Annotated in this window: 54 protein-coding genes (2 of these 54 cut by a window edge); 36 read left to right on the forward strand and 18 right to left on the reverse strand. The window is 71.6% G+C overall.

Annotated features, from left to right (window positions below; translation table 11 throughout):
- The 10 genes from murD to DMB66_RS06405 all read left to right on the forward strand — a co-directional run.
- On the forward strand, positions 1-667 hold the final stretch of the coding sequence (gene murD / locus DMB66_RS06360; RefSeq protein WP_125803059.1) for a UDP-N-acetylmuramoyl-L-alanine--D-glutamate ligase. The gene continues 686 nt to the left of window position 1, outside the view; only the last 667 of its 1,353 coding nucleotides appear in the window; its start codon lies beyond the left edge, outside the window; it ends in the stop codon at positions 665-667.
- A gap of 360 nt (positions 668-1,027) precedes the next feature.
- Positions 1,028-2,002 (forward strand): MurR/RpiR family transcriptional regulator, encoded by a 975-nt coding sequence (locus DMB66_RS06365; RefSeq protein ID WP_125803060.1) that lies wholly within the window; start codon positions 1,028-1,030, stop codon positions 2,000-2,002.
- 53 nt (positions 2,003-2,055) lie between these two features.
- Positions 2,056-3,363 carry an extracellular solute-binding protein gene (locus DMB66_RS06370; RefSeq protein WP_125803061.1) on the forward strand — a complete coding sequence of 436 codons (1,308 nt, stop codon included), beginning with the start codon at positions 2,056-2,058 and terminating at the stop codon, positions 3,361-3,363.
- A 79-nt stretch (positions 3,364-3,442) separates the two neighbouring features.
- Positions 3,443-4,429: a carbohydrate ABC transporter permease gene (locus DMB66_RS06375; protein ID WP_125803062.1), complete on the forward strand. Its 987-nt coding sequence runs from the start codon at positions 3,443-3,445 to the stop codon at positions 4,427-4,429.
- Positions 4,429-5,328, forward strand: a complete 900-nt coding sequence (locus DMB66_RS06380; protein WP_125803063.1) for a carbohydrate ABC transporter permease — start codon at positions 4,429-4,431, stop codon at positions 5,326-5,328. Before DMB66_RS06375 ends, DMB66_RS06380 begins: the two co-directional genes overlap by 1 nt.
- Positions 5,329-5,362: 34 nt before the next feature.
- A complete protein-coding gene (ngcE, locus tag DMB66_RS06385) occupies positions 5,363-6,799 on the forward strand; it encodes an N-acetylglucosamine/diacetylchitobiose ABC transporter substrate-binding protein (protein ID WP_125803064.1) in 1,437 nt (478 codons plus the stop codon).
- A 46-nt stretch (positions 6,800-6,845) separates the two neighbouring features.
- Positions 6,846-7,757: a carbohydrate ABC transporter permease gene (locus DMB66_RS06390; protein WP_125803065.1), complete on the forward strand. Its 912-nt coding sequence runs from the start codon at positions 6,846-6,848 to the stop codon at positions 7,755-7,757.
- Between the two features lie 19 nt (positions 7,758-7,776).
- Positions 7,777-8,712: a carbohydrate ABC transporter permease gene (locus DMB66_RS06395; RefSeq protein ID WP_125803066.1), complete on the forward strand. Its 936-nt coding sequence runs from the start codon at positions 7,777-7,779 to the stop codon at positions 8,710-8,712.
- A 178-nt stretch (positions 8,713-8,890) separates the two neighbouring features.
- Positions 8,891-9,229, forward strand: coding sequence for a helix-turn-helix domain-containing protein (locus tag DMB66_RS06400; RefSeq protein ID WP_125803067.1), 339 nt, complete (start codon positions 8,891-8,893; stop codon positions 9,227-9,229).
- A gap of 5 nt (positions 9,230-9,234) precedes the next feature.
- Positions 9,235-10,107, forward strand: a complete 873-nt coding sequence (locus tag DMB66_RS06405) for an ImmA/IrrE family metallo-endopeptidase (protein ID WP_233624336.1) — start codon at positions 9,235-9,237, stop codon at positions 10,105-10,107.
- Positions 10,108-10,178: 71 nt separating this feature from the next.
- Here DMB66_RS06405 and DMB66_RS06410 read toward each other — a convergent pair whose 3' ends face one another.
- Positions 10,179-12,437, reverse strand: a complete 2,259-nt coding sequence (locus DMB66_RS06410; protein WP_125803068.1) for a glycoside hydrolase family 3 C-terminal domain-containing protein — start codon at positions 12,435-12,437, stop codon at positions 10,179-10,181.
- A 59-nt stretch (positions 12,438-12,496) separates the two neighbouring features.
- On the opposite strand from DMB66_RS06410, the gene DMB66_RS06415 reads away from it, so the two are divergent.
- From DMB66_RS06415 to DMB66_RS06425, 3 genes are all read left to right on the forward strand, one after another.
- Entirely contained in the window at positions 12,497-13,093 is a 597-nt protein-coding gene (locus DMB66_RS06415) for a TetR/AcrR family transcriptional regulator (RefSeq protein WP_125803069.1), read from the forward strand.
- Positions 13,094-13,175: 82 nt separating this feature from the next.
- Positions 13,176-14,867: a bifunctional 3'-5' exonuclease/DNA polymerase gene (locus tag DMB66_RS06420; RefSeq protein ID WP_125803070.1), complete on the forward strand. Its 1,692-nt coding sequence runs from the start codon at positions 13,176-13,178 to the stop codon at positions 14,865-14,867.
- Positions 14,868-14,959: 92 nt separating this feature from the next.
- Positions 14,960-15,172 carry a dodecin gene (locus DMB66_RS06425; protein WP_125803071.1) on the forward strand — a complete coding sequence of 71 codons (213 nt, stop codon included), beginning with the start codon at positions 14,960-14,962 and terminating at the stop codon, positions 15,170-15,172.
- A gap of 46 nt (positions 15,173-15,218) precedes the next feature.
- Here DMB66_RS06425 and DMB66_RS06430 read toward each other — a convergent pair whose 3' ends face one another.
- The 3 genes from DMB66_RS06430 to DMB66_RS63520 all read right to left on the reverse strand — a co-directional run bounded on the left by DMB66_RS06430 (position 15,219) and on the right by DMB66_RS63520 (position 17,467).
- Positions 15,219-15,887: a hypothetical protein gene (locus DMB66_RS06430; RefSeq protein ID WP_233624337.1), complete on the reverse strand. Its 669-nt coding sequence runs from the start codon at positions 15,885-15,887 to the stop codon at positions 15,219-15,221.
- A 174-nt stretch (positions 15,888-16,061) separates the two neighbouring features.
- Entirely contained in the window at positions 16,062-16,883 is an 822-nt protein-coding gene (locus DMB66_RS06435) for a metal-dependent hydrolase (RefSeq protein ID WP_125803072.1), read from the reverse strand.
- Between the two features lie 119 nt (positions 16,884-17,002).
- The gene (locus tag DMB66_RS63520; RefSeq protein WP_233624338.1) at positions 17,003-17,467 is read right to left on the reverse strand and encodes a DUF1707 domain-containing protein; all 465 of its coding nucleotides are present in this window, start codon (positions 17,465-17,467) and stop codon (positions 17,003-17,005) included.
- Positions 17,468-17,855: 388 nt separating this feature from the next.
- Here DMB66_RS63520 and DMB66_RS06445 point away from each other — a divergent pair, with 388 nt between their 5' ends.
- The 3 genes from DMB66_RS06445 to DMB66_RS06455 all read left to right on the forward strand — a co-directional run bounded on the left by DMB66_RS06445 (position 17,856) and on the right by DMB66_RS06455 (position 21,092).
- Positions 17,856-19,061, forward strand: coding sequence for a sensor histidine kinase (locus DMB66_RS06445; RefSeq protein ID WP_125803074.1), 1,206 nt, complete (start codon positions 17,856-17,858; stop codon positions 19,059-19,061).
- Positions 19,058-19,744 (forward strand): response regulator transcription factor, encoded by a 687-nt coding sequence (locus DMB66_RS06450; protein ID WP_125803075.1) that lies wholly within the window; start codon positions 19,058-19,060, stop codon positions 19,742-19,744. Before DMB66_RS06445 ends, DMB66_RS06450 begins: the two co-directional genes overlap by 4 nt.
- A gap of 220 nt (positions 19,745-19,964) precedes the next feature.
- Positions 19,965-21,092 (forward strand): serine hydrolase, encoded by a 1,128-nt coding sequence (locus DMB66_RS06455; protein ID WP_125803076.1) that lies wholly within the window; start codon positions 19,965-19,967, stop codon positions 21,090-21,092.
- 17 nt (positions 21,093-21,109) lie between these two features.
- Here DMB66_RS06455 and DMB66_RS06460 read toward each other — a convergent pair whose 3' ends face one another.
- The 3 genes from DMB66_RS06460 to DMB66_RS06470 form a co-directional block, all read right to left on the reverse strand.
- Positions 21,110-21,979, reverse strand: coding sequence for a trans-aconitate 2-methyltransferase (locus DMB66_RS06460; protein WP_125803077.1), 870 nt, complete (start codon positions 21,977-21,979; stop codon positions 21,110-21,112).
- 96 nt (positions 21,980-22,075) lie between these two features.
- Positions 22,076-22,570, reverse strand: a complete 495-nt coding sequence (locus tag DMB66_RS06465; protein ID WP_233624339.1) for an NUDIX domain-containing protein — start codon at positions 22,568-22,570, stop codon at positions 22,076-22,078.
- Positions 22,571-22,653: 83 nt separating this feature from the next.
- Positions 22,654-23,259, reverse strand: a complete 606-nt coding sequence (locus DMB66_RS06470; RefSeq protein WP_125803079.1) for a LysE family translocator — start codon at positions 23,257-23,259, stop codon at positions 22,654-22,656.
- Between the two features lie 74 nt (positions 23,260-23,333).
- On the opposite strand from DMB66_RS06470, the gene DMB66_RS06475 reads away from it, so the two are divergent.
- Both DMB66_RS06475 and DMB66_RS06480 read left to right on the forward strand, forming a co-directional pair.
- Complete coding sequence (locus DMB66_RS06475) at positions 23,334-24,287, forward strand: LysR substrate-binding domain-containing protein (protein ID WP_125803080.1); 954 nt, start codon at positions 23,334-23,336, stop codon at positions 24,285-24,287.
- A 269-nt stretch (positions 24,288-24,556) separates the two neighbouring features.
- A complete protein-coding gene (locus DMB66_RS06480; protein ID WP_125803081.1) occupies positions 24,557-25,150 on the forward strand; it encodes an HD domain-containing protein in 594 nt (197 codons plus the stop codon).
- A 68-nt stretch (positions 25,151-25,218) separates the two neighbouring features.
- Here the strand turns inward: DMB66_RS06480 and DMB66_RS06485 are convergent, their stop codons facing one another.
- On the reverse strand, positions 25,219-25,713 hold the full coding sequence (locus tag DMB66_RS06485; RefSeq protein ID WP_125803082.1) for an NUDIX domain-containing protein: 495 nt from the start codon (positions 25,711-25,713) through the stop codon (positions 25,219-25,221).
- A 115-nt stretch (positions 25,714-25,828) separates the two neighbouring features.
- Between DMB66_RS06485 and DMB66_RS06490 the strand changes: the two genes are divergently transcribed.
- From DMB66_RS06490 to DMB66_RS06505, 4 genes are all read left to right on the forward strand, one after another.
- Positions 25,829-28,435, forward strand: coding sequence for a glucosidase (locus tag DMB66_RS06490; protein ID WP_233624340.1), 2,607 nt, complete (start codon positions 25,829-25,831; stop codon positions 28,433-28,435).
- A gap of 70 nt (positions 28,436-28,505) precedes the next feature.
- Positions 28,506-31,922: an SCO7613 C-terminal domain-containing membrane protein gene (locus DMB66_RS06495; RefSeq protein ID WP_125803084.1), complete on the forward strand. Its 3,417-nt coding sequence runs from the start codon at positions 28,506-28,508 to the stop codon at positions 31,920-31,922.
- 301 nt (positions 31,923-32,223) lie between these two features.
- Positions 32,224-32,754, forward strand: a complete 531-nt coding sequence (locus DMB66_RS06500; RefSeq protein WP_125803085.1) for a hypothetical protein — start codon at positions 32,224-32,226, stop codon at positions 32,752-32,754.
- A 466-nt stretch (positions 32,755-33,220) separates the two neighbouring features.
- Positions 33,221-33,583 (forward strand): hypothetical protein, encoded by a 363-nt coding sequence (locus tag DMB66_RS06505; protein WP_125803086.1) that lies wholly within the window; start codon positions 33,221-33,223, stop codon positions 33,581-33,583.
- 259 nt (positions 33,584-33,842) lie between these two features.
- Here DMB66_RS06505 and DMB66_RS06510 read toward each other — a convergent pair whose 3' ends face one another.
- The gene (locus DMB66_RS06510; RefSeq protein WP_125803087.1) at positions 33,843-34,112 is read right to left on the reverse strand and encodes a hypothetical protein; all 270 of its coding nucleotides are present in this window, start codon (positions 34,110-34,112) and stop codon (positions 33,843-33,845) included.
- 185 nt (positions 34,113-34,297) lie between these two features.
- Here DMB66_RS06510 and DMB66_RS06515 point away from each other — a divergent pair, with 185 nt between their 5' ends.
- The gene (locus DMB66_RS06515; protein WP_125803088.1) at positions 34,298-35,740 is read left to right on the forward strand and encodes a family 43 glycosylhydrolase; all 1,443 of its coding nucleotides are present in this window, start codon (positions 34,298-34,300) and stop codon (positions 35,738-35,740) included.
- Positions 35,741-35,747: 7 nt separating this feature from the next.
- Here DMB66_RS06515 and DMB66_RS06520 read toward each other — a convergent pair whose 3' ends face one another.
- From DMB66_RS06520 to DMB66_RS06535, 4 genes are read right to left on the reverse strand one after another with little or no spacing between them, the layout of a single operon-like run.
- The gene (locus DMB66_RS06520) at positions 35,748-36,326 is read right to left on the reverse strand and encodes a DsbA family protein (protein WP_125803089.1); all 579 of its coding nucleotides are present in this window, start codon (positions 36,324-36,326) and stop codon (positions 35,748-35,750) included.
- A 2-nt stretch (positions 36,327-36,328) separates the two neighbouring features.
- Complete coding sequence (locus DMB66_RS06525) at positions 36,329-37,366, reverse strand: aldo/keto reductase (protein ID WP_125803090.1); 1,038 nt, start codon at positions 37,364-37,366, stop codon at positions 36,329-36,331.
- A gap of 9 nt (positions 37,367-37,375) precedes the next feature.
- Positions 37,376-38,773, reverse strand: coding sequence for a cell wall metabolism sensor histidine kinase WalK (locus DMB66_RS06530; protein ID WP_125803091.1), 1,398 nt, complete (start codon positions 38,771-38,773; stop codon positions 37,376-37,378).
- Complete coding sequence (locus tag DMB66_RS06535; RefSeq protein WP_125803092.1) at positions 38,770-39,435, reverse strand: response regulator transcription factor; 666 nt, start codon at positions 39,433-39,435, stop codon at positions 38,770-38,772. Before DMB66_RS06535 ends, DMB66_RS06530 begins: the two co-directional genes overlap by 4 nt.
- A 145-nt stretch (positions 39,436-39,580) precedes the next feature.
- Here DMB66_RS06535 and DMB66_RS06540 point away from each other — a divergent pair, with 145 nt between their 5' ends.
- The gene (locus DMB66_RS06540; RefSeq protein ID WP_125803093.1) at positions 39,581-40,087 is read left to right on the forward strand and encodes a hypothetical protein; all 507 of its coding nucleotides are present in this window, start codon (positions 39,581-39,583) and stop codon (positions 40,085-40,087) included.
- A 124-nt stretch (positions 40,088-40,211) separates the two neighbouring features.
- Positions 40,212-42,131, forward strand: coding sequence for a glycosyltransferase family 2 protein (locus DMB66_RS06545; RefSeq protein WP_233624341.1), 1,920 nt, complete (start codon positions 40,212-40,214; stop codon positions 42,129-42,131).
- 60 nt (positions 42,132-42,191) lie between these two features.
- Here DMB66_RS06545 and DMB66_RS06550 read toward each other — a convergent pair whose 3' ends face one another.
- The 3 genes from DMB66_RS06550 to DMB66_RS06560 all read right to left on the reverse strand — a co-directional run bounded on the left by DMB66_RS06550 (position 42,192) and on the right by DMB66_RS06560 (position 45,178).
- Positions 42,192-44,021 (reverse strand): anthranilate synthase family protein, encoded by a 1,830-nt coding sequence (locus DMB66_RS06550; protein ID WP_125803094.1) that lies wholly within the window; start codon positions 44,019-44,021, stop codon positions 42,192-42,194.
- A 161-nt stretch (positions 44,022-44,182) separates the two neighbouring features.
- Positions 44,183-44,842: a hypothetical protein gene (locus DMB66_RS06555; protein ID WP_125803095.1), complete on the reverse strand. Its 660-nt coding sequence runs from the start codon at positions 44,840-44,842 to the stop codon at positions 44,183-44,185.
- A 99-nt stretch (positions 44,843-44,941) separates the two neighbouring features.
- Entirely contained in the window at positions 44,942-45,178 is a 237-nt protein-coding gene (locus DMB66_RS06560) for a hypothetical protein (protein WP_125803096.1), read from the reverse strand.
- Between the two features lie 200 nt (positions 45,179-45,378).
- Between DMB66_RS06560 and DMB66_RS06565 the strand changes: the two genes are divergently transcribed.
- The 7 genes from DMB66_RS06565 (at position 45,379) to DMB66_RS06595 (ending at position 51,308) form a co-directional block, all read left to right on the forward strand.
- Complete coding sequence (locus DMB66_RS06565) at positions 45,379-45,753, forward strand: response regulator transcription factor (protein ID WP_125803097.1); 375 nt, start codon at positions 45,379-45,381, stop codon at positions 45,751-45,753.
- Between the two features lie 10 nt (positions 45,754-45,763).
- On the forward strand, positions 45,764-46,639 hold the full coding sequence (locus DMB66_RS06570; protein WP_125803098.1) for a cell wall metabolism sensor histidine kinase WalK: 876 nt from the start codon (positions 45,764-45,766) through the stop codon (positions 46,637-46,639).
- 40 nt (positions 46,640-46,679) lie between these two features.
- On the forward strand, positions 46,680-47,594 hold the full coding sequence (locus DMB66_RS06575; protein ID WP_125803099.1) for a serine hydrolase: 915 nt from the start codon (positions 46,680-46,682) through the stop codon (positions 47,592-47,594).
- A 31-nt stretch (positions 47,595-47,625) separates the two neighbouring features.
- Positions 47,626-48,684, forward strand: coding sequence for a LacI family DNA-binding transcriptional regulator (locus tag DMB66_RS06580; RefSeq protein ID WP_125803100.1), 1,059 nt, complete (start codon positions 47,626-47,628; stop codon positions 48,682-48,684).
- A 100-nt stretch (positions 48,685-48,784) separates the two neighbouring features.
- Positions 48,785-50,476: a glycoside hydrolase family 13 protein gene (locus DMB66_RS06585; protein ID WP_125803101.1), complete on the forward strand. Its 1,692-nt coding sequence runs from the start codon at positions 48,785-48,787 to the stop codon at positions 50,474-50,476.
- A gap of 86 nt (positions 50,477-50,562) precedes the next feature.
- Positions 50,563-50,997 carry a hypothetical protein gene (locus DMB66_RS06590; protein ID WP_125803102.1) on the forward strand — a complete coding sequence of 145 codons (435 nt, stop codon included), beginning with the start codon at positions 50,563-50,565 and terminating at the stop codon, positions 50,995-50,997.
- Positions 50,994-51,308, forward strand: a complete 315-nt coding sequence (locus DMB66_RS06595) for a transcriptional regulator (RefSeq protein ID WP_125803103.1) — start codon at positions 50,994-50,996, stop codon at positions 51,306-51,308. Before DMB66_RS06590 ends, DMB66_RS06595 begins: the two co-directional genes overlap by 4 nt.
- A gap of 69 nt (positions 51,309-51,377) precedes the next feature.
- On the opposite strand, the gene DMB66_RS06600 is transcribed toward DMB66_RS06595, so the two are convergent.
- A complete protein-coding gene (locus tag DMB66_RS06600) occupies positions 51,378-52,586 on the reverse strand; it encodes a pyridoxal phosphate-dependent aminotransferase (RefSeq protein ID WP_125803170.1) in 1,209 nt (402 codons plus the stop codon).
- Between the two features lie 11 nt (positions 52,587-52,597).
- Complete coding sequence (locus DMB66_RS06605; RefSeq protein ID WP_125803104.1) at positions 52,598-53,854, reverse strand: ATP-binding protein; 1,257 nt, start codon at positions 53,852-53,854, stop codon at positions 52,598-52,600.
- Positions 53,855-53,856: 2 nt separating this feature from the next.
- On the opposite strand from DMB66_RS06605, the gene DMB66_RS06610 reads away from it, so the two are divergent.
- From DMB66_RS06610 to DMB66_RS06625, 4 genes are all read left to right on the forward strand, one after another.
- Positions 53,857-54,363 carry a hypothetical protein gene (locus DMB66_RS06610; protein ID WP_125803105.1) on the forward strand — a complete coding sequence of 169 codons (507 nt, stop codon included), beginning with the start codon at positions 53,857-53,859 and terminating at the stop codon, positions 54,361-54,363.
- A gap of 108 nt (positions 54,364-54,471) precedes the next feature.
- A complete protein-coding gene (locus tag DMB66_RS06615) occupies positions 54,472-54,846 on the forward strand; it encodes a response regulator transcription factor (RefSeq protein ID WP_125803106.1) in 375 nt (124 codons plus the stop codon).
- Complete coding sequence (locus DMB66_RS06620; protein ID WP_125803107.1) at positions 54,846-55,967, forward strand: HEAT repeat domain-containing protein; 1,122 nt, start codon at positions 54,846-54,848, stop codon at positions 55,965-55,967. Before DMB66_RS06615 ends, DMB66_RS06620 begins: the two co-directional genes overlap by 1 nt.
- On the forward strand, positions 55,964-56,279 hold the beginning of the coding sequence (locus DMB66_RS06625; RefSeq protein ID WP_125803108.1) for a glycosyltransferase family 2 protein. The gene runs 1,148 nt beyond the window's last position; 316 of the gene's 1,464 nt are visible here — the first part of the coding sequence; the start codon lies at positions 55,964-55,966; the stop codon falls past the right edge of the window. Before DMB66_RS06620 ends, DMB66_RS06625 begins: the two co-directional genes overlap by 4 nt.

Below are 56,279 nucleotides of genomic sequence, written 5' to 3' on the forward strand. Positions count from 1 at the left end.
GGACGCGAACGGCTTCGCGGCGATCCCGGCCGCCGGCGGCGACTCGCGGTTCCGGGTCGAGGACGACGGCCAGGTGTATTGCAGCGACGAGGCGCTGTTCCCGCGCGACACGTTGAAGCTGCGGGGCCGGCACAACGGGCGCAACCTCTGCGTCGCCCTGGCGGTGCTGGACGGCATGGGCCTCGATGTCGTCGGCCTGCGGGAGACCCTGCGCGGGGCGGTCGCGTCCTTCGAGGGGCTGCCGCACCGGCTGGCGGAGATCGAGGACCCGTCCGGGCTGACATTCGTGGACGACGCGCTGTCCACGAGTCCCTATTCGGCCATGCACGCGATCGACGCGTACGAGGGTCGGCCGTTGACCGTCCTGGTCGGCGGCACCGACCGCGGCCTGGACTACGCCCCGCTGCGGGAGCACCTGGCGGGCCGGGAGATCACCGTGATCGGCCTGCCGGACAGCGGGCCGCGCATTCTCGCGGAGCTGGCCGGGCTGGCCGGCGTGCGCACGGAGGCGGCGGAGGATCTGCCTTCGGCGGTACGCCTGGCGCGCAAGCTCACGCCGTCCGGTGGGGTGGTGTTGCTGTCCCCGGCGGCGCCCAGCCACGGCCGTTTCCGCAACTTCGAGCACCGCTCCGAGGTCTTCGCTCAGGCGGTGCGCGACAGCGCTTAACCGGTTCTGGGCAGAATTATTGCCAGAGCCACCCGAGTTTCAAGACGCCCTCGCGGATTGCGGGGGCGTTTCTTGTTGCCCTTACGCTCCGCCGAACAGTCGATTGCGGTTCGCCCGTTTAGGGTCAGCGGCAACCCCGAAAGCCGATGAGCAAATCGGTCTAAACGGGTGCATGTGATGGCTGTCACGCCGTAACGGCCATATGCGGATCGAGGTACGTCAACCGACGGTGGGCGCCGCGTGTTCGTCGCCGCGCCCTAGGTAACGGTTTGAAAACTTCACCCACAGTCTTGACACAGGGGGTCGGAAAGTAAGAACTTTTACCGCGACAGTTAACACTCCTTCTTGAAGGGACGGCCCATGGTCGAGCCAGACGCAGACGGCACCGCAGCGACCGCGGTCGTCGACTCGCTGGTGCGCGACCAGGCCCCGCCGCCGCTCACCATGAACAACTCGGACGGGGTGCTGGTGCGGGTGCGCACCCTGCTTCCCGAGTTCACCGGCGCCCTGCAGCGGGTGGCCGAGCAGGTCCTCACCGACCCGGCCGCGGCCTCGCGGGCCACCATCGTCGAGCTGGCCGAGCGCAGCGGCACCTCGCCGGCCACCGTGACCCGGTTCTGCCGGGCGCTGGGCTTCGACGGCTACGCGGACCTGCGCCTCGGCATCGCCGCGGAGACCGGCCGGGCCCGCGCCTCCGGCTGGACCGTGGACATCGGCCGCGAGATCCAGCCCAACGACCCGCTGGAGCGGGTGCTCGGCCAGATCATGGCCGCCGACACCCGGGCCATGCACGACACCGCCTCGCTGCTGGACCTGGCCGAGGTCGAGCGGGCCGCCGTGGCCATCGCCACCGCGCCCCGGGTCAACATCTTCGGCGCCAGCGGCAGCGCGCTGGTCGGCGAGGAGATGCAGTTCAGCCTGCACCGCATCGGGGTGGCCGCCTGGGCCTGGACCGATGTGCACAACGGCCTGGCCAGCGCCGCGCTCTCGCGGACCGGCGACGTCGCCCTCGGCATCTCGCACAGCGGCGAGACCGGCGAGACGATCGAGCTGCTCGCCGAGGCCAGCAGCCGCGGCGCCACCACCATCGCGCTGACCAGCTTCCCGCGCTCGCCCCTGGCCGAGCTGGCGGACATCGTGCTGCTCACCGCCACCCAGGCCACGACCTTCCGGCCGGACGCGCTCTCCGCGCGGCACCCGCAGTTGGTCGTCCTCGATCTGCTCTACGTCGCCGTCGCCCAGCGGACCCACGAACGTTCGCACGCGGCCTTCCAGCGCACCGCCCAAGCCGTCCACGGCCACAAAGCCGTGAAGGACGGGAGCTCCGCCCCATGAATGTGATCTCCCCTATCACCCCCACATATCTCACTTCGCTCAGGAGGAACAGCGTGAAGCGCAGAATCGCGGTTGCCGCGACCCTCGCCGCGACATTGCTCGGTGCCGCCGCGTGCGGCTCGGACAGCGACAGCGGCGGCGCCCCCAACGCCAACGCTTCGGTCAACGGCGCCGGCAAGACCATCAAGGTCTGGCTCATGGTCGACGCGCAGTCCGGCTGGCCCGAGGTCGTCAAGCAGGCCAACGACCGCTTCACCGCGGCGACCGGCGCGCAGGTGCAGGTCGACTACCAGCAGTGGACCGACCACCTGGCCAAGCTGGACACCACCCTGGCCGGCAACGACGTGCCCGACGTGGTGGAACTGGGCAACACCGAGATGCCGAAGTACGTCTTCAACGGCGCCTTCGCCCCGCTGGAGAAGTCACAGTTCGAGAACTCGGCGGAGTGGCTGACCGGCCTCTCCGCCCCCTGCGAGCTCGACGGCAAGACCTACTGCGTGCCGTACTACGCCGGCGCCCGGGTCCTGCTCTACCGCACGGACCTGTTCGACAAGGCCGGCCTGGCCGCGCCGAAGACCTACGACGAGCTGGTCAACGCCGCCAAGGTGCTCAAGGAGAAGAACGGCAGCGACAAGCAGTTCTCCGCCTTCTACATGCCGGGCAAGTACTGGTACGCCGCGATGGCGTGGGTGCACGGCAACGGCGGCGAGATCGCCAAGAAGGATGGCGACAAGTGGGTCGGCGCGCTCTCCGAGCCGGGTGCGCAGGCGGGCCTGACCAAGTGGGCCGAGCTGGCCAAGACCTACTCCAGCGGTGACCCGACCAAGGACGAGAACGACCAGGACGCGGTCTACGCGCAGGGCAAGTCCGGCATGCTGTACGGCAACGGCTGGGAGCTGGGCGCGGTCCAGGAGCAGCCGAAGGACCCCAACAACCCGGCCTCGGCGAAGGTCAAGACCAAGGTGAACGGCAAGGTCGCCACCGCGCCGCTGCCCGGCATCCCGTCCTTCCTCGGCGGTTCGGACGTGGCCGTGACGGCGAAGAGCCCGAACGCCGACCTGGCCGCCAAGTGGGCGCAGATCTTCACCGACGCCAAGTCGCAGGAGGGCCTGATCGCCAAGGGCGTGCTGCCCAACGCGACCTCCCTGCTGGACAAGGCCGCGGCGGTCAAGGGCAACGAGGCGACCGCGCTGGCCGCCAAGGAGACCTGGTTCGTCCCGATGGCGCCGAAGTGGTCGGACGTCGAGTCGGCGAACGTGCTGCAGAACATGCTGGTCAGCATCGCCACCGGCAAGGCCACCGTGCCGGCCGCCGCGAAGGATGCCGACTCGAAGATCAACGAGATCCTCAACGCCGCCTGACGATGAGCGTGCCGCCCGACCGGCTCGGGCGGGCGGCACGACCCGGCACCGCACTCCTGCGCAGAGAGGTAAGGGACCGATGTCCGTCGTCGACTCACCGTCCGCCCCGCCGGCCCAGCAGCCGCCGGCGTCGGCCCCGGCCGGTGGGCGCGCCCGGAGCAAGCGTCGTTCGGCCACGAGCGGCGGCTTCGCCCCCCTCGCGCTCACCCTGCCCGCGATGCTGCTGCTGGCCGGCCTGCTCGGCTATCCGCTGGTACGGATGGTCGTGCTGTCGTTCCAGAGCCTCGGGCTGCGCCAGCTGTTCGGCAACCTGGCACCGGACAACGTCGGGTTCGCCAACTACGTCAAGATCTTCACGGACGCGACCTTCTACCAGGTCGTCGCCCGTACGGTCGCCTTCACCGTGGTGTCGGTGCTGCTGACCCTGCTGCTCGGGCTCGGCGTCGCGCTGTTGATGCGCCGCGTCGCGCCGAGCGTGAAGATCGCCATGATCGTCGCGATGATGTTCGTCTGGGCGATGCCGCAGCTGGTCGCCACCCAGACCTTCCGCTGGCTGGTCGACTCGGACTTCGGCGTGCTGAACTACCTGATCGACCTGCTGCCCGGCGTCGACTTCGCCAACCACAGCTGGTTCGCCGACCCGATCCAGGGCTGGTCCGTGATCACCTCGATCGTGGTCTGGGCCGGCATCCCGTTCATCGCGATCACCCTGAACGCCGGTCTCACCCAGGTGCCCAAGGAACTGCTCGAGGCGGCCGTGGTGGACGGCGCCTCGGCCTGGCAGGCGCTGCGCTCGATCACCCTGCCGATCCTCAAGCCGCTGCTGATCATCGTCACCACGCTGTCGGTGATCTGGAACTTCGGCCTGTTCACCCAGGTCTGGGGCGTGCGCAACGGCCGGCCGGAGGAGGAATACCAGGTGCTCGCGACCTGGGCGTACAGCACCGCGTTCAACAACAACAACTACGGGCTGGGCTCCGCGATCGCCGTGGTCACCGTGGTGCTGCTGCTCGGCGTGATGGCCTTCTACATGCGGCAGATGTTCCGGATCGGAGACGTGGACTGATGGTCGCCACCGCACCGCGGGCCGCCGTACGCAAGCGGCGCCGCCCGTCCCGGGAATCGGACACCCCGACCGTCGGCCGCAGCCGGGCCGGCACGATCGCCGCCAACACCCTCGGCGTGCTCTTCGCGATCGTGATGTTCTTCCCGGTCTACTGGGTCATCAACACGGCGTTCAAGCCGGCGCCGGAGATCCTCCAGTTCGATCCCACCTTCTTCCCGCACACCTTCACGCTGGACAACTTCCGGTCCGCGTTCAACGCGCCGTTCTTCCAGCAGGACCTGCTCAACGGCGTGATCGTCACCTGCGGTGCGGTCGTCGGGGCGCTGTTCGTCGGCTTCCTGGCGGCGCTGGCCATCGCCCGGTTCCGGTTCTACGGCCGCAAGGCGATCATCCTGGTCGTCCTGTCGGTCCAGATGGTGCCGTTCATCGCGATCCTGATCCCGCTCTTCCTGATGCTGCAGAAGGCGAACCTGACCAACAGCCTGGTCGGTATCACCCTGGTCTACATCGTGCTGATCCTGCCGTACACGGTCTGGACCCTGCGGGGTTTCATCAGCGCGATTCCCCGCGAGCTGGACGAGGCCGCCCTGATCGACGGTGCCAGCCGCTTCCAGATCTTCTGGAAGGTCATCCTGCCGCTGACCGGCCCCGGGCTGGTCGCCACCTCGGTGTACGGCTTCATCCAGGCCTGGAACGAATTCATCATCATCAACACCCTGAACGACCAGGCCCATCAGAACCTGATGGCCTGGCTGCTGCAGAACCAGACGAGCCGGGGGACCTTCTGGGGTCCCCTCATGGCGGGGTCGATCCTGACCGCCCTCCCGGTGGTCATCTTCTTCCTGATCATCCAGCGCAACATCGCAACCGGCCTGACGGCTGGCGCCGTCAAGGGCTGACCCGGCACCGCATCAACATCTGAGGAGAGAGTGCATGACTGAGATCTTCAAGCCCGAGGTCGACCGCCGGACGCTGCTGCGCCGCGCTGCCGCCGTGGGCCTGCTGGCCACCCCCGCCGTCACGATGCTGAGCGCCTGCGTGGGCGGCGGCAGCGACGACAAGGACGCCGCCGCGGACAAGCCCGCCGGCACGGTCTCCGCGACCAACCCGCTGGGCATCAAGGAGGACGAGCCGCTGGAGATCATCATCTTCAACGGCGGCCTCGGCACCAAGTACGCCACCGACGTGGACATCCCGTCGTACAACAAGCTCTTCCCGAACTCCAAGGTCACGTTCAACCAGGCCGAGGAGATCTCGACGGTCGTGCAGCCGCGGTTCACCGCGGGCAACCCGCCGGACATGATCAACAACTCCGGCTCGAAGCTGATGGACCAGGGCGCCCTCGTCCAGGCCGGCCAGGTGCAGGACCTGACCGAGCTGTTCGCGGCGCCGTCGGTGGACATCACCGGCAAGACCGTCAAGGACACCCTGATCCCCGGCACGATCGAGCAGGGCACGTTCAACGGCAAGCCGTACGTGCTGAACTACGCGTTCACCGTCTTCGGCCTCTGGTATTCCGGCAAGCTGTTCAAGGACAACGGCTGGACCGTGCCGACGACCTGGACGGACTTCACCGCGCTGCTCGACAAGATGAAGGCCAAGGGCATCACGCCGTTCGGCTACGCCGGTGCGAACGCGCCGTACTACATGTTCACGCTGCTGCTCACCAGCGCCGCCAAGATCGGTGGCGCCGACATCCTCAAGAACATCGACAACCTCGAGGACGGCGCCTGGACCAACGACGCCGTCAAGCAGGCCGCCGCCGCGTGGGCCGAGGTCGGCGCCAAGTACTCCAACAAGGCGTTCCTGGGTCTCAAGCACACCGAGGTGCAGCTGCAGCAGAACCAGTACAAGGTCGGTCTGTACCCGTCCGGCTCCTGGCTGGAGAACGAGCAGGCCAAGGACACCCCGGCCGGCTTCGACTACCAGCTCATGCCGGTGCCGAGCGTGACGACGGCCGACAAGCTGCCGGTCACCGCCCTCTTCGCCGCGGCCGGCGAGCAGTACTTCGTCGCCAGCAAGGGCAAGAACCCCAGGGGCGGCATGGAGTTCCTGCGCCACATGCTGGCGAAGTCCTCCGCCGTGGGCTTCACCCAGCTCACCAAGACGCTGACCGTCGTCGCGGGTGCCACCGATGGCATGGAGATCAGCCCCGGCCTCAGCTCCGGCAACAAGGCGCTGGGCGCGGCGGGCGCGGACACCTTCAGCTTCCGCTTCGACACCTGGTACAAGAAGCTGGACGACGAGGTGCGCGCCGCCACCAACGAGCTGATCTACCAGGGCGGCACCGCCGACAAGTTCTGCGCCCGGGTGCAGAAGGTCGCCGACGCGGTCAAGAAGGACTCCTCCATCCAGAAGTTCACCCGCTGACCTTCTGAGTCACGTACCCCGCAATCACGGACGGAGCTAGAGAACCATGAAGCACGGCAGGTACCCGTTCATCATTGGCTTCCTGATCGTGCCGGTGGCCATCTATGCGACGTTCGTGATCGCGGCGTACGTCCAGGCGTTCCAGCTGTCGTTCACCAACTGGCGGGGCTTCTCGCCGGACGTCAGCTACATCGGCTTCGACAACTTCGTGAAGCTCTTTCAGGACAACACCTTCTGGAAGGCGATCCAGCATCACATCCTGCTGCTGATCTTCCTTCCGCTGCTCACGATCATCCTGGCGCTGTTCTTCGCGTTCCTGCTCAACGTGGGCGGCGGCTCGAAGGGCGGCCGTACCCGGGGGGTCTGGGGTTCGAAGTTCTACCGGGTGGTGTTCTTCTTCCCGCAGCTGCTGGCCCTGGCCCTGGTCGCGGTCATCTTCTCCCGGGTCTACTCCTCCGACGACAGCGGCCTGATCAACGGCCTGCTGAACCAGTTCGGCGCCGGGCCGGTGCTGTTCCTCGCCGACAAGAACCTGGCGCTGTGGTCGATCCTGGCCGTGCTCGTCTGGCAGGCGGTCGGCTTCTACGTGGTGCTCTTCTCCGCCGGGATGGGCTCCATCCCGACGGAGATCTACGAGGCCGCCGCGCTGGACGGCGCCACCCGGGGCACCCTGTTCTTCAAGGTGACCCTGCCGCTGCTGTGGAACACGCTGCAGGTCGCCTGGGTCTACCTGGGTATCGCCGCCTTCGACGCGTTCGCGCTGGTCAACGTCATGTCCGTGGACCGCGGCGGCCCGGACGGCGCGACCACGGTGCTGGGCCTGGAGATCTACCGCAACGCCTTCGACTACGCACAGTTCGGCTACGCCTCGGCGATGGGTGTCGTGCTGTTCTTCCTCACCATCACCTTCGCGGCGCTGACCCTGCGGGTCACCAAGCGCGAAGCGATCGAGCTGTGAGCCGGACCGGGAGCCTACGATGACAAACCTGATGAGTTCCGACAGCCCGGCGGTGCCGCCGGGGACAGCGCCGCGCCCCGGCTCGCGGCACGCCGCGGCCGCGAGCCGCGACAAGCGCGAGATCAAGCTCTTCAGCGGCTTCGCCCACGTCGCGCTGGCGGTCTGGGGACTGCTGGTCATCGCGCCGCTGATCTGGGTCGTGCTCGCGTCGTTCAAGAGCAACACCGAGATCTTCACGCACGCGCCGTTCAGCCTGCCGAGCCAGATCTCCTTCGAGACCTACAAGACGGCCTGGACCGAGGCGCACGTCGGGCGCTACTTCCTCAACAGTGTCTTCGTGGTGGCGATCAGCACGGCCGGCACGATGCTGCTCGGCTCGATGGCCGCCTACGTGCTGGCCCGCTACAAGTTCTTCGGCAACCGCTTCATCTACTACCTGTTCGTCTCGGGCCTGGCCTTCCCGGTGTTCCTGGCGCTGGTGCCGCTGTTCCTGATCCTGCAGAACCTCAACCTGCTGAACACCTACACCGGCCTGATCCTGGTCTACATCGCCTACTCGCTGCCGTTCACGGTCTTCTTCATGACGGCCTTCTTCAAGACGCTGCCGAACCAGATCGCCGAGGCCGCGATCGTCGACGGCGCCTCGCACACCCGGCTGTTCTTCCAGGTCATGCTGCCGATGGCGAAGTCCGGCCTGGTCAGCATCACGATCTTCAACATCGTCGGCCAGTGGAACCAGTACCTGCTGCCGGTCGCGATCATGCAGGGCGCGGGCGCCGAGAAGAAGTGGGTGCTCACCCAGGGCATCGCGAACATCTCGGTCTCGGCGGGCTACCAGGCCAACTGGGCCGCGCTGTTCGCGGCCCTCACGCTCTCGATCCTGCCGATGATCATCGTGTACGCGTTCTTCCAGCGCCAGATCCAGTCCGGCCTCACCGCCGGCGCGACCAAGTAGCAGCACCGCACCGACCCACCGGGCGGCGCTCTTCCCGCGGGAAGAGCGCCGCCCGGCGCGTGATGTCCGTTTCGGCGCTGGGCGTCCCGAGCGCGGCGGTGAGCATGGCACCGGGCCGACGGATCACCTAGACTGAATCACCAGAACCGATCATGATTCAAGCTTGGGGGCGGCGGTCATGACCAGCATCAACATTGGCGCACTGATTGAGAAGGCCCGGTTGGCCGCGGGCCTCAGCCAGCGCGCACTCGCCGACGCCACCGGCATCTCGCAACCTACGTTGTCGCGGATCATCTCCGGCGATCGCGTGGCGAAGCTGCCGGAGATCGTTGCCATCTCGTGGGCAACGGGCTACACGGTTGCCCAGCTCAGCGGGGTAAGCACGGTGGCCGACCGGGTCCAGTGCGCGGCCCGGGCCACCAACGGTGCCGGCATGGAGGACATGCGTGAGGCGCTGCTGCACTTCCTCGAACTGGACGACTACCTGGATGAGCAGGCCATTCCTGCCACGATCTGACGGCGGTGACCACTGTGTACCCCGAGGACGACGGGCGTGCGGCTGCTGAGCGGTTCCGGCAGGAACACCGCTTGGGGTTGCAGCCGTTGGGCGACCTTGTCGCGTTGATCGAGCAGTCGGCCGGCATCGACGTGGCCATCCTCGACGCGAAACCCGATGAACACGGCCTGACGATGCGGGATCCGCTACGCGGTGCCGTGTTCATCGGTGTGGCGCGCACCCGACACCCGATGCGGCAACGAAGCACGCTGGCTCACGAGCTCGGTCATGCCATCTTCGGCGACTGGGCGGACAACAGCACCTGCGACTGGAGCGAACGGTCGCCCGCGGAGAAACGCGCTGACGCCTTCGCCCGGCACCTCCTGCTGCCGGTCGAAGGCCTTAAGACATTCCTCGGCGCCCCGCAAGAGGTAAGCCTGGGCACGCTGTCGGCCGTCGTGCAGAGATTCCTGGTGTCACCGCAGATCGCTGCCATCGCGCTCGAACAGGCGAGATACATCGATGCCCCCGCCAAGCGCGAGTGGATGTCTGTGTCCGCTCCTCAACTCGCCATCCGTTTCGGGTGGAGTGACCAGTACCGGGCGCTTGAGGCCGACGCAGATCGGCGGCGAGCACCGCAACGGCTGCTGTCCCGCGCCATTCAGGGCTACGCCGAGGGAGTCCTCTCCGCTCAAACGATCGCTACCCTGCGCGGCATCACGCCCAAGCTCGCCGTGACGGAGCTCCGCGAAGCCGGAATCCTCCCCGCGCAACATCCTGTCGCCTGGGCAGATCCTGAGGATCTACCGGAGGTCCAGGTGGATCTCAACGCTCTGGATGACGCACTCAACGCAAGGGACGAGCCACTCGGCACGGCATCGGAGCCGGAGGCTGGATGACCCACCGACCAATCATCGAGGACCGCCCGTCCGACCCCCGCCGCCACCTTTGACTGGGTTGAAGACCGCTGTTACTGGGCGGTGAAGCGCTGCACCGCAGCTTCCACGTCGGGTTCGGTGACGGGGAAGCCCGGGAAGCGCGACAGCCGCACCAGCGGGATGGCGCGCATCATCTGGCCGTTGACCGGATCGCTGAGCAGGGCCGTGAACAGGCCGTCGCCGAGCTGCTCGTGCAGCCACGGGCCGGCGACGGCGTGCCCCAGCCAGGCGTCGACGGTCGCCTCGGCGGTCAGCGGCGCGCCGGTGTCCTGGCCGGTCAGCTCGACGGCGCCGGTGAGCCGGATGTCGCGGGAGGACGAGCCGACCCGGATGCCGAACGCGCCGCCCTCGACGACCCAGCGCTTCATGGCCGTGTGCCAGAACGCGAACGCCCGGGTCGGCAGGGTCAGGGTCACCTGGGCGCTCTCGCCCGGCGCGAGGCTGACCTGCGTGAACGCGCGCAGCTCCTGCTCGGGGCGGTAGACGGTGGCCTGCGGGTCGGTGACGTAGAGCTGGACGGTCTCGCGGCCGGCGCGCTCGCCGGTGTTGGTGACCGTGAGGCCGACCTCGACGCTCGGCTCGGCGCCGTCGGCGAGCACGGTGACGGACAGGTCGCTGTAGGCGAAACTCGTGTACGACAGGCCGTGGCCGAACGGGTATGCCACCTCGAGGCGGTGGGCGTCGTACCAGCGGTAGCCGATCAGCAGGCCTTCGCCGTACCGGACATGGCCGAGCTCGCCGGGGAACGCGCCGACCGCCGGGTTGTCCTCGAAGCGCAGCGGGACGGTCTCGGCGAGCCGGCCCGCCGGGTCGGCCGCGCCGAGCAGCAGGTCGGCGGTCGCGCTGCCGCCGGCCTGGCCGAGCAGCCAGCCCTCCAGGACGGCCTGCGCGCGGTCCTGCCAGGGTGCGACGGTGACGACCGAGCCGTTGGAGAGCACGACCACGACCCGCGGGTTGGCGTCCGCGACCGCGTGCAGCAGGTCGATCTGGTGCGCCGGTAGGTCCATGTGGTCGCGGTCGTAGCCCTCGGACTCGTACGACGGCGGCAGCCCGAGGAAGAGCACCGCCACGTCGGCGCCGGCCGCGGTTCGCACCGCCTCGGCGACCAGGTCGTCGTCGGCGGCGTCCGAGTCGATCACGAAGCCGGGGGCGAAGGCGACCTCGCGGTGCCCGTCGAGGGCCGCGCGCAGGGCGTCCAGCGCGGTCTCCACCCGGGTCGGGTTGACCTGCGAGGAGCCGGCGCCCTGGAAGCGCGGCGACCGGGCGAACTCACCGATCACCGCGATGGTGCCGCCGCCGCGCGGGTCGAGCGGGAGGATCCCGTCGGTGTTCTTGAGCAGCACCGCGCTGGCGGCAGCCGCCTCGCGGGCGAGCGCGTGGTGCGCCTCGGCGTCGAAGGTCTGCCCCTCGCGCAGCGCCGGCCGGGACTTTTCGATCAGCGTCAGCACCCTGGTCACGGCCCGGTCGACGTCCGCCTCGCTCAGGGTCCCGGCCCGGACGGCGTCCAGGATGACGCGGGTGCCGGCGCCGCCGGAGGAGGGCATCTCCAGGTCGAGGCCCGCGGCCACGCCGGCGTCGCGGCGGTTGACGGCGCCCCAGTCGGAGACGACCAGGCCCTCGAAGCCCCACTCGTCGCGCAGCACCTGGGTGAGCAGCCAGGGGTCCTCGCTCGCGTACGTGCCATTGATCTTGTTGTAGGAACACATCACGGTCCAGGGCTGGGCCTGGGTGACGACCCGCTCGAAGGCTGGCAGGTAGATCTCGCGCAGGGTCCGCTCGTCGACGTCGGCGGAGACCGTCATCCGGTCGGTCTCCTGGTTGTTGGCGGCGAAGTGCTTGAGCGAGGCGCCCACCCCGGTGCTCTGCAGCCCGTTCACCAGGGCCGCGGCGAGGTCGCCGGCGAGCAGCGGGTCCTCGGAGAAGTATTCGAAGTTGCGGCCGCACAGCGGCGAGCGCTTCATGTTGACCCCCGGGCCGAGCAGCACGGCGACCTGCTCGGCGCGGCACTCGCGGCCCAGCGCCTCGCCGATGCGCCCCAGCAGCTCGGGGTTCCAGGTGGAGGCGAGCCCGGCGGCGGGCGGGAAGCAGGTGGCCGGGACGCTGTCGTTGAGGCCGACGTGGTCCGACTCGCCGGTCTGTTTGCGCAGCCCGTGCGGCCCGTCGGTGACCATGACGCCCGGGATGCCCAGGCGCTCGACCGGCTGGGTGTGCCAGAAGTCGGCGCCGTCCAGCAGGGCGGCCTTCTCCTCGATGGTGAGTGCGGCGAGCAGCGCGGGCACGTCAAGAGTCATGACGTGACCGTAACAACGAAAACCTCCGCGCGGAAGTTTTTGTGTCCTACGATGACCGGATGGACGAGGCTCCCGACATCGCCCGGCGCGGGGCGTACGACAAGGGCGTCCGCCGGCGGCGGGAGATCCTCGACCGGGCCATCGAGGTCTTCGCCGAGCGCGGCGCCGAGGGCACCTCGCTGCGGGCGATCGGCGAGGCCATCGGGGTCTCGCACGCGGCGCTCAAGCACTATTTCGCCTCCCGCGAGGAGCTGCTGATCGAGGTCTACCGGGCCGCCGAGGAACGCTCGCTGGCCGAGGACCCGGTGCCGGCGGACGGCTCGGTCGTCGGGCTGATGACCCAGGCGGCGCGCCGCAACCACGGCGTGCCGGGCCTGGTCCAGCTCTACTCGACGCTGGTGGCGGGCGCGCTGGAGGAGGGCCACGAGCCGTCCCGGGTGTTCTTCGGCGAGCGCTTCGCGCAGCTGCGGCTGTTCCTGGCCGAGCGCATCGAGACGGAACAGCGCGCCGGGCGGATCCGCCCGGACATCACGCCCGGCGCGGCGGCTGCCTTGATCATCGCGGCCTCCGACGGGCTGCAGACCCAGTGGCTGCTGGATCCGCGGGTCGACATCGAGAAGTCGTTGGAGCTGCTGGAAGGCCTGCTGCGCGCCTGACGCCCGGGCATTTCGCCCGGCCGCCGGCCCGGCGCCGGCGGGATCGACCGAAGATGTCGTACCCGCCGGGCAGAATGGCCCCGTGCTGGTAGCGGTGGTGTCCGACGACGGGAGCTGGCACGGTTCCGGCCGCTGGCAGGAGGTGCATCCCGACGGCCGGCCCGCGGGCGAGCCGGTCCGCGTCGTCGATCTGCCGGCCGCCATCGCCGCGCGTGAGGCCGCCGAGCATCCCCGCTGGCTCTGGGCGGCCACCACCGAGGGCTATCCCACCCTGCTGCGCGCCGGCGTCCGGGTGCGCCGCTGCCACGACGTCGAGCTGACCGAGGCGCTGCTGCTCGGCCACGCGGGCCGCTGGGGTGAGCCCCGCGCGCTGGCCGCGGCCTGGGCCCGCCTGACCGGCGCCGCGGTGCCGGCCGATCCGCCGCCGCGGCTCCCGCAACCGCCGGGCTTCGCCCAGGGCGCCCTCTTCGAGGCGTTGTCCGGGCCGCCGGCCGCCGCCGGCTCGGTGGTGCTCGAGGCCCTGACCAGGGTGTACGCGGACCAGCACGCGCGGATTGCCGCCACCGGCCTGCCCGGCCGCTTCGCGCTGCTGGTGGCCGCCGAGTCCGCGGGCGCGCTGGTCGGCGCCGAGATGGGCCACGCCGGCCTGCCGTGGCGCGCGGAGGTCCACGACCAGTTGCTGCGCGACCTGCTCGGCCCGCTCCAGCCGGTCGGGCCGCCCCGCCGGCTGGCCGAGCTCGCGGCCGAGGTGAGCGCGGCCTTCGGCGTGCACGGCCTGCACCTGGATTCCCCGGCGGAGGTGGTGCGCGCCTTCTCCCGGGCGGGCATCGAGGTGCCCAACACCAGGGCCTGGGAGCTGCGCAAGGTCGAGCATCCGGCGGTGAAACCCCTGCTCGAATACAAGGAGCTCTACCGGATCTGGACGGCGCACGGCTGGGCCTGGCTCGACGCCTGGGTCAGCGAGGGCCGCTTCCGGCCGGAATACGTCCCGGGCGGTGTGGTCTCCGGCCGCTGGGCCACCCGCGGCGGCGGCGCGCTGCAGGTGCCCAAGGTGGTCCGCCGCGCGGTGGTGGCCGACCCGGGCTGGCGCTTCGTGGTGGCCGACGCCGGCCAGTTGGAGCCGCGCGTGCTGGCGGCCGTCTCCGGCGACTCCCGGCTGGCCCGCGCCGGCGCCGCCGGTGACCTCTACGCGGCCCTGGCCACCGACTCGTTCGGCGGCGACCGGGCCAAGGCCAAGGTGGCCCTGCTCGGCGCCATGTACGGCCAGACCGGCGGCGCGGCGATCCCGGCCCTGGCGGTGCTGCGGCAGAGCTATCCGACGGCGTTCGACTACGTGGAGGCCGCGGCCCGCACCGGCGAGGCGGGCGGGCTGGTCCGTTCCTGGCTGGGCCGCACCTGCCCACCGGCGTCCACGGCCTGGCGCGACGCGGGCCTGGAGCCGCCCGAGGAGGCCGGCTCGGCCGAGCCCCAGGGCGGCGCGTCGGGCCGGGCCCGCGGCCGCTTCACCCGCAACTTCGTCATCCAGGCGACGGCGGCCGAGTGGGCGCTGGTCCTGCTCGCGACGCTGCGCACGGCGCTGGAGGGCACCCGGGCCGAGCTGGTGCTGTTCGTGCACGACGAGGTGGGCGTGCACTGCCCGGCCGAGGAGGCGGAGCAGGTCGCCGAGGCGGTGCGGGCGAGCGCGGCCAAGGCGGGCGATCTGCTGTTCGGCGACACCGCGGTGCGTTTCCCCCTCGACGTGTCAATCGTGGAGTGCTACGCCGACTCCGCCTGAGCCTTGCGCGTCACCCGCGCGGGCGGTACGCAGTTCGTGGGAACGGGACTTCCTCCGTCGTGGCGGCTGTCCCGCCAGCGACGGGAGAGATGATGAGTGACCACACCTACCGGGTGACCGAGATCGTCGGCAGCTCGCCGGAGGGCGTCGACCAGGCCATCCGCAACGGCGTCCGGCGGGCCTCGGAGACCCTGCGCAATCTCGACTGGTTTGAGGTGACCGAGATCCGGGGCCACCTGGAGCGGGGCGAGGTCGGGCACGTCCAGGTCACGATGAAGGTCGGGTTCCGCCTCGACGAGCCGTGAGCCGGCCCCGGCGGTCTTAGCCTCGATCCGATCCACGGATCGAGGCTTAGGGAGAGCGGTCTTCGGGAGAGACGCGCAGCCGCAGGTAGGCGCGGTCGTCGAAGCTGATCTGCCCGGCGGTGACGCCCTTCGTCCCGCGCAGCGCGCCGACGCAGTGCGGATCCTCGGCCAACAGCTCGGCCAGCCGCGCCTCGCTCCCGGCCAGGGTCGGGTGGACCTCCGGGTAGCCGTCGCTGGCCAGCACCAGTTCGTCGACGTGGCCGGGCACGTCGTGCACCACGATCAGGGACGGTGGCACCGGGCGGCCGTCGATCGCCGCGAAGCCGTACGGTCCTGCTCTGTTGCGCAGCGCGCCCTGGCGCGAGATCAGCGCCCGGGCCGCGAGCCGGCCGGGGTCGGTGGCCGCCAGGTCCAGCTCCCCGGCGGTGGCCTCGGCTGCGATGATCGCGGCCCGGAAGTCGGCGGCGATCCGGTCGAGCGGCTTGCGCGGCCGGCCGGAACCGGCCGGCAGGCCCGGATAGTGGAACGCGACGTCCCCGATCTGCCACACCTGCCGGAGCCGGCGCGAGTAGACGGTCACCGCAGCGCTGGGACGCACGGCCGGCGGCAACTCCGGGTCGAGCCGCTCGGCGAGCGTCGACGTCAGCCGGGCCGTGGCGGTGGTCACGTCCGCGTCGGGCGGGAGAGCCTGGAGGGCGTCGACGCAGGCTGCCATCGCCCACCGGCCACCGGCCACCGGCGACGCCCGTCGTGCCGTACCGCCGGCCGGTGATGTCGGTGGCGCCGTCCACGATCGCCGCGTGACCGTCGGTCACGACCACGGCGTCCTCGCAGCTGAGCGGGTCGCCGGCCTTGCCGGCGACGAAGCGCTCGAGGACCCGCACGCCGGTCAGCCGTCGGCCCAGACGTCCAGGTCCAGGCGCTGCAGCAGGTGTGGGGCGAACATGCCGAAGACCGACAGGATGGCGATCACCGTGAACACGGTGCGCAGCACGAGCACCTCGGCGCGCCCACCGACCTTGACGGCCATCCCGTTGGGCACCCCGATCATCCGCCACATCCGGCGCCCGATGGGTATCGGCCACAGGATCGGCACGCCGTTCTTGGTGATGATGTCGCCCAGCAGGTGCACGAAGCAGCCGACGCCCACCGCGAAGCCCAGCATCGGATAGCCGCGGTCGCCGGGCAGGTTCGCCGCGGTGAACCAGGCGATCACGCCCGACGCCAGCGTCACGATGAGCCAGCCGGCGCGCTCGGCCCACTCGTCGAACAGCCCGCGCAGGGCCAGGCCGGCCATGAAGAACACCACGGCCACGACCGCCCACTTGCCATAGTTCGCGCACAGCGCCGTCGTGCCCCAGCCGACCAGGCCGCAGAACGGCAGCGTGTGGGTGAAGGTGCGGTGCCCGTTGTTGCGGCGCGGGTCCTTGCTCAGCTTGGTCGCCGTGTAGATGCCGAGCGAGATCTTCTCGATGACCTCGGCCACGAACAGCGAGAACACGCCGAACGTCCGGGCGACGGTCGCGCCGCCCTGGTTTCTGGTGACCTTGCCGGACAGGTCCAGGTCGGGCAGCAACGCACCGCCCGCGCAGACGGCTGTGCCCACCGCGATCGCCAGCGGCGACTGGTCGTACCCCGCGAATTGATCCAAGGCCCAACTGCCGGCCAGCCAGACGGCCGCGCCCGACAGTGCGTGCGACGGACCCATCATGGTCGTGCCCACCCTCCCCGTAGTCCCGGCGCGACGGTGGCCGGGGGTAAACCTGGCAACTGTCGCAGAGCGGGGAGGGGTGGGCAACGACCGCCACGTCTACAGTGGAGTGTTCAAGATCACCTATAGGTCGGCGCGTTCCACGGCGCGACGTGGTGCCGGTAGCTGTACTCGGCCCGGTAGCGGCCGTACCGGGCGTGCCGCATCAAACCCATGACCAGGAAGAAGAGCGGAATCGCGGGCCAGAAGAAGTGCGCGCCCGACAGCGCCCAGATCCCGGTCAGGAAGACCGCGAGCAGCGCCACGAAACCGGCGTGCCGGCGCAGATGTCGGCGTGTCGCGGCTTGCGCCTGCGGTGTTTCGGCCAGAGCGCGGCGGCCGTTGTCGGGCAGATCGGCGGTGAGCGGGGCGAGCTCGTCGCGGAACTTGGCCGCGTACACCTGGCCGAGACGCTCCTCACCCTCCTCGAGGGTGAGCCGCCCCTCGGCCATCGCGGCCCGCAGCATCTCGGCGACCTGCTCGCGCTCGGTGTCGGAAGTCCGGAGCCGATGGGGCCCGGACCGGGTTGCGTCGTTGGGATTCACATTGACCTCCTGCGAGCGTGGCTGACTGACTTCCAGGTTCGCGGATCGGCCGCCGGGCCGCGTCGCCCCGGCGGAGCATCTGGTACGCCGTCGGCGGAGCAGCAAGCCCCCTGCGCCGTACGCCCTGGGGAGTACGCGGCCCCGGTCGCTACTCCCTGGGGCGCACAAGAGGGTCGCCGGCGCGCGGATGTGCCGGTGAGCAGCGGTGCCGTAGGTTCGAGAGGTGCGAGACCGGGGCCTGCAAGACCAGCCGGGTCGGCCGGGAGGATCCGGCCGCCGGCCTTTCGAGGGCTCAAGCGGGGTCTCCGGAGACCGCGCGTGGTCCTGGGACGGCGCCCGTTCCCCCCGGGGTGCACCACCGAGATGGTCGGGCGCCGCAGGTCGCGGCATGCGCCACGGGCCCCGGCCGCACGCGGTCATCGCCGCTCTGTGCTTCCACGTCTTCGGAAACTGGACGGAGGCCGGCCACCTCGCTTACCCGCGCGACATGATCGCGCACGCATTGCTGCTGGTCGGCCCGGTCGCCCTGGCCTGGCGCGGGCGGGCGCCGATCGCCGTCCTCGCGGTCACCGGCGCGGCCACGATCGGGTTCGCCACCTTCAGCACACCGACCTGGACATATGCCGTGGCGCCGGTCATCGCCCTGTTCACCGCCGTGCGCGAGGGGCACCGCCGGTCCGCGTTCATCACCGCGGCCGCCGGCTACCTGGCCTACCTGACGATCACCTGGTTCTGCGCCGATCCGCTCGGGCTGCCGGCCACGGCCCGCCCGGCCCTGCGCGACGCCGTGCTCACGGCCTTCGGGCTGGCCCTGACGGCCTTCATCGGCAGCGCGGCCCGGGCCCGTGCCGCCTACCTGGCCGAGATGACCAAGGCGAAAGCCGAACGCACCCGCGCCCGGGAGGAGCAGGAGCGCCGCCAGGCCTCCGACGAGCGGCTGCGCATCGCCCGCGAGCTGCACGACGTGCTCGGCCACCACCTCTCGCTGATCAATGTGCAGGCCGGGGTGGGGCTGCACCTGATGGACAACCGGCCGGAACAGGCCCGCGAGGCGCTGGCCGCGATCAAGACCGCCAGTTCCGAGGCGCTGCGGGAGGTCCGCGCGGTGCTCGGCGTGCTCCGCCCGGAGGAGGAAGCGGCCCCCCGCCAGCCCGCGCTGGGCCTGGACCGCCTCACCGACCTCACGGCGGACGCCGGCCTGCCGGTGCAGACCGAAACCGTGGGGGAGCGGCGCGACCTGCCGGCCGAGGTGGACCGCGCGGCATACCGGATCGTCCAGGAAGCCCTCACCAACGTGCGCCGGCACGCGACCACCGGCGCCGCGGCCACGGTCTCGGTCGCATACGAGCCGGACGAGCTCCGCCTGACGATCCGCAACGACGGCCCCCGCAAGGCACAGCGCCCCGACCCCGCCGCCGCTGGCGCCGCCGATGGCGATGGCGATGCTGATGGGCACGGCAGCGGCATCGCCGGGATGCGCGCCCGGGCCGCGAGCCTGGGCGGTTCCCTCGACGCCGGCCCGCTCCCCGACGGCGGCTACCTGGTCGCCGCCGTACTGCCCACCAGGACGACCCCGACGAGGGAGCCCGCATGATCACGGTTCTGCTGGCGGACGACCAGGCCCTGGTGCGGGCCGGCTTCCGCGCGCTGCTCAACGCGGAGCCGGACATCGAGGTGGTCGCCGAGGCCGGCGACGGCCTGGAGGCGGTCCGGCTGGCCGTCCAGACCCGCCCGGACGTGGTGCTGATGGACATCCGGATGCCCGGAGTGGACGGGCTGGAGGCCACCCGCCGCATCGCCGCGGAGCCCGCGCTGGCCGGTGCCCGGGTGGTCATCCTGACCACATTCGAGCTGGACGAGTACGTCTTCGAGGCGCTGCGCACCGGCGCCTCGGGCTTCCTGGTCAAGGACACCGAGCCGGTCGAGCTGCTGCGCGCGGTCCGGGCGGTCGCGGCCGGCGACGCCCTGCTGTCGCCGAGCGTCACCCGGCGGGTCATCGGCGAGTTCGCCTCCCCGGGCGGCCGAGGCCGCCCGGCGATGCCACCCGAGGAGGCCGAACGCCGGCTGGAAGGGCTCACCGACCGCGAGCGAGAGGTGATGGTCCTGGTCGGCGAGGGACTGTCCAACGACGAGATCGCGACCCGGCTGGTGATCAGCCCGGCGACCGCGAAAACCCACGTCAGCCGCACGATGGTCAAGCTCGGCGCCCGCGACCGCGCGCAGCTGGTGGTCTACGCCTATGAGGCCGGGCTGATCCGGCCGGGCTGGCTCGCTTGACGGTCCGGCTCGGTCGCCGAGGGAGAGTCGGTCGCCGGGGGAGTGCTCGGTCGCCGGGGGAGTGCTCGGTCGCCGGGGGAGTGCTCGGTCGTCTAGGGAGTGCTCGGTCGCCGAGGGAGAGATCGGTCGTCTAGGGAGAGTCGGTCGCCTAGGGAAATCAGGGTCGCGATCGGGGAGATCACCCGATCAGCCAGGCGACAATGGACGACAGGGTAACGGCATGACATTTCCACGCCGTGCCCTCGGCATCCTCCTGGTCGCCGCCGTCCTCGCCGGCTCCGCCGCCAACCCCGCCGCTGCGGCCACCGCGCCGGCGCTCCCTCCGCTCGATCCGGCGAAGCTTTCCGCGGCCATCGCCGGCCTGCCGAACGGCGAGGCCAGCGGGGCATTGGTCCGGATCCGTGGCCGGGCCGGCGCGTGGTCGGGAGCCTCGGGGATCGCCGAGCTCGGCAGCACCGAGCCACCCCGGCTGGACGGCCGGTTCCGGGTGGGCTCGATCACGAAGACCTTCACCGCCGTCGTCGCTCTGCAACTGGCCGCGGAGCGGCGCGTGGATCTCGACCGCCCGGTGCAGTCTTACCTGCCCGGCCTGCTGCCCGGAGACTATCCCCCGATCCCGGTCCGCACGCTGCTCAACTGGACCAGCGGCATCAACGGCCTAGGCGTCAACTCGAAGGACCCGGGCTGGTTCCGCGATCACCGCTACGACCACTTCGAGCCGGGTAGCCAGCTCGACCTGAGCAAGCCCCTGGCGTTCCCACCCGGCACAGCGCAGCGGTACGGCAACGCCGACTACATCCTGGCCGGTCTGCTGATCGAGAAGGTGACCGGCAACCGGTGGGCCGACGAGGTCACCCGCCGCATCATCCGGCCGCTGCACCTGACCGGCACCAGCGTGCCCGGCGAGGACCCGCGCATCCTTGGCCCGCACGCGCGTGGCTACGAGGTCACCGCGGAGGGATGGATGGACGTCACCGAGGCCAATCCGTCCCTGCAATGGTCGGCTGCCTCGATCATCTCCACCGCGGCAGACCTGGACCGGTTGATGGTCGCCCTGTTCCGCGGCCGGCTCCTGCCGAAGAAGCAGCTGAACGAGATGTTCACCGTCCCGAACGTGAAGATCTTCGGCACCGACCAGCCGGCGGTGTATTCGGCCGGGCTGACCAGGTTTCAAATCGGTGACCTGACGGTGTGGGCGAAGAGTGGCGACCGGCCCGGCTACAACAACGGCATGGGCGCGACGCGGGACCTGTCCCGGCGGCTGGTCTATTCGGTCAACACCTTGCACATGGGCGGTGCCGAACAGCCCAAGGTCGCCCAGAAGATCATCATGGCGGCCCTGACCTGAGCCTGCCCGGAGAGCAGCTATGCGGGGAAGGCGCGGCGGGCCAGGAACAGGTCGGTGACGTGCAGCATGTCGATGCCGCCGCCGTGCCGGTTCAGGGCGGCGGCCGTCTCCGCCAGCGCGCGGCGGCGGAGCTCGTCCGGCAGGACGCGGTAGGTCGAGACGGATTCGAGGAACTTCAGGTAGCGGTCGGTGTCGTAGTGCGTCTCCTCGCGGAGCCGGACCTCCCGAAGATCCTCGAAGCGCGGGTCGTCTCGGCACTCGGCGGCCGGCCAGTCAACGCGGAGCCGGCCGTCGCGGCCGGCCTCATCCGCGGACTGGCCGGCCGCGCCCCAGTCCCCGGCCTCGAGCCCGTAGGTCGGCGCCGGCCGGGAGTGCGGCGAGTCGCCGAGGCCGTGGCGGGCGTCGATGCGCGAGAGGTCGGCGTGCAAGTCAGGGTCCAGCACGCCCTGCGGGTTCCAGAACAATGCCACGGTCCCGCCGGGGTGCAGCGCGTCCGCGACGGTCGTCCAGCGCCGCGATCGGTGCACCCAATGCCACGACGTGGCGGCCAGCAGCATCCCGAAATGCCGATCACCGCGCTCCCACGACTCGAACGAGGTGACCTCGACACTCACGCCGGGAAACGCGGCCGTGTTGCGTCGCAGAACCTCGGCCATCCGGGTGTCCGGCTCGAGGCACGTGACGGCCACCCCGCTGGCGGCGAACAGCACGGTGGCCTTGCCGGTGCCCGCGCCGATCTCGACCGCCGTGCGTTCGGACGCGTCCGCGTACGTCAGCACCTCCGCGACCAATGCCGGGTGATAGCCCGGGCGGCCGGCATCGTAGGCCGCCGCGGCCGCGCCGAAGACCGTTCTGCCGGGTTCGTCCAGGTGCTTGTCGGCGGTCATGTTCGTCCGTCCCGTGAGGCAGCGCCGCCGACCGTACCGGCCGGAGGTTGCCACACCAACCGCTTTCCGTTCGGGGGCTCCGGGTTCAGTGTTTGTTCACAGGCCGAGCGGCACCGGCTCGGCCGGAACGCCATGGGTGACCAGTGCTGTCAACCGGGTGGCCAGGTCGCGTGGCCCGAAGAGGTCGGGGCCGCGGTAGGCGACGATGTCCGGCAGCGGCCACCATCGCACGTCGCTGATGTTCTCCGCGGCGAGTTCGTCGTCGGACAGGGTGCCTCGCGGCACGAACGCGCCGGTGCGGACGAGGAAGTAGTCGTTGACCACGCCCTCGTAGCCCGGTAAATGCCCGGGCGCGACGACTTCCTGGTGCCACACGTGTGGCGGGTTGGTGTCAAGGACGAGGCCCACCTCTTCCCGCAGCTCGCGGCGCAGCGCCGCGAGCGATGTCTCGCCATTTTCGACGCCTCCGCCGGGCGCTGCCCAGACAACTCTTGGGGGCGGGTCCGGAATGGCATGTCGACAGAGCAGGATCCGATCGTCGTCGGTGAGGATGAGCGCGCGGACTGAATGACGCAGGTTCAGCGAGGGCACGCTGGGCATTCTCAAGGATGTGCGCCGTCGGGGCACGCGAGTTGAGAGGAGCGCGTCCCGCAGCCGGCCCGGGCCGGGGCGACTCAGGCTCCGGCCGCGACGGCCACTCCCAGCAGGACCAGCACGCCGCCGGTGACGGCCTGCAGGCGGCGGTGCACTGCCGGTCTCGTGGCGAACGACCGTCCCCGGTTCACCGCCCAGGTGAAGAGCACATACCAGCAGGCCGTCACCAGCGCCCAGATCGCGCCGAGGGCGAGGCTGGACAGGAACACCGGCCCGTCCGCGGTCACGAACTGGGGGAGCAGCGAGATCGCGAAGACGCCGGCCTTGGGATTGCCGAGGTTGGTGGCGAGGCCGGCGAGGTAACCACCCCACCGGGCCGGCGCCGGCGCTGCCGGCGCCTTCTTGCGCAGCGCCAGCAGGGTGCTCAGCCCCAGGACGGCGAGCACCGCTCCGCCGGCGGTCCGGATGATCGCGTACGCGGCCGGGTTGGCCAGCACCACCGCCGACAGCCCGGCGGCCGCCGCGGTCGTCCAGATCAGCAGGCCGGTGGCCGTGCCCGCGATGCCGGCCCAGGCCGCGCGCCGGCCGCCGGCCAGGGTCTGGCGGACCATGAGGGCCTGGCCCGCACCGGGAAGCATCGCCAGGAGCCAGGTCGTGGTGATGAAGGCGGCGAGGTGAGTGGGCATGACCTCAGCCTGCGGTGGTCAGGGCATGAAGAGAATGCTCGAAGTTGGCAGCCAGCATTCACTATTCTTCACGCATGGAGCCGGCCCAGCTGCAATTGCTCGCGCTGATCGAGCGGCACGGCTCGATGGCCGGCGCTGCGCAGGCCCTGGGCCGCACTCCTGCGGCGATCACCCAGAAGCTCGCGAAGGCCGAACGGGAGCTGAGGACGACGCTCGTGCACCGCGGCCCGCGCGGGGCCACGCTCACCGCGGCCGGCGTCCTGCTCGCTCGGCATGGACGGATCATCGACGAGGAGACGCAGCGCGCCGCGCTCGGTCTCGACGGGCTGCTCGGCCGCCTCTCCCTGCGGTTGCGCATCGGTGCCTTCCAAGCTGCGGCCCTGCACCTCCTGCCGCCCGCCCTCACGGCGTTGCGGCACCGCTACCCGGACGCCGATCTCACCGTCACCGACATCACATCCGACCAGGGCATCGACGAGGTCGTCGCGGGCCGCCTCGACATGGCGGTCATCGCGTCATGGGACACGCCGATCACACCACCCGACCTGGTCACGGTCCACCCGCTGCTGCGCGACCCGATGGTCGTGGTCCTGCCCGACGACCACCCGACCCTGGCCGGGCCGACCCTGGCCGGGCCAGCGGTGACCGAGACGGCGGCGGTCGGCCTGGAGCAGTTCCGCGACGAGGCTTGGGTGACCATTCTGGCCGGTCACGCGGCCCGGGCCCAGTTCGACCGGGTCACCGCCGCCGCCGGCTTCGCACCTCGGATCCGCTTCCAGACCGCGTCGTATGACGTCGCTCAGGCTCTCGTGGGCACCGGCATCGGCGTCGCCCTGGTGTCGCGGCTTGCCCTGACTCACGTGCCGCACACCGCTCACCGGGCGCTGCGCCCGCCCGTGCCGCATCGTGACCTGCAGGTTGTCACGATGACCGACGCGACGGTCACGCCGATGGTCGAGGTCTTCCTGCGGCTGCTCCGCGACGTGGCGAGCGACCTCGAGTCCAGCTGGGCGGCCGAGCCCGGCTAAGCGCCTGCTCCCGGCGGAGGGTGACAGGCTGCCGAGGCCGCTCCGGGTCACTTCTCGAGGTGCTGGCCGGCTGGACGCCCGACGACTGCACCTTCGGCGCCATGAGTCACTGAAGGTCACACTCACCCCTGTGTCTTGCTGGCAGTGCATCCGTAGGGTGGGGATCTCCAGCGACACCGCCGATGACCATCAGGAGTGCATGTGGCCGCGCGGATCCCGGACAGCGTCTCGATCGATGCTTCGCATCCGATCGAGGCCGTGCACGGCGGATGATCCCCACCGACCGGCAGATCCGGGCGCTGCACCAGCGGTACGCGCCCACCGCGGAAGCCTTCGACCTCGTCTACACGCACTGCGAGATCGTCTGCGCGGTGGCGGAGCAACTGCTCGGCGCGCACCGGCCTGCCCTCAACGTCGAGTTGGTGCGGGCGGGATGCTTGCTGCACGACATCGGTGTCTACCGGCTGTACGACGCGGCGGGCGAGCTTGACCAGGCGAACTACATCCGGCACGGCGTGCTGGGCTACGCCCTGCTGCGGGATCTCGGATTCCCGGATTCGGTGTGCCGGTTCTGTTCCCACCACACCGGTGTGGGGCTCAGCCGCGAGGACGTGCTGCGGCAGGGACTGCCGCTTCCCGCCGGCGACTACCTGGCCGGGACCGACGAGGAACGACTCGTGATGTACGCCGACAAGTTCCACAGCAAGACGGCGCCGCCGGTGTTCGTGACAGCTACCTCGTACCTGGCTGCCATCCGGCGGTTCGGTGAGGACAAGGCGGTCCAGTTCGCGGCGCTGGCCGAGCAGTTCGGCGAGCCGGACCTGGCGACGCTGGCCCGTCGCTATCGACACCCGCTCGGATAGGGCATCGCGCCGAGGGGACCCGCCGTCACCGGGACGGTGCCCGGGCAGGACCGTGTCCAGAAACAGGATCAGTATCCGGGGATCTCGCTTTCGCCGGGCTGGGCGAACCAGGCCGGGGCATTCTCGTCCAGCGAGGTGCGGATGCGGATCATGGCGAACGGGTTCATTTCCGGCAGTGCGTCCGGGGCGAACCAGCCGACCGCGATCGACTCCGAGTCGTTGACCCGGGCCTCGCCGCCCACCGCGCGGCAGCGGAACCAGGTGTTGACCATGTGGCAGCGGTCGCCGTTGCCGTAGACGATCTCGTGCAGGGCGACGCCGGCCAGGCGTTCGATCTTCACCTGGACGCCGGTCTCCTCCTCGACCTCGCGGACCAGCGCGTCCGCGGGCTGCTCGCCCGGGTCCATCATGCCGGCGATGACCGACCACTGGTGGTTGTCGCTGCGCTGCCCGAGGAGGATCTCGCCGCAGTCGTTGAGCACGATCGCGCTGACCGTCGGGAACATGATCAGGTCGTGACCGACCCGGGCGCGCAGGTTCTTGACGTACTCGGAGGCAGGCATGAGGGCACCCTAGTAAAGGACGGCGCCGGCGATCTTTCGTCGCGGGCTCCGTTAGTGTTCGTAACACCTGCCAGTAACAATTGCAGAAGGTCGGGACGAGGGGGTGGGCGGCGGCGTGGCGGAGCGTGAGCGCTTGGCGCAGGCGGACTCCGGCGAGCAGCCCTGGCGTGCCTGGGGTCCTTACCTCGCCGAGCGGGCCTGGGGCACGGTCCGGGAGGACTACAGCGAGCACGGCACCGCCTGGGACTATTTTCCGCACGATCACGCGCGCTCGCGGGCGTACCGGTGGAATGACGACGGCATGGCCGGCGTCTGCGATGACCGGCAGACCTTCTGTTTCGCCCTGGCCCTGTGGAACGGTGCGGACCCGATCCTCAAGGAGCGGATGTTCGGCCTCGGCGGTGACGGCGGCAACCACGGCGAGGACGCCAAGGAGTACTGGTGGTACCAGGACTCGACGCCGACCCACTCGTGGATGCGCTGGCGGTATCACTACCCGCAGGCGGCCTTCCCCTACGACGAGCTGGTCCGGGTCAACGGCCAGCGTTCCCGGGACGAGCCGGAGTACGAGCTGATCGACACCGGGGTCTTCGACGACGACCGGTTCTGGGTCGTGACCGTCGACTACGCCAAGGCGGACGTGGCGGACATGTGCATCGTCGTCACCGTCTCCAACCGGGGCCCGGAGGAGGCCACGCTGCACGTGCTGCCGTCGCTGTGGTTCCGCAACACCTGGTCCTGGGGCCTGCCCGGCCGCCCGGTCCCGGTCATCACCGGCAGCCCCGGGCGCCTGCACGGCGAGCACCGCGGCCTCGGGCACATCACCCTGACCGGCGAGGGCACGCCGCCCGCCCTGATGTGCGACAACGAGACCAACGCGCAGCGGCTGTGGGGCCTGCCCGGCACGAGCATGCACCCGAAGGACGGCATCAACGACCACGTCGTGTCGGGCGCGCCGACGGTCAACCCGGCCGGGGTGGGCACCAAGGGTGCGCTGCACTACGAGCTGACGCTGGGAGCGGGGGAGACCCGCGAGATCCGGCTGCGGCTGACCCGCGGCGACGAGGCACCCGGCGAGCCGGCCCTGGGCGAGGACTTCACTGCCGTCGTACGAGATCGGCTGGCCGAGGCCGACGATTATTTCGCCGAGCTGATCCCGGCGGCCGCCTCCGCCGAGGAGGCCGCCGTCGCCCGGCAGGGCATCGCCGGGCTGATGTGGGGCAAGCAGTTCTACCACTTCGACGTCAAGCAGTGGCTGGCCGGCGATCCCGGCTCCGCGCCACCGCCGCCCGGCCGGCGCTACGGGCGCAACAACGCCTGGTGGCACATGAACAGCTTCGACGTCATCTCCATGCCGGATCCCTGGGAATATCCCTGGTACGCGGCCTGGGACCTGGCGTTCCACTGCGTCTCGATCGCCCGGGTCGACCCCGGCTTCGCCAAGTCGCAGCTGCTGCTGTTGCTGCGCGAGTGGTACATGCACCCCAACGGGCAGATTCCCGCGTACGAGTGGGCGTTCGGTGACGTCAATCCGCCGGTGCACGCCTGGGCCGCGCTGCGGGTCTTCGAGATCGACGGCGGGGGCGACCACGACTTCCTGGCCCGGGTCATGCACAAGCTGCTGCTCAACTTCACCTGGTGGGTCAACCGCAAGGACGTCGGCGGCAACAACGTCTTCGAGGGCGGCTTCCTCGGGCTGGACAACGTGGGCCCGTTCGACCGGTCCGCGGCGCTGCCGGTGGCCGGCGTGCTGGAGCAGTCCGACGGCACCGGCTGGATGGCCATGTACGCCCTGAACATGCTCGACATGTCGATCCGGCTGGCCCTGCACGACCGCACCTACGAGGACATGGCCACCAAGTTCTTCGAGCACTTCGCGTACATCGCCGAGGCGGCGTACCGGCAGGGGCTCTGGGATGACGAGGACTCCTTCTTCTACGACGTGCTGCGGCTGCCCGACGGGCACCGGATGCCGCTCAAGGCCCGTTCCATCGTCGGCCTGCTGCCGCTGGCGGCCACCACCCGGCTGTCCGCCGGCACCCTCAACCGCCTGCCCGAGCTGGCCGCGCGGCTGCGCTGGCTGCTGGCCGGCCAGGCCGAGTATGCCGACGTGATCAGCGCCCGCCGGCTGTCGGCCGACGGCCGCCAGCAGCGGCTGCTGTCCATGGTGGGCCAGGACCAGCTGCTGCGGATCCTGGCCCGGATGCTCGATCCGGAGGAGTTCCTTTCCCCGTACGGCCTCAGAACGCTCTCCCGCGCGCACCTGGAGAAGCCGTTCACGGTGTCGCTGGGCGGCTCGGAGTTCACCGTCGGGTACGAGCCGGCGGAGAGCACCAGCGGGCTGTTCGGCGGCAACTCCAACTGGCGTGGCCCGGTCTGGATGCCGGTGAACTACCTGCTCATCGAGGCGCTGCGGGAGTTCGCGGCGTTCTTCGGCGACGACCTGATGGTGGAATATCCGACCGGCTCGCAGGTCAAGATGCCGCTCAGCGCGGTCGCCGACGACCTGTCCCGCCGGCTGGTGTCGCTGTTCGTGCCGGACTCGTGGGGGCGGCGCCCGATCTACGGCGCCTCGGAGGTCTTCCAGAACCACCCGGACTGGAAGGACCTGATCTCCTTCCCCGAGTACTTCCACGGCGACAACGGCGCGGGGCTGGGCGCCTGGCACCAGACCGGCTGGACGGCCCTCGCGGTGGACCTCATTCTGACCCTGCACCGCTGAGCCCCTGACCGGCGGTTCCTAGGTACGCGAACTCAGGAGCCGGGCGGCCGGTGCGACGAGGATCGACGGCGTGACCTCGTACCCGTGCCCGTCGTGCCGTACCCCGGCGAATTTGACCTCCGGCTGCCCCGGCTGCGGCCGCGGCCCGGACCCCGACGCGGCCGAGGTGATCCGCCTGGACGCCGAGATCCCGGTGCTGACCGCCCGGCTGGCGACCGCCCGCGAAGCGGTCGCGGGCGCCGACGCGGCGCTGCGCCGCGCGTGGCAGCAGCGGGAGGCGGCGGTCGCCCGGATCCGCGCGGCCGCTTTTGTAGCGCCCGCTGCTGTGCCGCCCGCTTTTGTGCCGCCCGCTTTTGTGCCGCGCACCAAGGAGGCGTCGACGCGGCTGGTGCAGAACGCGTTGTTCCTGCTGGGCGGCCTGTTGCTGGCGGTGGCCGCGATCGTCTTCACCGCGGTGGCCTGGTCGCAGTTCGGCGTGGGCGGCCGGGCGCTGCTGCTGGCGGGTTTCACGGTGGCCGCCCTGGCGGCGCCGCTCGCCGCGCTGCGCCGCGGCCTGACCGCGACGGCGGAGACCTTCGCGGCGGTCGGCCTGCTGCTGGTGCTGCTGGACGGGTACGCCGCCTGGTACGTCAACCTGTTCGGCGTCGCGGACTATTCGGCGCTCGGCTACGCGGGCGCGGTCTGCGCGGTGACGGCCGCGGTGGCCGCCGGGTACGAGCACGTGACCGGGCTGACCGGCCCGCGCTTCGTGGCCCTGCTGGTGGCCCAGCCGGTGCTGCCGCTGCTGGTGGCGCCGTTCCACCCGGACGTGACCGGCTGGTCGTACACCCTGGCGGCGGTGGCTGTGCTGAACCTCGCGGTGATCCGGCTGCGGCGCTCCGCGCTGAGTGCGCTGGGTGTCACGGCGTACCTGCTCGGCGCCGGCGCGGCGAGCGCCTCCGCGCTGGCCGCACTCGGCGCCATGGTCCTGCTCTACGCGCCCGGCGCGGTCGCCCTGGCGGCCGGCGCCCTGATCGTCGCGGCCCTGGTGCCACTGGTGGGCGCCGTGCTGGCCCGGGCTCCGCAGGCGCAGTCGATCACCGGCGGACTGTTCGTGGTCGCGCTGGCCGCCGGCGGCGGCCGGTTCGCCGGGGTCGCGGCGGGCAGCTTCGCCGCCCCGGTGCTGATCGTCGCGGTCATTGCCGCCTTGGCGGTGCTGGTCACGGTGGTGGGCCGCCGACTGCCGGCACCGGTACGGCGTGGCCCGCAGCTCGGGGCCCTGTTCGTGGTCGCCTGCACCGGGCTGGCGGTGGTGGGTGCGACGATCGCCGCCGCGGCTTCCGGGGTCGGGGACTGGCGGCTGCCCGCGGTGATCGTGCTGTTCACCGGGGCGCTGACCGTGCTGGTGCCCCGCGTTGGGCAGCCGCATGCGGTCCTCGGCGGCTTGGTGCTGGCGGCTGTTGCGGCGCCGGCCTGCTTCGGGCTGCCCTGGTGGACCGTGCCCGGCTTTGACCTGCTGGTGGTGGCGGTTGCGCTGGCCTTGGCGCTGCGGGCCGCGGCGCCGTGGCCGGTTTCGGTGGCGGTCGTGCTGACCGTCCATGCTGTGGTCGTCGCTTTGGAGCGTCCGTGGGTCGCCTTCGGCGCCTTCACCGGCGTCGCCGCGATCGGCTTCGCCACAGCCCTCGCCGCGCGCGTGACGTCCCGGTCGGCTGGTGTTGCTGGGCGTGGCTCGTTGGGGTCGGCTGGTGTTGGTGGGCTGGGCTCGCCGGGGGCGGCTGGCGTTGCTGGGGGCGGTGCGGCGGGATCGGGCGGCGTCGGTGGGGGTGGTGCGTCGCGGCTGGTCGGCGTTGTTGTGGGGGGCCGGGCGCGGGTGCTCGGGGGAGTGGCGCTCGTGGTGGGGATGCTGGCCGTTCCGGCCGCGGCCTGGACCGGGGCGGCCGCGCTGTCCCTGGCCGCCCCGGTGCAGAGCCGGGTGGCGCTGGCCGCCGCGGCGCTGCTGGTGGGCGCCGTGCGGCTGACCGGCCGGGGCTACCGGCCCTACGCGCTGGCGGCGGCCCTGCTGGGTGTCGTGACGGCGCCGGTCTGGGCGCTCGCCACCGGTGACTCGCCGGCCAGCTATGCGGCCATCGCGCTGCTGCTCGTCGCGCTGACTTTCGCGCGCGGCGTCCAGGCCGGTCTCGCCGCCGTGCCGCTCGGTGTGGCGCTGCTCGTGGCGACCGCCCCGAGCCTGGCCGGGGTGCTGCTACGCCCCTACGCATGGCTGGGCCGGGTCTGGACCGGGCATCCGGCGGGCACCGGCGTCGGTCCGGTCGCGCTCGCCGACGCGGTCGCGCTGGGCGTGCTCGCGGTGGCGGTGGCTGTCGCCGCGCAGGCCGCGTCCGGTCGCCGGGCCGCGGCCTGGGCCGTCGCGCCGGTCCTGGCCGTCGTCGCGCCGATGGGCTTCGCCGCGGCGGGCGTGCCGTGGCCGGGCGTACCCGCGGAGAGCCTGATCATCGGCCTGGCCGGGCTGCTCGCGGCGGCCCTGCTGCGCCCGGGGGCGGCGGCCGCCGTGCTGGTGCCGACCTGCGCCGCGCTGGCCGGCGCCGGGCTCGCCGGGGCGCTGCCGACCCGCGGCGCGACGCTGGCCGCGCTCGGGCTGACCCTGGTCGCCGGCGCGGCGGCGGGCGCCGGAGGCCGCGTCCTCGGCACCCGCCTGGCCGGCTGGCTGGCCGGTGCGGGTGCGACGGTGCTGTTCGCCTACACGGTGGGCCGGGCGGCCGAGCTGTCCCCGGCGACCAGCGGGTTCGTCGTGCTCGGCGCGGCCGCCGTGATCCTGGCCGTGGGCGCGGCACTCGCGGCGCGCCGGGCCGTGGAGGGCCGGACCGTCCAGGTGGCCGCGCACGCCGGGGCGTTCGTGGCGCTGCTGCTCACCGCCGGATCGATCCGGCACGCGGCGGCGGTGTGCACGCTCTGGGGGCTGGCGCTCGGGGCGCGGGCCCTGCGGCCCGGCGAGGCGGCGACGGTCCGGCGTGGACACGTGCTGGCGGCGGCTGCCGCGGAACTGGGCGGCTGGTGGCTGCTGATCGCTGCGGAACGGGTCGCGACGGTTGAGGCGTACACGCTGCCGGCGGCCGCGGTGGTGCTGTTGGCCGGCTGGCTGGCGCGGCGTTCCCGGGGCGAGTTGTCGAGCTGGGTGACGTACGGCCCGGCGCTGGCCGCGGCGCTGCTGCCGAGCCTGGCCTCCGTGCTGGCCGGCGAGGGCCAGCCGCTGCGCCGCCTGCTGCTCGGCGTGGCCGCGCTCGCGGTGCTGCTGGCCGGCGCGCGTGCCCGGCTTCGCGCGCCGGTGGTCGTGGGCGGTGTGGTGCTGGCGGTGGTGGCGCTGCACGAGCTGGTGCTGGTCTGGGACCTGCTGCCGCGCTGGATTCCGCTGGCCGCGGCGGGCCTGCTGCTGGTCGGCCTGGCCATGACCCTGGAACGCCGGCGCCGCGACCTCGCCCGGGTCCGCGACGCCCTGATCCGGATGGGCTGAGGCGGCTGAGCCGCCTGAGCCCGGCGTGTCGTGTGCGGACGGTCGCGTGGAACGTGTTGGGCCGGCGTCATGCCGGGATCGCATGTGGACGATCGATGCATTGACATGCAGCGATCATGCACTTACGTTCTGTGGGCACGCTGGGTCTCGAACATGGGGGAACAATGCCGGGCCTTGGTCGTCTGTGCGATTCTCCTTTACCGTGGAAGAGGGTCAAGGCCTTACGGCATCGCCCTTACCGCCAGGGGTAACGGACCTGATCCGCTAATGATCAACGTCACGATTTGGAATAAGCCCTGACATGGGAGATCTTTCTGCCGAAGTATTCGGTCTTATTGCTGTCGCCGAGCGGGGGGAGGCGCCTTCCTGGGATCCAGCCGAGGAAGCGATAGGGGCTCGGTTGCCGGGTGACTACAAGCGGTTGATCGACCGCACCGGAGCGGTGGTCATCGACGACTGGCTCTGTCTTTTTGGTCCGGATGAGCGGAACGCCAGCGCGGATATCGCAGTTCTGATCGAAGAGCGCGAACGCGCCTGGGCGGAGCTGCGTCAGGCCGGTGCCGAGTTACCGCTGAAGTATTTTGTCCCTGGGGACCGGCTGCTGGCGTTCGCGGCGGTGGAAGGCACCTACTTCTTCTGGCATGCCCGCGACGGTGTGGCGCCGGAGGAGTGGCCCGTCGTGGTTGTGGACGAGGATGTGGAGAGCTGGTACGACCTCGACATGTCGGCTACTGAGTGCATTTACCAGGTGCTGGTCGGTGACGTGCGGCTTGAGCCGTTCGACGACCTCTTCGGAGGTGCGGAGCACGGGGCTGTCCGTATGGCCGAATGACGATCGACTGCGTCGGGTGATCCGCCCGGAAATTCCGGAGAATCGGTCAGGTTCCGCGCTGCCAGCGGCCGTCCTGCTCCACACCGACCACGGCCGCACCACCTGGCCCGGGCTACAAACCACACACAACTATCCACACCACCAAGGGGACGCGCAGCGACGAACCGCCATGCCGTTCTGCCCACACCAGCCCCGACACCCCCGACACCGCACCGCCGGCCCAGACCCGGAACCCCAAACGCCCCGGCCGAGCGATTCCGCCACCTCATGAGCCTCGACACGATCGCACCAGGCCATCCCCGGCCATCCAAAATCGACTTCGGACTCCAAAATCCTCACCCAATACGATGACACCGAGTGATCAAGAGGGAAGCCGGTGAAATTACCTTCCGACCCGGGTAGCGGGTTGCGGCGACTGCCGTCCGGACTGGAGTTCGTGCGCCGACACCCTGATATGTTCCGGGAGTTGGCGCACGACGGACCTGCGGCCGCCGCGTTGCTGCTCGAGGCGGCTGTGCGTGGCGGGGCATCGCGCGTCGAGGTCCATAGGTCGGCTGACTGGTACATGGTGTGCTCGCCGGACGACTGGCTGGCAGATCTGGCCGGAGTGGATCCCTTTGTCGATTTGGTGCCGTTCCCCGCGTTCGGACAAAACGCGGTACGGCCTGAGGTGATAGTAACCTCCTCGTCGCGAGTTCTAGTGACAACTGATAGCGGCGGTGCGCGGGTCGTCGTCGGTAGCCCGCCCGATATCGACGATCTCTTTCCCGCTGCCCATCGGTACGGCCGGACGATTATCTTCACCTTCACTGAAGATCAGGCACATTGAGCGGCGACCTGCGTCCGTTCCCAACATTTAATGACTTAGTCCTGCCTGCCTGGGCGGAGTTCCGCGAGGCCGGCATTGAATTGCCGGGGAGATACTTTGTCCCGGGGAGCCTCGACATGTCGGCCACCGAGTGCATCTGCCAGGTGCTTGTCGGTGAGGTGCGGCTGGAGCTGTTCGACGGCCTCTTCGGAGGCGAGCGAACATGCTCGTCGAGATCTTTGCCGCCACCGAGGGCAGGGATGCGAACAAGCGGCCGGAGTCAGGACGGGCGGACGATTGCCTCGGCGACGCGGCGCAGTTCGCCCTGATCCGGTGCGAAGCCCGCGGCGATGTCCGGGTGCAGGCCCGAGCGGGTCTGCTCCAGCAGCTTCACGGTCACGGCATCGACCGGCTCTCCCGCGTACTCGTGGGTGATCTTGTCGGTCGCGGCCTGCAGGGCCGACGTGAGCTGCTCCTCCAGCGGCCCGCGCAGCTTCTCCTCCACCGGGTTGAGCGACCCGGTGTCCAGGGTGACGTGCGGCTCGACCATGGGCGCTCCCTAGCGACGGTGATGGTGACGGCTTTGACGGCCGGGACGCTGGTACCCCATCGCATCGCGCCGCCAAACCCCGGGAGGCGGCAGCGAAACATTCCCGCAACATCTTGACCACCATCTTGTTACCGTTAACATCGATGGGTCGGGCAACCCCGCACACGCTTCCCCGAGGAGTACCCATGCTGTTCCTCCGGCGTGCCCTTTCGCTGGCCGCCGTCCTCCTGCTGAGCGTGTCCCTGACCGTCGCCGTCGGTCCGTCACCCGCGCAGGCCGCCGGGCCCACCTTCACCAATCCGGTCGTCGACACCCCGAACAGTGCCGACCCCACCCTCGTCCACAGCAACGGCTTCTACTACTACGTGGCCACGACCTGGTCCTCGACGGTCGTCATGCGCAAGGCCAGCACGATCGCCGGCCTGCAGGTCGCCGCCGAGCAGGTGGTGGTGAACACCGGCGGCACGAGCATGTGGGCGCCGCATCTGGAACAGATCAACGGCCGGTGGTACCTCTACTACTCCGTCGAGCAGTCCGGTGGAGCACGCCGCACCCACGTCGCGGAGAGCGCCGGCGCCGACCCGCTCGGCCCCTACACGATCAGGGGCATCCTGAACCTGATGCCGAACAACGGCTGGGCCATCGACGCCGGGGTGCTCAAGCTCAACGGCGCCAACTATCTGATGTTCTCGGCCTTCGAGGCCAGCGACAACCTGCAGTCGCTGTTCATCGCGCCGCTGACCAACCCCTGGACGGCCGGGGCGTTCGGCACCCGGATCTCGGCGCCCACCCTGGCCTGGGAGACGCAGAACGGCGCGGTCAACGAGGGGCCGTTCGCGTTGCAGCGCAACGGTCGCACCTTCCTCACCTATTCGGCGAGCCACTGCCAGGGACCCAACTACAAGATCGGCATGCTCGAATACACCGGCACCAACCCGCTGTCGGCGAGCTCGTGGACCAAGGCCGCCAACCCGCTCTTCCAGCGCAGCGACGCCAACGGTGTCTACGGCCCCGCCCACCACTCGTTCTTCACCTCACCCGACGGCACCGAGACGTGGATCGCCTACCACGCGAACGCCTCGGCCACGCAGGGGTGCGGGACCACCCGCACCACCCGGGTCCAGAAGATCTCCTGGAACTCCGATGGCACCCCCAACCTGGGCGTGCCGGTGTCGACCAACACCATCCTGGCCGCGCCCTCGGGTGAGAACGCGACCGTGGTCGAGATCCGCAACCAGCACAGCGGCCTCTGCCTGGACGACTACAACTGGCTCACCGCCGCGGGCGCCGAGGTTCGGCAGTGGACCTGCAGCACCGCGGCGGTGCAGGACTGGTTCCTCACCCCGACGGCCGACGGCTTCCACCAGATCAGCAACCGGCATTCGGGTCTCTGCCTCGACGACAAGGAGTGGGCGACCGCCGCCGGATCGGTGATCCAGCAGTGGCCGTGCAACGGTCTGGCCGTGCAGCAGTGGCGGGTCACCACCGACGCCAACGGCTGGTCCACGATCCAGAACAGGCACAGCGGCCTCTGCCTCGACGACTACAACCTGGTCACCACCCCGGGCGCCGAGGTGCGACAGTGGACCTGCCTGGGCAACAACGCCCAACGCTGGCGGATCGCCTGAGAACGGGTCAGGCGCGACCGCGCTTGAGCTCGAAGAACGTCTCGCTGCGGGCGAGACCGACGACCGCCTCCCAGATCGCGAGCGCTTCCTCCCGGCCCGGGACCCGGTCGATGATCGGCCCGTGCACGCCGCGGCCCGCGCCCTCGACCATCAGCACCGGGGAGCCGATGTCCGGCCCGGCGGAGCCGAACGCCAGCTCGTGCGACTCGCGGACCGCCTCGTCCCAGGACTCGTCGTCGAGCACGGTCTTGGGATCCGCGACGCCCGCGGCCTCCGCGGCGGCCACCACGAGGTCGTCCGAGATCGGCACGCCGGCCTCGAACGTGCGGTTGCCGAGCTCGGTGTAGAAGGCGCCGACGGTCTCGTCTCGGTGGTCCGCCCGCAGCGCCTCGACCAGGCGCAGCGCCCGGCTCGACGCGGCCATCATGGGCTTGTACTGCTCCGGGACGTTGTCGCCGTTGAGGATGCTCAGGCTGAAGGCGCGCCAGTGCAGGGCCACGTCGCGCTCGGCTGCCACGCCGATCAGCCAGCGCGAGGTGCGCCAGGTGAACGGGCAGGCGGGATCGAAGAAGAAGGTCGCTTCCATGCTCACGATCCTAGGCGCGGCGCCAGCGCCCGGCTGCGCTGATCGATACCGAGCGGGCCGTACGGGTAGTCCGGCGCGGCCAGGTCGCTGGCCCGGTCGAGCGCCGCGGTCTCCGCCTCGGTGAGGTGCAGCTCCGCGGCCCGCAGATTGGTCTCGAGCTGGGCGACCGTGCGCGCTCCCAGGATCGTCGAGGTCACCCCCGGCCGGTCGGTGACCCAGGCCAGCGCGATCTCGGCCATCGACACCTCCCGGTCCTCCGCGATCGCCTGCACCGCCTCGATGATCGTCCAGGTGCGGTCGGTGCCGCGCCGGTCCCAGGCCTCCATGCCCCGGCCGGGGTCCTCGCCCAGCCGGGTCGCGCCGGTGGGCCGCTGGTCGCGCCGGTATTTGCCGCTGAGCCAGCCGCCGCCCAGCGGGCTCCACGGCAGCAGGCCCAGGCCGGCGTCCTCTGCGGCGGGCACGATCTCCCATTCGATCTCGCGGACCAGCAGGCTGTACTGGGGCTGCAGGGTGACCGGGGCGGTTAGGCCGAGCTCGCGTGCCAGGTGGACGGCCTTGGTGAGCTGCCAGCCGGTGAAGTTGGAGAAGCCGTAGTAGCGGATCTTGCCCTGGCGGGCGAAGCCGTCCAGCGTCCGCAGGGTCTCCTCGAGCGGCGTCATCGGGTCCCAGGAGTGCGCCTGGTAGAGGTCGATGGTGTCCAGGCCGAGCCGGCCCAGCGACGCGTCCAGCGCCCGGGTGAGGTGCCGGGCGGACAGCCCGGCTCCGTTGGCGTCGCCGGCCGTCGGGAAGCGGCCCTTGGTGGCGAGCACGATCGGCTCGGTGACCTCGGCGCTGCGCGAGGCGAACCAGCGGCCGATGATCCGTTCCGACTCCCCGGCGGAGTAGACGTCGGCGGTGTCCACGAGCGTGCCGCCGGCCTCGGCGAACCGGTCCAGCTGGGCGTGCGACACCTCCTCGTCGGACTCGGTGCCGAAGGTCATGGTGCCCAAGCAGAGGCGGGAGACGGCGCAGCCGCTGCGCCCCAGGGTGCGATATTCCATCTCTGCAACCTACGTCGCGGCGGGCAGGTCCACCTGGAAGCGGGCGCCGGCCGGGCTGTCGGCGTACGTGAGCTCGCCACCGTGCGCCACCGCGAGGCCGCGCGCGATCGGCAGGCCCAGCCCCGCGCCGCCGGTGTCGCGCGATCGGGAGGCGTCGCCACGGCCGAACCGTTCGAAGATCAGCGCCCGTTCGGTGGCGGGTACGCCGGGACCGGTGTCCGCGACCTCCAGCAGCACCCGCTCGCCGGACCGTCGCACGTCGACGGTGATGGTCCCGCCCGCCGGGGTGGCATGCCGGGCGTTGTCGAGCAGGTTGGTGAGGATCTGCCCGAGCCGCAGCGGATCACCGAGCACCACGGGACCCGGCTCGGTGGCAGGGGCCGTGACGGTGAAGGTGAGCGATGGCGCGAGCGTGCGGGCCCGGGACACCTCGGCCTCCGCCAGCCGGGCCAGGTCGACCCGCTCGGTGGCCAGCCGGACGCCGCCCTGACCCAGCCGGGCCATGGTGAGCAGGTCGTCGACCAGGCGGGCGGCGCGGCGGGTCTCGCGGATCATGGCGACGGCGACCCGTTCCCGTTCGGGCCGGTCCAGCTCCTCGCGCAGCAGCAGCTCCGCGTTCGCCTGCAGCCCGGCCATCGGGGTGCGCAACTCGTGCGAGGCGTCGGCCAGGAACGAGCGCATCCCGGCCTCGGCGGCGTTCGCGGTGGCCAGGGCCGCCTCCAGTTCGTCGAGCATCGAGTCGAAGGCCGCCGCCGTCCGGCCCAGCTCCGAGTCGGTCCGCTGATGGCCGAGCCGCCGGCCCCGGTCGCCCGCGGCGATCTGCCCGGCCAGCGCGGTCATGTCCTCCAGCGGCCGCAGCGCCGCGCGCGACACCCGCGCCGACGCGAGCCCGGCCAGCAGCAGGGCCAGCAGCCCGCCGATGACCTCGAGGACGATCAGCCGGTGCACCGCGTCGGTGATCTGCGTGGTGTCCAGGCTGAGGGTGAGGACCTGGTTCCCGCGCAGCTCGGTGCGGACGAAGATCACGCTGCCGGCCGTCTCCACCGGCACCTCGGCCTGGGCGGCGCCGGTCCGCCGGGGCCGGGCCTCGCCGCCGGGTGGGTTGCGCCGGCCGGGCGGCGCCGGGTCGGAGGCCGCCGCGACACAGCCGCCGCCGTCGCGTACGCACAGCCGGGCGGTCACGCCGTCGCCGCGCAGCCGGTCCACGAGCTGCTGCGCGCTGAGCTGCGGATCGAGCTGGGCGGCGAGGGCGACGCGGTCGGTCAGCCGGGTCCGGGCGTCGGCTTGCAGCCGGGCCGACAGCGCGATGTCGACGGCGGTGAAGAGCACCACCAGGATGACGGCGAGCAGGGCGAGCACCGCCCAGGTCACCCTGCCGCGCAGGGACTCCGGCCGCGGCAGCCTCACGGGCGCACCACGTAGCCCAGGCCGCGGGCGGTGTGGATGAGCCGGGGGCCGTGCTGTTCGAGCTTGCGGCGCAGGGCGCTGACGTGCACCTCGACCAGGTTGGGGTCGTACTCGTCGTAGCCCCAGACCTGGGTGAGCAGCTGGGTCTTGGACAGGATCCGGCCGCGGTGCCCGGTGAGGTAGGCCAGCAGCTTGAACTCGGTCGCGGTCAGCTCCAGCGTGGTCCCCGAGCGCACGGCCAGCCGCGCGTCCTCGTCCACGACCAGGTCGCCGACCTGCACGGTGGAGGGCACCCGGCCGAGCCGGCGCAGGATCGCACCGACCCGGGCCAGCACCTCGACTGTGGCGAAGGGCTTGACCACGTAGTCGTCGGCGCCGGCGGCGAACCCACGGAGCCGGTCGTCGACCGCGTCCCGGGCGGTGACGATCAGGACCGCGCAGTCGCTGCGGTTGCGCAGGGCCGTGGCCAGCGCGAAACCGTCCCGGCCGCCGGGCAGCTGGACGTCGATCAGGGCCAGATCCGGTCGGAACGCGTCGACGACGTCCTCGAAGCCGGCGCCGTCCACCCGCTCGCGGACCTCGTGGCCGGCACCCCGCAACGCCGCCGCCAGCGGTGCCCGGATGCCCTCCTCGTCCTCCACCACCAGCACCCTCGCGACCATCGCTGAAGTATCCGCAGCTCACCTGTGCGCCATCGAGCACGAAGCTGAAGATGCGCTGAAGACACCGCCGGATTCAGGCTCGCTTCAGCTTTCCCGGTGAGGGTCGGTGGAGTACCGCACCTGTCATCCAGCACCTGGAGGAGCTTTGCCACCGAAGAACATCCTCAGCACCCAGCGGGCCCGGCGGATCGCCGTGGTCGTCGCCCTCGGCGGCGGTCTGGCCCTGGGCGTCGCCGGCCTGGCCCAGGCCGCCGAGGCCCCGGCGCCGAGCGGCTCGGCGGCTCCGTCGACGGCGCCCGGCGCGGGCCGCGGCGCACCCCGCGAGCACAAGCCGCACCTGGACGGCACGGTGAAGTCGATCAGCGCCACCCAGATCATGATCACGGACCGCAGCGGCTTCACCCGGCAGATCAACATCACCGCCAAGCCGGACGGGGTGGCCGTCGGCACCCGGATCCACGCGGAGGGCACCGTCAACCCCGACGGCGTCTCCCTGGACGCCACCTCGGTCGTGGTCGCGACCGAGCGCGACGGCAAGCGCGGCGGCGGTCCCGGCCACCGCGGCGGCGGCGAGCGGCCGGCGGGACCCAAGGGGCAGGGCACGCCGCCCTCGGGCGCGCCGAGCGCACCGGCGCCGTCGAAGAGCAGCTGACCCCGGTGTGACGTATCGGTGCGGGCGGCACTCCTAAAGCCGGCCCGCGCGGCGTCGATTACTCGGAGGTGAACCGACGCCTGCTGCCCGCACCGATGTCCCGTACCGCATCCTGGACCGGTCGATGAGCCGCGAGCCGGCCGCCGGCCAGGTTCTGGAGCGCCGGCTGCCCGGCAAGCTCTACGGCCGGACCGCTACCGAGATCACCGGCCCGCTGCAGCCGGTCACAGAAGTCGTCCGCTACCGGCGGGTGCTGAGCAGTGGCCAGCACCGGCTGATGCTCGGTGTCGCCTCGCTGCACATCGCCCTGGCCGCGGCCCTGGTGGTCTACCTGCTGCTGCCCGGCAACCTGCCACAGTTCCGGCCGGGACAGCCGATCGCCAACACGGTCATGGTCGTCGGGCTGTTCCTGATGATCGGGCTGCAGCTCATCGTCGGCCTGCGCACCTGGGTGCTGGCCTACTTCGCCGCACGCGCCTGCGACCCGGTGCCGATCCCGGCGCCGCCGGGGCTGCGGGTGGCGGTGCTGACCACGATCGTGCCCGGCAAGGAGCCGGTCGACCTGGTGATGACGACCCTGCGGGCGATGAAGCGGGTCCGCCACGAGGGGCCCGTCGACGTCTGGCTACTCGACGAGGGCGACGACGCGGAGGTCCGCCGCCGGTGCGAGGAGATCGGCGTGCGCCACTTCAGCCGCAAGGGCCACCCGGAGTGGAACCGGCCCAGCGGTGAGTTCAAGGCGCGCACCAAGCACGGCAACCACAACGCCTGGCGGGCCGCGCACGAGGCCGACTACGACGTGGTCGCCCAGATGGACCCCGACCACGTGCCGTACCCGAACTTCCTGGAGCGCACCCTCGGCTACTTCGCCGACCCGGACACCGCCTTCGTGGTCGCCCCGCAGGTGTACGCGAACCTCAGCGAGTCCTTCGTCGCCAAGGGCGCGGCCGAGCTGGCGTACATCTTCCACGGGATCATGCAGCGCGGCGGCAACGGCCGGGGCGCGCCGCTGCTGATCGGCACCAACCACCTGTACCGGCCGACCGCGTTCCAGCAGATCAACGGCTATCAGGACTGCATCATCGAGGACCACCTCACCTCGATGGTCATCTACAGCACGGTCAACCCCGCCTCCGGCAACAACTGGCGTGGCGTCTACACCCCGGACATCCTGGCGGTGGGCGAGGGCCCGGCGACGTACTCGGACTTCTTCAGCCAGCAGAAGCGCTGGGCGTACGGCATCTGGGAGATCGCCCGCCGGCACTCGCCGCGGCTGCTGCACCGGCTCCGCGCCGGGCAGCGGTGGTCGTTCTTCGCTCTGCAGTCGCATTACCCGACCACCGCGCTGTCCTGGGTGATCGGCGTCGCGCTGAGCGCGACCTACCTGGTCGGCGGGGTCACCATCACCCGGCTGCCCGCCCTCGTCTGGGGCGTGCTCTTCGCCGCCAACATCGTGGTCGGCATGGTGTTCTACCAGTTCACCCAGCGGTTCAACCTGGTCGAGCACGAACGCCGCTCGTGGGGGCTCGCCGGGATGGCGCTGGAGCTGATCACCGCGCCGATCTACGTGGCCGCGGCGGCGGCGCAGCTGGCCGGGCGGCCGCTGGCATACGTCGTCACGGCCAAGGGCTCCGCCGCCACCGGTGACACCTGGCGAACCTTCCGGCCGCACCTGGGCTGGGCCGCGCTGGCCGCCGGTTGCATCGTCACCGGGCAGTTGCTGCACCACGATTACCCGTCGCTGTACGTGTGGGCCGGGCTCACCCTGCTCATCTCGCTGGCACCGGTGCTGCACCTGCTCACCGTCGCCGGCGCGGGCTCGCTGTCGCGGCTGGTGTCGCGGGTGCCGCGGTCCTTCTCGGTCACCGCCCAGCGGCGCATCGGCGAGCGGCTGGTCGAGCAGGGTCTCCTCACCGTGCGCGAGCTCGAGGAGCTGCTCGACCTGCAGGCGACCTCGGATCTGGCCTGGCAACGGCTCGGCGACCTGGCGGTCCAGCAGGGTTACGTCGACGCCGACCAGCTGGCGGCGGCCACCGGCCGATGAGAAGGGTCGGTGGTCCAAGCGGAGGCTCTCGATCCGCTTGAACCACCGACAGCATTATCGCTACCCCGCAGGCGCGGGGCTAACCACGTGGGCAAGAAGTGGCGGAAGAAACTCGGTGAGCACGGTGATGCCGTCCGCGCTGAGCACCGATTCCGGGTGGAACTGCACGCCGGCGAAGCCGGCACCCCGCAGGGCGTGCACGGTGCCGTCCGCCTCGTCGCGGGCGATCAGCACTTCCCCGTACGCGGTGGCGAGCCGTCCCGTGGCGCTCAGCGCCGTGAAGCTGGAGTAGAAGCCGACCCGCCGGACCGCCCCGAACAGCGGGACGTCGCGGGACACCCCCTGATACGGGGTGTCCCGGCGGTGCAGCCGCAGCCCCAGCGCGGCGGAGAGCACCTGGTGGCCCAGGCACACCGCCAGCATCGGCTGCCCCGCCGCCAGCAGGTCCGCCACCAGGGCGCGGACCCGGACCATCTTCGGCTCGTCCGACGCCGGGTCGCCCGGGCCCGGGCCGACGACCACCAGGTCGGCATCCGGTACGGCGGACACGGTCCACGGCACCACGGTCACGCCCAGCCCGAGCGCCCGCAACTGGTGCGCCAGCATCGCGGTGAAGGTGTCCTCGTTGTCCACGATCACCGCGGTCCGGCCGTCGAGCGCGGGGACCGTCAGCGCGCCCGGGCGGCGCTGGTCCAGCCAGAACCGGGCCAGTCCGTCGTTGCGGGCGGCCAGTGCCGCCTGGATCGCCGGGTCGTCGTCGGCCGGGCGTACAGTCGGTGGCCGCAGCGAGGACGCGCCCAGCGCGGCCAGCACGCCCGCCGCCTTGGTGTGCGTCTCGGCGACCTCGCCCTCGGGCGTCGAATGCCGGACCAGCGTCGCCCCGACCGGCACCCGCAGGTGGCCCGCCGGGGAGATCTCCGCGGTCCGGATCAGTATCGGCGCGTCCAGCGTCTGCCGGCCCTCGTCGTCGTGGCCGAGCAGGGCCAGCACGCCCGCGTAGTAGCCGCGACCGCGTCGCTCGTGCCGCGCGATGACCCGGCAGGCGTTCTCCACCGGGCTGCCCGTGACGGTCGGGGCGAACATCGTCGCGCGCAGCACCTCGCGCACGTCCAGCGAGCCGCGGCCGGCCAGCAGGTATTCGGTGTGGGTCAGGTGCGCCATCCGCTTGAGGTACGGCCCGACCACCTGCCCGCCGTGCTCGGCCACGGCGGCCATCATCTTGAGCTCCTCGTCGAGCACCATGTACAGCTCGTCGATCTCCTTGCGGTCGGCCAGGAAGTCGGCCAGCTCGCGGGTGCCGTCGTGCCGGAAGGTGCCGCTGATCGGGTTCATCATCGTCAGCCCGTCGGCGACGCTGACATGCCGTTCCGGGGTGGCGCCGACGAGCGTACGGGTGCCGGTGTGCACCAGGAACGTCCAGTACGCGCCCTGCTCGCGGATGAGTAGCTCGCGAAAAGCGGACCGGGCGGCGTCCAGCGGGTCGCCGTCGACGGTGGCCGTGAAGACCCGGTGGATCACGAAGTTGGCGCCCTCGCCGCGGCCGATCTCGTCCCGCAGCACCTCCTCGACGATCGCGCCGTACGCCTGGTCGGAGAGGTCGAAGCCGCCGTCGCGCAGCACGACCGGGGTCTCGGGCAGCTCGGCGATGAGCTCATCGAGCGGCCGGGTCGTCCGGGTGGCGATCCGCAGGCACTCCAGCGGCGTGCCGTCGTCGACGGCCGCGAAGCCCCGCTCGGCGATCTGCCGGTACGGGACCAGCGCGAGGGTCTGCGGCCCGGGCTCGCCGGGGGCCAGCGGGATGTCGGCGAGCGTGGCGACGGTGACGACGTCGCCGGTCAGCACGTCGATGTGGTCGGCGCCGTCGCGGTGCAGCAGGGCGAAAGGTGGCATCGGGTCCTCGCTTCGGGCTGGGGCCGCCGCCGAGGACCGGGCCGTACGAAAAAGGCCGCCTCGTCGGAGGCGGCCGCGTTGGGGTGAGTTACGCGCGGGTGGGTGTGGCCGCCGGGTCGGCGGGCCACCACATGCTCAATCGCGCGTGCATGCGGGACAGCTTAGGGCCCGTCGCGGTAGCAGCGCCAGCTCTGGGGGTCGGTGGCGCTGCCGAGGACGGCCCGGGCCCTGTCGCCGTAGCTCCAGCGGCACATGGCGTCCAGGTCGAGCGCGACCGGGCCCCGGCCGAACGTGCCGCAGACCCAGCCGTCGGCGGTCGACATCGCGCGGGTGAACTGGCCGTAGGTCGCCCGGCAGTAGGAGTTCAGCGACGAGAGGAGCTCGGCGTTCGAGGCGGGACCGAGCAGCACCGGTGCCACGACGGCACTCGCGGACGCGGGGACGGAGGCGGACGCGGACGCGGACGGCGCCGCGGCGGACGGCGCCGGACCGATCTTGATGACCTGCCGGTCGGCCTGCAGTTGCCGCCGGGTGGTCGCCGGTGCCGGGTCGGTCTCGGTCGGCAGCGCCGGGACGGAGAACGTCGGCAACGGTACGGTCGCCTGCTGCGTGTCGGGTGCCCGGAGGGCCAGCGGGGTGACCACCACGAGCATGAGCATCGCGAGGACGGACAGGGCCCAGGGCATCTTGGCGGCCGTCCGGGTGGCCGAGGCTACCGAGGGCGCGAACACCGGCGCCGCGTGCCGAGGGCTGGCGGATCGCACGGCGAGCAGCCGGCCGGCACCGCCGGCCCGGTGACGGGCGGTGACGTCCTCTGGCACTCACTCACGGTAGGGGAAGTGCCGATACACCGGCTCAGTCGTCACGGTGCGTATTCGAGGCGAAGGGTTGAGGGGGTGCTTCCGCCGTACGGGGGAGTGTCAGGCGGCGTACGCGAGGCGTACGGCGTTCCGGGCCCACTGCATCCGGCCCTGCGCGCAGTCGGGGTGCTCGCCGAACTCCTGGGCGACCAGTGCGGCGCAGCCGTGCTCGCCCAGCCGGTCCACCGTCGCGGTCACCGCGGCCCGGATGAGTTCCGGTGTCGGCTGCTGCGAGCGCTGGAGGTAGGAGACGAACAGAGCCTCGGTACGGACGTTGTCGGTGCTCTGCGAAGTCATCGGGTCCTCCAGCCGGTCGGTCGCTCTCGGGTGGCTTGGTTCCAGAACACCCGGGCGGGGCTGCGAGAGCGGCTGCGCACCAGTTGCGATGCGGTTGCGCCGAGCGGCAGTCACACAGGGGACTAACCGGATATCGTCCCGATAAGTAGTGAAAAGTAGGCCGAGCCTTCCCGGCGCGGTCTCGACGGGGGGAAATGGCCGTGACGGTGGTCCTGGTCGCCGACGACGACGCCGACATCCGTGACCTGGTGGCGTTCAAGCTCGAACAGTCCGGCCTCGAGGTGATCGCGGTCGAGGACGGGCAGGCCGCCCTGGAGCAGGCCCGCGCCCGCCATCCCACGCTCGCCGTCCTGGACGTCTCGATGCCCGGGCTGTCCGGCATCGACGTGTGCCGGATGCTGCGCGCCGACGCGGCCACCGCCGGCATGCTGATCATCATGCTCACCGCCCGGGTCCAGGAGCACGACGTGGAGGGCGGCTTCAGCGCGGGGGCCGACGACTACGTGACCAAGCCGTTCAGTCCCCGGGAGCTGGTCTCCCGCATCCAGGCGCTGCTGAGCCGGTCCCGGGCCTGAGCGAACTCCCATGCGCCGGGACCACACTGTCGGGCGCCTGACCGTGCTGACCCTGGTGGCGGCCGCGACGGCCGCGGTCACCGCGCTGGTCACTGCCCGCCGGGCCGCCCGCCGGCCCGACGGCGGGAATTCGACACCGGACATGGCCCGGCTGCGCGCCGAGGTCCGTGAGCAGAACCTGAGGTCCCGCCTGCAGGAGCTGGACACCGCCAAGACCGACTTCATGTCCACCGTCTCGCACGAGCTGCGGACCCCGCTGACGAGCATCTCCGGGTACGTCGAGCTGCTGCTGGACGGCGAGGCCGGCGAGCTGAACGACGGCCAGGCGAAGATGCTCGACGTGATCGTGCGCAACTCCCGGCGGCTGCGCGACCTGATCGAGGAGATGCTCATCCTCTCCAAGATCGAGTCCGGGGCGTTCTCCGCGCTGCGGGAGCCGGTCGACCTGGTGGCGTTCGTCGAGCGGGCGCTCGCGGAGATCGCGCCGGCGGCGGCCAAGGCGGAGGTCGGCCTGCGCACCGAGGTACGGGGCCCGCTGCCGCTGCACGCCGACCCCGGCCAGCTCGACCGGGTGCTGATGAACCTGCTGTCCAACGCGGTGAAATTCACCCCGGGCGCGGGCACGGTCGGCCTGCTGGCCCGCCGGGAGGACGACGAGATCGTCCTGCGGGTCACCGACACCGGCATGGGCATCCCGGCGGAGGAGCAGAAAGCGCTGTTCACCCGCTTCTTCCGGGCCAGCAACGCGGTCCGGCAGGCGGTGCCGGGCACCGGGCTGGGCCTGGCGATCGTCGGCACGGTGGTGGACAACCACGGCGGCCGGATCGTGGTGGAATCGGTCGAGGGCGCCGGCACGACCGTCACCATCCGGCTTCCGGCGGCCTGAGGCCTCCGCATCCGCTCGTAACAGCGATAGCCTGTCGGCCATGCGCACACTCGAGGGCCTGCGCGGTGCCGCGCTGGTGACCGTCGGCGGGACCGTCGCGGTGCAGTCCGCCGGCCCACCCGCCACGCTCGGGACCAGGTTCCCGATCACCTCGATCGGCAAGCAGTTCACCGCGGTGGCCACGCTGCTGCTGGCCGAGCGTGGCAAGCTCGCCCTGGACCGCCCGGTCGCGCACTGGTTGCCAGGCAGCCCGCCCTGGTGGCGCGAGGTCACGCTGCACCACCTCCTGACGCACACCTCCGGCCTGCCGCACTGGGGCACCGAGCCCGGCTTCTCCGCGCTCGCGGCGATGGCCCCCGGCGAGCGCGCCGGCCTGATCCCGCAGGGCACGCCGGTGAGCCGGCCGGGCCTGCACTGGCACTACAGCAGCCCGGGCTACCTGCTGGTCGCGCACATCGTCGAGCTGGCCGCGGAGCAGCCGTACGGCGATTTCCTGGCCGAGCACATCTTCAAGCCGCTGGCGATGGATTCGACCACCACCGGCCGGCCGCCGGGCGACGACGTGGCCGGCGACGGCCCGGCCGGGGAGCAGCCGGCCGGGGCCGGCGACGTGTGGTCGACGGTCGGCGACCTGGCGCGATACAGCGAGCGGATCCACTCCGGGGAGCTGCTGGGCTTCGAGTCCCGCGCGGTGATGACCGGCCCGCTCGCGCTCACCGCCGCCGAGCCGGAGCCGGGCCGCACCTTCTTCGCCGGCCACTACGGCTACGGCCTCTACGTGGGCACGGTCGGCGGGCACCGGGCGTTCTTCCACCCGGGCGACGTCCCGGGCTTCGTCGCCTTCGCGGCCTGGCTGCCCGAGCGCCGGGCCAGCGTGGTGCTGCTGACCGGCGACGAGCACACCGACGTGCACTCGGTGACCCGGCAACTGCTGGTGGCCGCTGCGTTATCGTAGGCGCTCACCTACATCAGCGAGGTCGGGGCGGATGCCGTCGAGAAGGACCGGCGAGCAGCCGCGGCGGGGTAAACCGACGTCCAGCGACGTGGCGGCGGCCGCGGGCGTCTCGCGTTCGGCGGTGTCGTTCGCGTTCAACAACCCGCAGCGGATCTCCACCGCGACCCGCGAGCGGATTCTCGCGGCGGCGCAGGAGCTCGGCTACACGCCCAACACGCTGGCCCGGATGCTGCAGGCCGGCGCGACCCAGTCGCTGGGCGTGCTGCTGCCGCAGCGGCTGGCCCGGATCCTGGAAAACCCGTACTACGCCCGGTTTCTGATGGGTGTCGGGCAGGTGTGCGATCAGGAGGGTTACACCCTGCTGCTGACCCCGCCGCTGCAGGACTCGGTGCTCAAGGCGATCCCGTACGCGGCGGTGGACGGCTTCATCGTCTGCGGCCTGGAGACCGACCGGGGCGAGGTCGCCGAGCTGGTCCGTCGCGGCATCCCGTTCGTGCTGATCGACAGCGACCGGTACGAGAACGCGCCCAGTGTGGACGTCGACGACCACGGCGGCGCGCTTGAGGTCACCCGGTATCTGCTGGAGCTGGGGCACCGGCGGCTCGCGGTGGTGTCGATGGACCCCGGGCCGGACCGGCCGGTGCGCGGCTACCGCGGGCCACTGGGCCGGCGCCTGGCGGGCATCGCCGAGGCGCTGGCCGAGGCCGGGCTGACCATGGACGACGTGCGGCTGGCCGAGGTGCCGGTGACGCGCAACGACGGCTACCGCGCGACCCGGGCCCTGATGACCGGGCCGCGGCCGCCGACGGCGATCCTGGCGCTGTCCGATGTGCTCGCCTTCGGGGCGGTGGACGCCCTGCAGGAGCTGGGGGTGGACGTGCCCGGCGAGGTGTCGGTGACCGGCTTCGACGACCTGGCCGAGTCGGCCTGGTTCCGGCCCCGGCTGACCACGGTGCGCCAGCCCATCGTGACCAAGGGGCGGACGGCGGCGAACTTCTGCATCTCGGCGATCCGCGGCGAGGACCAGCACCCGCACCAGTCGCTCGGGACCTCGCTGATCGTGCGGGATTCCACCGCGAAACCGGCCTGACCGCCTCCGCGTTCTTTTCGCTCGCGGGCTAGGTAACTCGCGGTCTATGTGACTCGCGGGCTATGTAACACGAGTTAGTAACCTGATAACGTCTGCCGCCATGACTGATCAACTGAGCGCGCCGCCGTCGGCTCTCGTCGATCCCGGCGTGGCCGCGCCCGCCTCCTGGTGGCGGGACGCGGTCATCTACCAGATCTACCCGCGCAGCTTCGCCGACTCCGACGGCGACGGCATCGGCGACCTGCCGGGCATCCGCAGCCGCCTGCCGTACCTGCGCGACCTGGGCGTCGACGCCGTCTGGCTCTCGCCGTTCTACGCCTCGCCGCAGGCCGACGCCGGCTACGACGTCGCCGACTACCGCACGGTCGACCCGATGTTCGGCACGCTGGCCGACGCCCGCGCCCTGCTCGGCGACGCCCACGACCTTGGCCTGCGGGTGATCGTCGACCTGGTCCCCAACCACTCGTCCGACCAGCACGAGTGGTTCCGCCGGGCGCTCGCCGAGGGCCCGGGCTCCCCGCTGCGCGCCCGCTACCACTTCCGCCCCGGCCGGGGCGCCGACGGCGAACTGCCGCCCAACGACTGGCCGTCCATCTTCGGCGGGCCGGCCTGGACCCGCACCACCGACCCGGACGGCACGCCGGGCGACTGGTACCTGCACCTGTTCGCGCCGCAGCAGCCCGACTTCAACTGGGACCACCCGGCGGTCGCGGACGAATTCCGCACGATCCTGCGCTTCTGGCTGGACCTGGGCGTCGACGGCTTCCGCATCGACGTGGCGCACGGCCTGGTCAAGGCCGAGGGCCTGCCGGACGTGGGCGTCCGGACCGAGTGGCACCTGCTCGACGTGGGCGTCAGCCCGTGCTTCGACCGCGACGGCGTACACGACATCTATCGAAGCTGGCGCACGATCCTCGACGAGTATCCGGGCGAGCGGATCGCGGTGGCCGAGGCCTGGGCGCCGACCCTGGGCCGGGTCGCCGACTACGTCCGCCCCGACGAACTGCACCAGGCCTTCAACTTCAGCTACCTCGGCACGGCCTGGGACGCGGCCGCCCAGCGGCGGGCCATCAGCGAGTCGCTGGCGGCCATGCGCCAGGTCGGCGCCCCGGCGACCTGGACCCTGTCCAATCACGACGTGGTCCGGCACACCAACCGCCTGCTCCAGCCCGACGACGGCGACGTCGCTGGGCGCCGGCCGGCCGAAGTGGATCCGGTCGCGGGCCTGCGCCGGGCCCGGGCGGCCACGCTGCTGCTGTTGGCGCTGCCCGGTTCGGCGTACCTGTATCAGGGCGAGGAACTCGGCCTGCCCGAGGTGGTCGACCTGCCGCCGGAGGTCCGTCAGGACCCGGCGTTCCACCGCGCGACCGGCCAGGACGGCTACCGCGACGGCTGCCGCGTCCCGATCCCATGGGCGGGCGACCGGCCGCCGTACGGCTTCGGCCCGCCGGGCGGGGCGAGCTGGCTGCCCCAGCCGGCGAGCTGGGCCGGCCTGAGCGTGGCGGCCCAGCAGGGCGATCCGGCGTCCACGCTGGAGCTCTACCGCGCGGCCCTGGCGCTGCGCCGGGCGGATCCGGCGCTGGGCGCGGCGGACAACCTGCGTTGGTGTGCCGCGCCGGAGGGCCTGCTGGTGTTCGAGCGCGGGACGTCGTTGCGGTGCACGGTCAACATGTCGGCCGGTCCGATCCGGATTCCACGGCCCGGTGCGGCGCTGCTGACCAGCGGGCCGGCCGACCTGTCGGGCGCGCAGGTCGTGATCCCCGCGGACACCACCGTCTGGTGGGCCGTCTGAGCGGAGCCTGACCGTTGACAGACCCGATCCCAGACAAGTACTTTCCTCTTAGGAAAGTACTTACACCGGGAAGGGTGGCTCAGGTGATGGAACCGACGAGGCAGGACGCGGAAGCCATGCTGAAAGACGCGGGCGGGGTCGAGTCCGCGGTGCGGGCCCGGGCGCCGCGGGAGCATCCGCTGTACTTCGCGACGGGTCTCGTGAACGTGCTCGCCGGGCTGGCCCTCGACCTCGGCAGCGACGACAGCGGCGGCGCAGCGGCAGTGGTGACGGTGGCAGGGGTGGCCCTCGTCGCCGTCATGGTGGCGACTCATGTTCCCTACTGGTGGCGTTACCGGAAGGTGCGGAGGCGGAGCACCCCGAAGTGGCTGGAGTGGGCGCTCGCCGCCTGGGGCGCTGCCGCCCTGTTCGTCCTCGGGTTCCTGCTCAACGACACCATCGGCTTCGCCTTCACCCTCGGGGGCATCGTGGGCGCCGTGCCGAGCCTGCTGTGGGCCGAGCGGCTTCGGCGCACCGCGTGACCGCCCACCCGCGGGCGCGCCTCGACGAACTGGTCCACCAGCCCGTGCGCTTCTCCCTCCTCGCCGGCCTGGCCCAGGCCGACGAGCTGGAGTTCCGGTTCCTCCGCGACGCCCTCCAGATCAGCGACTCACTCCTGTCCCGCCAGGCCTCGACCCTCGAACAAGCCGGCTACATCGCCATCCGCAAAGGTCACGTCGGCAAATGGCCGCGCACCTGGCTCAAGCTCACCCCCGCCGGCCGCGCCGCCTTCAACGACCACCTCGCCACCCTGCGCGAGATCATCGAAAACCCGACCGGCCCGTCAACCTGACAGCGGCCGCACACCGGACCACCTGCGGTGAGCCGGCGGCCACACCGATCCGCACCACCAGGGGGCGGGCTACTGCCGGTAGGTCGAGAGGAAGCTGCGCAGCCGTTCGATGGCGTCGTCGAGCACGTCGACCGGCGCCAGGAAGACGATTCGCAGGTGGTCCGGGGTCGGCAGGTTGAAGCCGGTGCCGTGGGACAGCAGCATCAGCTGCTGCTCCAGCAGGTCGATGATCATGCGCTGGTCGTCGCGGATCTTGTGGACCTCGGGGTCCAGGCGGGCGAAGAGGTAGAGCGCGCCCGCCGGCAGCACGCAGTCCACGCCCGGGATCTCGTTGATCTTGCGCCAGGCGTGGTTGCGCTGCTCGTACAGGCGGCCGCCGGGGCGGATCAGCGTGTTGATGCTCTGGAAGCCGCCGAGCGCGGTCTGCACCGCGTGCTGCGCCGGCACGTTCGGGCACAGCCGCATGTTGGCCAGCAGTTGCAGGCCCTCCAGATATTCCGTCGCGTGGGTGGTCGGGCCGCTGACCGCCATCCAGCCCGACCGGAAGCCGGCCGCCCGGTACGCCTTCGACAATCCGCTCATCGTCAGTACGAGCAGGTCCGGGGCCAGCGCCGCGGCGCATTCGTGCTTCGCGTCGTCGTACAGGATCTTGTCGTAGATCTCGTCCGCCAGGACGAGCAGGTTGTGGCGCCGGGCGATCTCCAGCAGGCCGAGCACGATCTCCTTGGAGTAGACCGCGCCGGTGGGGTTGTTCGGGTTGATGATGACGATGGCCCGGGTGTTCGGGCTGACCTGGGCCGCCACGTGCTCCAGGTCGGGCGCCCAGTCCTGGCTCCCCTCGCAGCGGTAGTGCACCGCCCGCCCGCCGCACAGCGTCACCGCGCCGGTCCACAGCGGGTAGTCCGGGCTCGGCACCAGCACCTCGTCGCCGGTGTTCAGCAGCGCCTGCAGCGACATCACGATCAGCTCGGAGACCCCGTTGCCGAGGAAGACGTCGTCGGGCTGCACGCTGGTGACCCCGAGGGTCTGGTAATACTGCGCGACGGCGACCCGGGCGGAGTAGATGCCCCGGGCGTCGCTGTAGCCCTCGGCGTCGGGCAGGTTGTGCACCATGTCGGCGACGATCGGCTCCGGCGTGGCCAGCCCCCAGGGCGCCGGGTTGCCCAGGTTGAGCTTGAGGATGCGGTGTCCCGCGGCCTCCAGCTCCTGGGATCGGCGCAGCACCGGGCCGCGGATGTCGTACCGGACGTTCTTGAGCCTGCTCGCCTGCTCCACCATGAGTGCAGAGCCTAAGCCAGGTCGGCCGCCAGTAGCTCGTGTCCTGTGACCGGCGCCATGGACGAGGCGGCCATCGTGAACCAGAAGATGCTCCCGCCGCCCGGGTTCGGCTCGACGCCCAGCTCGCCGCCGTGCAGGTCCACGATCCGCCGGCAGACGGCCAGGCCCAGGCCCGCGCCCGGGAAGCCCTCGGCCCCGGGTGCCCGGTGGAACGGCGCGAAGATCTGGCTGCGCTGGTCCTCCGGTACGCCGATGCCGCGGTCCGCCACCTCGATGCGCCACCGGCCGGGCGCGTGTTCGCGGGCGCCGATGGTCACCCGGGCGGCCGAACCGGGCCGTACGAAGCGGACGGCGTTGTCGATGAGCCGGCTGAGGACCTCGCCGAGCAGTGCCGCGTCGGCGGTGACCGCGGGCAGGTCGCCCACGTCGATGCTCAGCCGCTCGCTGTGCATCTCGTCGAGGCGGCCGGCGACGACGCCGAGGGCGAGGCCGCCCACGTCGACCGGCTCGGGCCGGATCGCCGCGTCGCCGGTGGTCGCGAACGCCAGCAGGTCGTCCACCAGCGACAGCATCCGGGTGGTGCTGCGCCCGATGCGGTCCAGGAAGCCGCGCGCTTCCGCGTCGAGCAGGTGCCCGGCGTCCTCGAGCAGGATCTCGGTGAAGCCGGCGACGGTGTGCAGCGGGGTGCGCAGGTGGTCGCCGGCGGCCTCGGCGAAGCCGGCCAGTTCCGTCTCGTGCTCGCGTAGTTCCCGCTCGGTGGCCAGGGCGCGTTCCCGCAGGTGCCGCTCGGCGGCCCGGTGCCGGCCGAGGTCGGCGCGGCGCCGGTCGGCGGTCCGCCGGGCCCGCGTCTCGGCCCGGTGCCGACCCAGGTCGGCGGCGAGCAGTACGGCGGCGAACAGGACGCTGAGCAGGACCGCGCCGAGCAGGGTCAGCGGCGCCGCGGCGGTGCGGGCGGCGGCGAGCAGTTCGGTGGTGGGGCGGACCCGGAGCTGCCAGGTGCGCCCGGCGGCGGCGACGTCGACGGTGCCGCTCGTGGCTCCGACCGGACCGCCGCCCTCGGCCCAGCGGGCCACCTCGTGCGGCACGCCCTCGGGGGAGGTCTCGGTCAGCACGGTGGCGACGCCGGTGATGCCGGCGTCGCGCAATGACTCGCGTAGCAGGTCGGGGGCGCGGACGGCGAGCACGACCCAGCCGAGGAACGCGCCGTCGCGCGACCGGGGCGATGAGCTCGAAGGCCGGCTGGCGATGCGCCGGCGGCAGCCCGGCATCGGTGGGCAGCACGTGCGTGGCGGTGGTGACCAGCCGGCCGCTGTCCCGGGCGAGTGCCAGCCCGTGGGCCAGCTCGGGCCCGGCGGTCAGGGTGGTGCGCGCGGGCGGGGTGCTGCCGTCGGCGATGTGCCGGGCGCGCACGGTGCGGTCGGCGCCGACCACGACGATCTGGTGGGCGCCCGGCAGGCGCTCGCCGGTGAGCCGGGACATCGTGGGGGCCAGGGAGGCGGTGGGCTGGGTGGCGGCGGCAGTCGCGAGGTGGTGCATCGTGTCCGCGTACCGCTGGAAGGTCGTGTCCAGGGCGCCGCGGACGCTCGCGGTCCGCAGCGCGAGCGCCGCGGTGCTCGCGTCCCGCGCGGCCAGGGCGAGAGCGCCGGCGGTGGCGGCGCCGGTCCCGAGCCCGAGGGTCAGGACGGTGGCCGCGAGGGCGACGCCGCGCCGGCTGGGAGAGCCGATCACCTTCCGGATGTTCACGCAGCCTCTATCGACCCCGGCACCAGGCGATTGAGCTGCGGGGACGGGGGTTGCCGCATTGCTACCGTTCGCGGTGAACGATGCTCACAAAACGGATATGTTGGGCAGGCAGCGGCTCGCCGGACGCGTGGGTGGGAGGACGATGAGCACGATCCTCCTCGTCGAGGACGATCCGGACATTCGCCACCTGGTGTCGTACAAGCTCACCAAGGGCGGCTTCGACGTGACCGCCGTCGCCGACGGTCTCGCCGCGCTGCGCGCGGTCCGGGAGAACCCGCCGGACCTGGTCCTGCTCGACGTGCGGATGCCCGAGATGTCCGGCATCGAGGTCTGCCGCGAGCTGCGCGCCGGTCCGCTCGGCGCGGCCGTCCCGATCATCATGCTCACCGCGCGGGCGCGGCCCCAGGACCTCGAGCAGGGCTTCGCGGCCGGCGCCACGGAGTACATCATCAAGCCGTTCAGCCCCCGTGACCTGCAGGACCGGGTGGAGGCCGCGCTGGGCCGGGTCAGCCGTTGATGGTCGGCCTGTTCACCGTCGTGCTGGAGATCCTGGCCGGGGTGGTCGTCTCGACCGTGGCCGCCATCGTCGGGGTCCGGGTGCTGCGCCGGGTGCGGCACCAGCGGCGGGCCGCCCTGGCCGCCGGGCCGCGCCGGGCGCTGCTCGCCTTCGTGGCGGACAACGGCGAGCACGGCAGCCACGACCTGGTCGCCATCCCGGACGACGCGTGGCGCGTCGCCGAGCCGGGTGCGCTCGCGCTGCTCGGCAAGCTCCGTGGCGAGGCGCACCTCGCCCTGGTCTCGGTCTTCCTGGAGCGCGGCGTCGCCCGTACCGCGCTGGGCGAGCTGCGCTCACGGAGCCGGGTCCGCCGGGCCCGCGCCGCCCAGGTGCTCGGCGATCTTGAATTGCGGATGGCCGTGCCCGAGCTGTGCCGGCTGCTCGGCGACCGGCACGACGAGGTACGCGTCGTCGCCGTCCGCGCGCTGGGCCGGATCGGCGACCCGAGCGCCGCCTGGCGCATCATCGCCAGCCTGGACCGCGGCGACCCGGTGCCCTCGCTGCTGGCCACGCACACCCTGGTGCAGCTCGGCGCCGAGGCCGAGGTGACCCTCTCGGCCGCGCTCGACTATCCGCAGGCCCGGGTCCGCGCCGTCTGCCTGGACGCGCTCGGCCTGCTCGGCGCCACCGGATCCGTGCACCGCATCGCCCGGGTCCTGCGCGAGGACGCCAACCTCGACGTCCGGGTGGCCGCCGCCACCAACCTGGGCAGGCTGGGCACCCGCGGCGCCGTGGAACCGCTGACGGAGGCGCTGAACCCGGCGCGGCCCGCGGCGCTGCGGGCCACCGCTGCCCGGGCGCTCGGCGAGCTGGGCGCGCCCGGCGCGGTGCCGACCCTGGCGGATCTGCTCGACGACGACACGTTCCAGGTGGCGCACGAGGCCGCGCACGCGCTGCGCCGGCTCGGGCAGCCCGGCGCCGAGGCGCTCATCGCCGCGGTCGAGGCCGAACGGACGCGGGCCGTGCTGGCCCGCGCCGGGGCGCACGCCCGGCCGTCGGCGTCGGCCAGCCACGCCCAGGAAGCCCTGGCGCTGTCGCGGGTCGGCGTCGACCTCGGCGGCCGGGTGGAGGCCCGGGCGTGACGGCCGGCGTCGTCCGCGATCTCCTGCGGTACGCCGACGTCGTGATCTTCTCCTACTTCGTCGCGCTCAACAGCAGCTACCTGGGGCTCATCGTGCTGGCCGGGCTGGAGTTCGGCCGGCACCTGCGGCGGATGCCGTTCGCCGGCGCCGACGACATGTTCCGCAGCCCGCTGACGCTGCCCGTATCGGTGATCGTGCCGGCCTACAACGAGGGCCCCGGCATCGTCGCGGCGGTGACGGCGATGACCGCGCTGCGCTATCCGCGGTACGAGATCGTGGTGGTCGACGACGGCTCCAGCGATGCCACGTTCG

It is taken from the genome of Actinoplanes sp. ATCC 53533 (assembly GCF_003947245.1).

Excerpts from the sequence above, each read along its gene's own strand:
- DMB66_RS06365 (WP_125803060.1), top strand. The coding sequence starts at position 1,028 with ATGGTCGAGCCAGACGCAGACGGCACCGCAGCGACCGCGGTCGTCGAC.
- DMB66_RS06375 (WP_125803062.1), top strand. The coding sequence starts at position 3,443 with ATGTCCGTCGTCGACTCACCGTCCGCCCCGCCGGCCCAGCAGCCGCCG.
- DMB66_RS06380 (WP_125803063.1), top strand. The coding sequence starts at position 4,429 with ATGGTCGCCACCGCACCGCGGGCCGCCGTACGCAAGCGGCGCCGCCCG.
- ngcE (WP_125803064.1), top strand. The coding sequence starts at position 5,363 with ATGACTGAGATCTTCAAGCCCGAGGTCGACCGCCGGACGCTGCTGCGC.
- DMB66_RS06390 (WP_125803065.1), top strand. The coding sequence starts at position 6,846 with ATGAAGCACGGCAGGTACCCGTTCATCATTGGCTTCCTGATCGTGCCG.
- DMB66_RS06395 (WP_125803066.1), top strand. The coding sequence starts at position 7,777 with ATGACAAACCTGATGAGTTCCGACAGCCCGGCGGTGCCGCCGGGGACA.
- DMB66_RS06400 (WP_125803067.1), top strand. The coding sequence starts at position 8,891 with ATGACCAGCATCAACATTGGCGCACTGATTGAGAAGGCCCGGTTGGCC.
- DMB66_RS06410 (WP_125803068.1), bottom strand. The coding sequence starts at position 12,437 with ATGACTCTTGACGTGCCCGCGCTGCTCGCCGCACTCACCATCGAGGAG.
- DMB66_RS06415 (WP_125803069.1), top strand. The coding sequence starts at position 12,497 with ATGGACGAGGCTCCCGACATCGCCCGGCGCGGGGCGTACGACAAGGGC.
- DMB66_RS06425 (WP_125803071.1), top strand. The coding sequence starts at position 14,960 with ATGAGTGACCACACCTACCGGGTGACCGAGATCGTCGGCAGCTCGCCG.
- DMB66_RS06430 (WP_233624337.1), bottom strand. The coding sequence starts at position 15,887 with ATGGCAGCCTGCGTCGACGCCCTCCAGGCTCTCCCGCCCGACGCGGAC.
- DMB66_RS06435 (WP_125803072.1), bottom strand. The coding sequence starts at position 16,883 with ATGATGGGTCCGTCGCACGCACTGTCGGGCGCGGCCGTCTGGCTGGCC.
- DMB66_RS06445 (WP_125803074.1), top strand. The coding sequence starts at position 17,856 with ATGCGCCACGGGCCCCGGCCGCACGCGGTCATCGCCGCTCTGTGCTTC.
- DMB66_RS06450 (WP_125803075.1), top strand. The coding sequence starts at position 19,058 with ATGATCACGGTTCTGCTGGCGGACGACCAGGCCCTGGTGCGGGCCGGC.
- DMB66_RS06455 (WP_125803076.1), top strand. The coding sequence starts at position 19,965 with ATGACATTTCCACGCCGTGCCCTCGGCATCCTCCTGGTCGCCGCCGTC.
- DMB66_RS06460 (WP_125803077.1), bottom strand. The coding sequence starts at position 21,979 with ATGACCGCCGACAAGCACCTGGACGAACCCGGCAGAACGGTCTTCGGC.
- DMB66_RS06470 (WP_125803079.1), bottom strand. The coding sequence starts at position 23,259 with ATGCCCACTCACCTCGCCGCCTTCATCACCACGACCTGGCTCCTGGCG.
- DMB66_RS06475 (WP_125803080.1), top strand. The coding sequence starts at position 23,334 with ATGGAGCCGGCCCAGCTGCAATTGCTCGCGCTGATCGAGCGGCACGGC.
- DMB66_RS06480 (WP_125803081.1), top strand. The coding sequence starts at position 24,557 with ATGATCCCCACCGACCGGCAGATCCGGGCGCTGCACCAGCGGTACGCG.
- DMB66_RS06485 (WP_125803082.1), bottom strand. The coding sequence starts at position 25,713 with ATGCCTGCCTCCGAGTACGTCAAGAACCTGCGCGCCCGGGTCGGTCAC.
- DMB66_RS06500 (WP_125803085.1), top strand. The coding sequence starts at position 32,224 with ATGGGAGATCTTTCTGCCGAAGTATTCGGTCTTATTGCTGTCGCCGAG.
- DMB66_RS06510 (WP_125803087.1), bottom strand. The coding sequence starts at position 34,112 with ATGGTCGAGCCGCACGTCACCCTGGACACCGGGTCGCTCAACCCGGTG.
- DMB66_RS06515 (WP_125803088.1), top strand. The coding sequence starts at position 34,298 with ATGCTGTTCCTCCGGCGTGCCCTTTCGCTGGCCGCCGTCCTCCTGCTG.
- DMB66_RS06520 (WP_125803089.1), bottom strand. The coding sequence starts at position 36,326 with ATGGAAGCGACCTTCTTCTTCGATCCCGCCTGCCCGTTCACCTGGCGC.
- DMB66_RS06525 (WP_125803090.1), bottom strand. The coding sequence starts at position 37,366 with ATGGAATATCGCACCCTGGGGCGCAGCGGCTGCGCCGTCTCCCGCCTC.
- DMB66_RS06535 (WP_125803092.1), bottom strand. The coding sequence starts at position 39,435 with ATGGTCGCGAGGGTGCTGGTGGTGGAGGACGAGGAGGGCATCCGGGCA.
- DMB66_RS06545 (WP_233624341.1), top strand. The coding sequence starts at position 40,212 with ATGAGCCGCGAGCCGGCCGCCGGCCAGGTTCTGGAGCGCCGGCTGCCC.
- DMB66_RS06550 (WP_125803094.1), bottom strand. The coding sequence starts at position 44,021 with ATGCCACCTTTCGCCCTGCTGCACCGCGACGGCGCCGACCACATCGAC.
- DMB66_RS06560 (WP_125803096.1), bottom strand. The coding sequence starts at position 45,178 with ATGACTTCGCAGAGCACCGACAACGTCCGTACCGAGGCTCTGTTCGTC.
- DMB66_RS06570 (WP_125803098.1), top strand. The coding sequence starts at position 45,764 with ATGCGCCGGGACCACACTGTCGGGCGCCTGACCGTGCTGACCCTGGTG.
- DMB66_RS06575 (WP_125803099.1), top strand. The coding sequence starts at position 46,680 with ATGCGCACACTCGAGGGCCTGCGCGGTGCCGCGCTGGTGACCGTCGGC.
- DMB66_RS06580 (WP_125803100.1), top strand. The coding sequence starts at position 47,626 with ATGCCGTCGAGAAGGACCGGCGAGCAGCCGCGGCGGGGTAAACCGACG.
- DMB66_RS06585 (WP_125803101.1), top strand. The coding sequence starts at position 48,785 with ATGACTGATCAACTGAGCGCGCCGCCGTCGGCTCTCGTCGATCCCGGC.
- DMB66_RS06590 (WP_125803102.1), top strand. The coding sequence starts at position 50,563 with ATGGAACCGACGAGGCAGGACGCGGAAGCCATGCTGAAAGACGCGGGC.
- DMB66_RS06600 (WP_125803170.1), bottom strand. The coding sequence starts at position 52,586 with ATGGTGGAGCAGGCGAGCAGGCTCAAGAACGTCCGGTACGACATCCGC.
- DMB66_RS06605 (WP_125803104.1), bottom strand. The coding sequence starts at position 53,854 with ATGCCGGGCTGCCGCCGGCGCATCGCCAGCCGGCCTTCGAGCTCATCG.
- DMB66_RS06615 (WP_125803106.1), top strand. The coding sequence starts at position 54,472 with ATGAGCACGATCCTCCTCGTCGAGGACGATCCGGACATTCGCCACCTG.
- DMB66_RS06620 (WP_125803107.1), top strand. The coding sequence starts at position 54,846 with ATGGTCGGCCTGTTCACCGTCGTGCTGGAGATCCTGGCCGGGGTGGTC.